Genomic DNA, 57,523 nt, shown 5'->3' on the forward strand with positions numbered 1-57,523 from the left:
AAAATTACTAGTAATACCCCATTTTTTTGATGAATATACCCAATTGGGTGACTATTTCCCGCTTATTCGCCTTACCCCTACTATTCCTCTGGTTACCAACACCGGACGCTCAAACACGCTGGTGGGGAGTGGGGATTTTTTTGTTGGCCGCCAGCACCGATTGGTTAGATGGTTACCTGGCCCGCCGGTTAAATCAGGTGACGGAGTTAGGTAAATTCCTCGATCCGTTGGTGGATAAATTACTAGTGTTGGGGCCGTTGTTAATTCTTCTGACTTGGCAAATGGTGCCGGCCTGGGCCGTGGGCTTAATTTTGGCCAGGGAGTTAACGATCGCCGGTTGGCGGGTTAATCCCCAGCTTACTAGTCAGACGGAAATTGCCGGGGCCAACCTCTGGGGCAAGGTGAAAACCGTCACCCAAATAATGGCGATCGCCCTGCTGTTAGCTCCTTTACCGGAAATTTATGGGCAAATTGGCTTGGCAATATTCTGGCTTGCGGTGGTTTTGACCCTAATTTCTGGAGCAATTTATCTGCTACCGCAGGCACACAAGACCGTGGAAGCTCGCTAAAAACTAACTTCATCGGCGAAACTTTGCCAACGGACAAAATGAAACGCACCGGCCACTGAACCCCAAACCCGTTCATTGGTTTCTGGGTCGTAACCCCGGTCGAGGCTAATTAACCCCGCTTCGCTCACCTCAAAACTATTTTCTAGGTAGGTTTCCTTACCGTCCCGCATCACTCGGCATTGCCGCCCCGGTTGTACTTCTCCCTTAAAGCTGGTGCCGGTCCATTCCACAATCATGTCACAGCCGTTCATGGGCTCCAGATCGTCGGGGGCTAACTGGGACAGCTTAGCTAAATCCCTGGCCGCACCGTAGAACTTTTCCTCATTTTTAACCTTAAAGTTTTCAATCTCAATGTGATCTTCCACCACCTTTAATTTCAATACCCGCAGGCGATAGGGCCTTTGCAACATAAAATCATAGGCCTGTTCTAAAAATAGAAGGCGATCGCCAAATTTTGCTTGGTCGAGGGGACGAATGGCCACCCGGATGTGGGCATAAAAAGGAGGATTTTCAAAGGCTTGGGCCTGGTTGCTAAAGTCGGCGGCCATCCAACGGGCTAGGGTGGAAAGATCGGTGGAATTGGACATGAAATGTTGAAAAATTAACGTTGATAAAATTGAGCTTTCTTAAGCTTTAGCCAGGTTCAACAACACCCCTACCGTCGCCATTGTCTGCCCAGGCTGGCCAATTTTACCCCATCCCTAGGGCCCCACTTAGTTCTACGCCTAGGTAGGCCGCCAAGTGCCATGGAAACTGAAGGGAATTACCTGGGGCAAAGCTAAGCGACAAATCGGTTCTTCCTGTAAACGATCCGCATCCCATAGCCATACTTCACTGCCATGGCGATCGCCGTCATAGACTACGGTGATAATCCAACCCCGATCGCCATTATCTGGATGGGGAATATAGAGGGGTTCCACTGGATATTGATGCTCCCCTAGCTTGGCCGTGGTCACATCTCCTGTGTGGTAGTCAATGCGGGCAATTTCCCCAAACCATTGGGAGCCGAGGATTTTCGCTGGCCGTTGCAGAGCCATATAGGTATAGCGCCAGGGTTGACCCGTTCGTTGGGGGTTAATTACCGGAAACTCGCCACTGCGGGGTAGAACATTAGTTAATTCAACTATTTTTGCTGTTTGGGGATTGAGAATAACCTGCCATAGTTGCCCGTCGGTAGCGGTTTTCACTGCCCCAGTGGGTACTTCCCGCAAATATTCATTGGTTTGGGCATAATCACTGAATCGGACAAAATCGAGCCGCACATTACCATCGTCTAGCTCACAGCCATTGCCGTAGTGCCATTGGAACCAAGATTCCGTTTCTCCTTCACTGACAATTTCAAACGTTTGGCGATCAAGCACAAGAATTTTCGTGCCTCCTTGGGCATCCCAACCCAAAGCGTCGGCGTAGGCCACGTTACCCAACAATAGGGAAAATTGATTGAGGGTAATGGGAGGTAAAAACAGAATTAGATAACGCCCCGCCATGCAAAAACTATGGCAAAAGGGGGTACGGCTTAATTTCAAACGACGGTGTTTGAGCAAATTGCCCCGGCGATCTAAACGGTAAAGGTTGAGGTTGAACTGAAAATCGACCCCGATGCTAAAGATTTCCTCCGTTAATGGATCCCGTAGGGGATGAGCAGAAAAAGGCTGGCCCGGTTGAAAAGCCCCAGCAAAATCCTCCCGGCCCAAAGTGTTTAAGTCTTCCAAACCCAAGGCATAGGGATGACCAGCTTCCCACAGGGCCAACAGGCGATCGGGCAGAGCCATTACTGAGGTATTAGAAGCATTTTTGAGCACATCAGTCTGGGTCAGTAAACTTTTCCAGTAATGCCAAACCCCTTTGGGATCCACCATGCCGTAGTTACCGTAAAGATAACGCCCCGCTTTTTCCTCCTCTGCGTAACCTTGGGTTTGCACGTAACGATAAAGTCCTTGGGCTTGTCCTTCGCCAAAATGCACCGCCAGAATTGCCCCATCACCATCAAACCAATGGCCGACTTTCTCTGAACCCCGACTAAGACGGCCCGGCCCATTACGATACAAACTTCCCTTCAACGCTTGAGGAATCTGCCCTGAGATAAGCTCCAACTGGGTGCGGTCAAACTCCCCCGCATTTTGGCTGAAATTATTGGCCCAAACGGCACGGGAAAGGGTTGCAGTCATACGCAAAACTCAAAAATTTGTGGTGAGAATAGATGTCAAAGGGCTAGCTTGGGAGGGTATGGGAACCCAAAGAACAATGGGGAAAAACGTAGACATAAACAGGACTTCCGCCACTGCAAAGCTAGGGGAATCATAACAAAATTTCCCGGAAGACAATTGGGCGACCTGTTACCCAACGATCTGAAGAAATCCCTTGCCAGCTGCAATGGCGGGGGCGATCGCCTACCAAATCGGAGTGCTTAACTTTGTAGAGTAAATTCCCAAGGAAAGACTATGCAGTGCAGAATTAATTAACTTCATCCAGCAAAATTAATCGTCACAGCAATATCTAGGAAACCAATCTAGCGGTCTTGGTAACCCATGCCATTGGCCGCTGCATAGCGCTCCATAAAACGAATAAAGCGTTCCCAATGGCTATTTTCAGTTAAATCAAAGCTACATTGGGCTCCCCGGAGTTCATCCCCTTCGTCCCCGCCAAAAATGAATTTCACCGATGATGGTTCGATCTCCATTGCCCCTTCTTCATCGGCAAGGCGCAAATGACCATTAAATCTTTGGGTAAAACTCTGAAACTTTTCGATCGCCTGGAGACGATCAAAGGTCATCACCACAGTACGTATGCCGGTGGAGGGATTGCGGCGGAGGCTAACATTGCTAAGTTCTTCGGGAAGATCAGCAAAAAATTCGATGGTGGGAGTGAGGGTCATCATTGTTCACACCGAAATAGGATTTCTTTGATCTTAACAACTTTTACTAGGGCAGACTAGGGCATATGGACTATTCGTCAGCTATGGGAAAGTCTTTTGACCCACGCGGGAGTTCACTGAGGGATTGGAGTGATTTGTCCTGGGGCCGATTACCTGTACTGAGCTTTGAAAAATAGTTAATCCGCAACCTTGCCCGATCGCCAAGGAAGTCATAGATTAAGAGGGTCTTTGTCTTTTATTTATCGAGATTTTTGAATGGCTGCGCTACTGGCGGTGTTGTTATCGGGGATGGTTTGGTTTGCCGCTCTGCCTGGCTTTGGGCAAATTTTTTCTGGCACCGTACCGGAAAATTTGGGGATAACCAATGGCCAACTGGCTCCCTGTCCCGACACCCCCAATTGTGTCAACAGTCAAATTAAGGATGATCCCATCCATGGCATTGAGCCCCTGCATTATCAAGGGGATTGGGCCGACGCCCGCAACCTGGTAACGGAAATTTTGGGGGTAGTGCCCGGCACCACCATTGTGGAAGCCCAGGACAATTACATCCGTGCCGAAGCCCGGAGCCGTTTGATGGGTTTTGTAGACGACCTAGAATTATATTTCCCCGGCGATCGCCCAGTGATTGAAGTTCGTTCCGCATCCCGATTGGGGGAATCAGACTTGGGGGTTAATCGCCGACGTTTAGAACAAATCCGTCTAGCCCTAGCGGACCTAGAGCAAAGAAACTAGAACATTTTTCAAAAACTAATCAGCGCAACTTTCGCAGACCCCATGGATCGTAATTTCGTAACGTTCCGCCTTCAATCCTGGCCTTAGCCTATGCAGATCAACACCAGGTAATTCTCGCCATTCCACATCTTCAATCGCCCCGCAATGACGGCAACAAAAATGATGATGCGGTTCCATATTGGCATCGTAGCGACAAATGCCTTCTTCCAATAAAACCTCTCGGATTAACCCCACCGATTGCAATGCCTTGAGGGAACTGTAGACCGTTGCCTGGGACGACGTGGGGGCTTCTTGATTCAAATCCAGCAATAGCTGTTCCGCACTGGGGTGATCCTGCCGTTGGAGCAAATTGGCATAAACCCCATAACGCTGGGGAGTAACCCGCAGGCCCCGCTCTTTGAGCGTTTGGATAATTTCTTCTCTAGTTAAGGGCATACTGTTCCTCCTAACATCATTGATCAAAACCAGTGCTACCTTTATGCTCCATTGGCTGAAAAGCAATCAAACCTGATGGCCGTGGGCCAGACTAATTTCCATGAGCTGCACTGTTTTAGGCATAGTCTATCTAGCATAACATTTTCTAGAAGGATTATTAGATGAAATAATAATAAAGAAAATATTAATTTTTAAACTTGACTTATTTCTATCTCAGAACTATTCTGAGAAAAGAGGGAAGGCCCCAACCATGATTAGTGCTATTCCCCAGCAAGACCTAGAAAAATTTTAGATAGACAGAGGTAACCATGACCCCCGAACGAGTTCCCAGTGTAGTGTTCAAAACCCGTGTCCGTGACGAATCCGTACCTGGCCCCAACCCCTATCGTTGGGAAGATAAAACCACTGAACAAATCTTTAGTGGTAAAAAGGTTGTGCTTTTCTCTCTGCCCGGCGCCTTTACCCCCACCTGTTCTTCCAATCATTTGCCCCGCTACGAGCAATTGTTTGAAGAATTCCAAGCCCTGGGAGTAGACGACATCATCTGTCTATCCGTCAACGACGCCTTTGTTATGTTCCAGTGGGGCAAACAAATCGGCGCTGACAAAGTAAAATTGCTTCCCGATGGCAACGGTGAATTCACCCGCAAAATGGGCATGTTGGTGGAAAAATCCAACCTGGGCTTTGGCATGCGTTCCTGGCGCTATTCCATGTTTGTCAACGATGGCAATATCGAAAAAATGTTCATTGAGCCTGAGTTTGGCGACAACTGCCCCGTAGATCCCTTCGAGTGTTCCGATGCTGACACCATGTTGGCCTACCTCAAAGGTGCTGAGGCTCCTGGGGTTTCTGAACCCGTTAAAGCCTTTGTCGGCTAAGCCTGTCCGAGCATCTCAACTAATTACTTGACTAAAACCTAACGAATCAAAAACAAGGCAGTGTTGTCCCCCGGGATGGCACTGTTTTTTGCCAAGTTTGCTTGACCATTTTCCCCTAGTCCAAACCCCAATTGCCCCCCACCTCTAAGCCGGCGGTGTAAGTTTCCCCTTGCCCTATCAAGCCATGGCGTACAGATCCCCATTGCAAATGCAAATAGCCCCTAGTGGTATCTCGGCAATTGAGTTGTAAGCCCTGGGCGGTAGGGGTGTGGACCAAACTGCCTCTTCCTTCTGTTTTTCCCGACAACGTGACCCAATACCTGTCATTGCTAGCTTTTAGTTGCCAACGGCCCCAGCGGGCCACTTGCCAAGTGATGGTGCTATTACCTGGGCCAAATTCGTAAAAATTGCCTTGGAAATGTACTCCAATTAAAGCCACTTCTTCGGGGTGACCAAGGACAATGCGTTCCCCACCGGCCGCTGTGACACTTAGCCCTGGATGGCCAGGAAAATGGTTAGCTTGGAGCCAAAACCAGCGGGACGGAAAAGAGTGACCCCAATTTTTTTCGGCATAGACTAGGGCTTGGTCAAATTCATACCGTTCCCCCTGCCACTCTAACCAGCCTTGACCCCGACCCTGGGCTAAAAGAATCTGCCAGCCTGGATCGAACAGGGGTAGAAAGGAAAGCCAACCCGCCGTGGCCTTGGGAAAACATTGGGGACTGCCCCAGGTGATTTCTGGTTCTACGGTGAAGTGCCAACGGCAATGGCGATCGGGTAGGGCAATCTGCCCCTGGTGTTGATGCTGGTAAATCTGATAACCTTCCTCAACGGTGGTGAAAAATTCTCCAGCGGGTATGGGTCTAGGCCCTACTTCACCGTTATATTTTCCCCAATGCCCCAGGGCAAAATGGCAGGGACTGGCCCAAAAATTTTTTACTGAGGGAAATGTCCGCCAAATGAGTTGGTCGTCCTGATTTTCCTTTGTCCCCCTAGTCGGCCCTAAAATTTGCACTGCACCACCGCTGTAATGGCGCACCGCACTGCGGATCTCTGCGAAATCGCCAGCGGGATTTTCAATGGAGTACATAAAGGCAAAACTTTCCCCGGAGTGGGGTAAAAGCAGGCGCACGTACCAGCCTTCAAAAAAAGGGGATTGACCTTGCCAATGATAACCACAATGGGGTGGAAATTCCATAAATATTGAGAATGTTAGCAGAACTAATTTCGGCAGATGTTAGATAGCTTTAAAAACTCAAAAAATACCACTTTGGAAACTGGGTAGCCAAAGGGCTAGGGGATAAAGTAAATATTCCAAGAAAAATAATTTCCAAATGAACTGATAAAAACTGGCGATTTCAGCTTTACTTTCCAAGTCAACATTGCGGCTACGCCACCAGACCAGCATTAACAAGATCAGATGGGAACCAACAAAGAAGGGAGTATTTAAGGGAAAAGTATTCCATAATCCCCACATTGCCATGGCCGAATAACAAACTGTTAATAAAATCAGGGTTCCTAAAAAAACATTCTGTTTGCCAATTTGCAAAGTTAAAGTTTGAATCTTAAATTGCTGATCGCCTTCCATATCAGGCACATCCTTAAAAACGGCGATCGCCACGGTAAAAACTAAGATAAATAGGGTTAGTACCCAGATGGGAATTGTTAAAGTAGGCGGGTAACCCAAACCTGTTCGAAAAAATAGAAATAGACCAAAGTTAACAATAATTCCCCGCACCGTCAGAATACAGAGGGCCGCCAGCAGAGAAAAGCGCTTCAATCTCACCGGAGGGACGGAATAGGCCGTACCAATGATTAAACTAACACCCACCGTTAACCCTAGCCACATTCCCCACCACCAGGCGATCGCCAAAGAAGTAACGCCGCAGATTCCCACAATCCAACGGCCCTGGACTAGGGAAAAATCCCCATTGGCTAGGGGTAAATTCGGTTTATTGATGCGGTCAATGTCCACATCCCACAACTGGTTTAGCCCGACAATATAAACATTGCCCAACAAACAAGCGAGCCAAGCAGCAAAAACCAAACCCAGGGAGGTAGGTGAAATAATGGGCTTTCCGTCCCCCAGAATGGCTAAAAGATAGACCGCCCAGATGCTTAGGGTCGTACCAATGATGGTATGGGGCCGGGAAAAACGCCAAAAAGCCTGGATAGTTGCCATGGCAATAAAATTGGAGAGTATTGAAAGAAGAAGGTCTTTGCTGCTGATTAAAATTACTCAAAAGACCGCCGGGGGATTGTACCTTGGGGTTTTGTGTAATCAAAACTAATGGACTAATCCAGAACGAATAGCGCGCACCGCCGCTTGGGTCCGGTCGTTGGCACAGAGTTTATTAAGAATATTACGCACATGGGTTTTGACTGTACCCACGGTGATGTAAAGCTTTTCGGCAATGTCTGCATTACTGCAACCGTCAACAATCAGTTGCAAAACTTCTAGTTCCCGTTCCGTCAATCCATAGGACAAAGAAGCCGGAGTGGGGGAAGATAAACCCGCTGGCTCCACCGCAGGGGCATGGGCCAATACTATTCTGGCGATCGCCGGATCAATCCAGGCAAAACCGCCATGGGTAGCCTGAATCGCTTCAATTAATATAGCTAAATGAAATAAAAGTGGGGCGGATGGTATGTATAATGGTATATTATGAATAATGACTAAACTAATAAGCAACTTATGGCATACGATCTAGATTTACGGCTAAGAGTAATAAGTTTTCTAGAAGAAGGGAATGGTGTAACGAAGGCATCAAAAATATTTAAGGTAGGTAGAGAGACAATTTATAGATGGTTAAGCCGGGAAAATCTGGAACCAACGAAGGTAAAGAACCGGCGTCGGAAGATAGATATAAAAGAGCTGGAGAAAGATGTGATGGAAAATCCGGATATGCCGATGAAAGAGAGAGCAAAGAAATTCGGTGTAACTCCTAGTGCACTGTCATATAGATTTAAAGAAATGGGAATTACGAGAAAAAAAAACAGTTACTATATAAAGAAAGAGATGAAGAAAAAAGAGCAGAATATCAAAAAATCCTGAAAGAGCTAATTCTAATTTATGGGGTTGCAAGCCTTGTATTCATAGATGAGGCTGGTTTTGAGGAGTTTGCCTCTTCAGTGTACGGATGGTCAAAAAGAGGAGAGAGAGTATATGGGGAAAGGCAAGGAAAAAGAGGAAAGAAAGAAAACCTTGTGGCAGGTAGAAGAAAAAACAAAAAAGACCTGATAGCACCGATGCTATTTAGTGGAAGTTTAAATGCCGAAGGTTTTGAAGGATGGCTTGAATTATACCTGATACCTGCATTAACAATTCCATCGGTATTAATTATGGATAATGCGCCTATTCATAGAAAGAGTAGGATTAGAAAAATAGTGGAAGAGGCAGGACATACAGTTTTGTTTTTACCTACCTACTCGCCAGATCTTAATGACATAGAGCATGATTTTAGTGCATTGAAAAGAGCAAGAACATACGCCTCTCCAGGTGTAAGCATAGATGAAATTATCCGTAACTACTGTGTAGCATAATGTCCTATAGTTATTTTAACTAGCTATAATTCAGTGCGGCTATCTTTCATGCAATAGGCATCGGCCCCAGCACTAAAGGCAGCTAACACAGTTTCTTCCTGGTGATTGAGGGTCAAAATCACTACCCGACACCGACAATTGAGCGGCCCTTTTTTTAACTGTTGGGTGACATCAATGCCGTTCATATCCGGCAGGCCAATATCGATGATTACCACATCGGGCTGTTTTTGCTGCATCATCACCAATCCCAATTGACCATTGGCTGCTTCCCCCACCCACTCAAAACTGGGTTCCATGGTCAAAGCATCCCGCAAACCTTGGCGAATCAAATCTTCATCTTCAATTAAGGCAATGCGAATTTTCTCCATGGTTAGGACATTGGCAATGGTATGGGACAATTTTTCGTCACAGCAAGGAGGGTCTGGGCAAGGAAAGGCCATTACCCAATATTAGGCACCTTACCACTGGATCAACCAGTATTACGCATTCCGGCCGCAATACCGTTAATGGTTAATAGGGCTCCCCGCAGTAGTTCCTCTTTGGAATAACGACGGTAACGCACGCCGCTGGTCTCCGCTTCTTGGGTCACTTGCCGCAGTCTTTTAAGCAGGGAAATTTGTAACAGACCAAGGGGAACAATAGTGCGGTTTCGCAGTAGCACCGATCGTTGTAAAGAACGATCGCCATCGAGGAGGTGGGGATGGGCTGTAATTTCCATGGCAAAGTCTCTGGTTAATTGATATTCCTGCTTAATCTGCTGGAAGAGGCGATCGAACCGTTCCCGGTCTTCTGGCTTAGATAGCTCCTGTACATAGTGGGAGGCAATGGTGAGGTCCACTTTGGACAGGGTCATTTCCACCTTCGAGATCACCATGTTAAAGAAGGGCCATTTGAAGTAGAAGTAGCGCAACAATTTCATGTTTTTCACCGGGTCTTGATCCACAAAGGATTTCAACGCTGTACCTACCCCATACCACGCCGGCAATAGGAATCGGGTTTGGGTCCAACTGAATACCCAGGGAATGGCCCGTAAACTGCTGAGATCGGCTTTACCTCCCTTACGGCGAGCAGGGCGGGAACTGATCTGTAACTCACTAATTTCGGGAATGGGGGTAACCGTCAGGAAGAAATCTAAAAAGTCCGGTTCTTCGTAAATCAAACTCCGGTAGGCTTGGCGGGCGGTACAAGCCAGTTCCTCCATAATGCGGTTCCAAGGCTCAATAAAATCAAAACTACTTTTAAGTAAACTAGCTTGGATCACTGCTGTGGTCAGGGTTTCTAGGTTATACAAAGCCAATTCCGGTAGGGAATATTTGGACGCCAACACTTCCCCCTGTTCCGTAATTTTGATCCGGCCGTCCACTGTGCCCGCTGGCTGAGCCAAAATTGCTTTATAGGCTGGACCTCCCCCCCGGCCAACGGAGCCTCCCCGGCCATGGAACAGCCGCAGAATCACCCGATGGTTTTGGGCCACCGCCTGGAGTGCTTTTTGCGCTTTGTGAATTTCCCAGTTGCTGCTTAAAAAGCCAGAATCTTTGTTGCTGTCGGAATAACCCACCATAATTTCTTGTAGGTTACCGGGATTTAGCTGGGCTTTGGTGGTGGGAATTTGGTAATAATCCGGGGGCTGACTTTGTAACTCTTTTAGGGAATCGTAACTGCCCGCCAATGTAGCCCGGTAAAAAGGCAAACTGAAAAGGGAATCCATAATACCGGGGGCATTTTTCAGATCCTCCACTGTTTCAAACAAAGGCACAATGCGGAGGGAATTGGAGGCGGTGGCGGGATCGTACAGTCCAGCTTCCTTGGTTAGGAGTAACACTTCCAACACGTCACTGGCATCGTTGGTCATGCTGATGATATAGGTCTGACAAATGTCTACGCCAAATTCCATTTGTAGATGACGTAGGGTGCGGAGGGTTTCAATGGTTTCCCTCGTCCGTTCAGAAAAAGGCATTTCCTGGGGAATTAAAGGGCGACGGGTCTGCAATTCTACCCCTAGCCAAGCTAACTTATCTTCTTCGCTCATTTCCTCGTAGGGGCTGGTCAGCACTCCCATATATTCGGCAATTTCGGCGATCGCCTCAGCGTGGCGGGAGGATTCCTGACGAAAATCCAATTGGGCCAGGTTAAAGCCATAGACTTCCAATTGGGTAATTAGGTTTTCCAACTCCAGGCAGGTTAAACCAGTTTCCGTTAAATTGCGTTGAATCATCCTTAATTCTTCCAGCAATTCTTCGCCAGTGCGGTAATGGTTTTCCGCTGGCATAGAAATCATGGTTTGCCGCTCTTCGGGGTTAGCCAAACGGTTATTGCGCCGCAGGGTATTTTCCAGCCGCTGGGTAACATAGGCCAGTTTCATGCGATAGGGTTCCTGACGGTAACGGAGGGACAATTCTTCATAAACCTCTGGCAGTTGTATGCGATCCCGCTCCAAAGAGTCCAACAATTCCTGGGAGACTTTGCACCAGTGCAGGGAAGGGCTGAGAATGGCCACCAGTTCCCCCAAACTAAATAGATATTTCCCCAGCACTAAGCCCCGCTGATAGCAAGCTGTTTGCCAGGTCACCTCCGGGGTCACCGAAGGGTTACCATCCCGATCGCCACCCACCCAAGAACCGAAATAGCAAAAATTGGCCCGGGGAGCCCGCAGATGGGGAAAGGTTTCCTTAATGGCCTGCCCTAGACGTTTGGACAGTTCCGGCACCGCATCGAACAGCACCTCATCGAAATAGTGCAGAGAATAGTCCACTTCATCCAATACGGTGGGTTTAAACTGATGTAGCTCGTCCGTGCGCCACCAAAAGCGAATTTCTTCGGTCAATTGGGCGATTGCCGTTTTTGCATCCCAGGTGTTAAGCCAGTCCCGACTAGTTACCGAACCTTGCAATTGGTCCAACTTACGCAGAATACGATCCACCCGTCGTTGTTTGCGTCGAATGGTATGGCGGACAATTTCCGTGGGATGGGCTGTGATTACAAGGCGAATATCGAGATGATCCAATAAATTTTGAATATGCTGGGGGGGGACATTGAGGCGCTTGAGTTCTTTCATTAACCAATGGAACGTGCCCACAGAAGCTTGCAACTCATTCTGGTCAATGCCCACCGGCAGGGGTTCCGCCGAGGCCCCTAAACGGGATGGGGGCACCAGTTCATCTTCGTTACCAGCCTGCTCATAAAAATTAGTTTCCTGGGAAGCTTCCCAACGATTCCTTTGTTGCTCGTTTTGTTCGTAATGCTGTTCAACAATGTTGATCAACTGGAAATATAGGGCAAAGGCCCGGGCCGCTCGGATGGCATCATTGAGTTCCAAATGCTCAATCCGCTGGGTAATGCCCATGATTACCTCTTCGGAAATTTCACTGGCGATCGCCTCATGGGTACCCTGGAGCCGTAATTCCGTCAGTAAATCCACCAACTCCTGGCCACACTCACTCTGGAGCACCCTTTCCCACAATTCTTCCACCATCTTTAACCGCTGGTAAAGCACCGACTCTTCTTCAGAGTTGGAACCATTGCCATTACCAGACCAGTGAGTGGAAAGACCGAATGCAGGAACTGCCAAGTTCATGGGAACCTCTAGGACAAGATAGTGACGCTAACAACACCCAGAATGCGTTGCTACTGTACAAGATACTACGGGATTATCGTCCCCTCACTCCGCATCCCAGGCTACAGCCAATGGTTTGTCCCTGACCAGCCCGAATCAAGACAGAAAAAAACCCCTACCAGTAGGGGAAGGAAGAAGACACAAGACCGGGGCACTAATAAATGGGGGCACCACAGTCCATAGATGAACAAAAAACTGAGTGGTATGGCATGGCCTAGTAGGCTAGGGTCTCTAAAGTCTGGCGCAGATAATGACGCACTTGGGCATCCAACAGGGGAGGGGTCACCGTTTCCGCTGAAGACACCACGGCTTCACCGTTGTCATCCTGCCAGCATTTGAAACCGGAGCTATCGGCGATCGCCAATTTGAGGCTATGCCAAATGGCAGAATCAGAGTTAGAAGCAGATGCAAGGGTGGCAGTAGTCATATTTTTATATCTCGCAGTGGTGGTCAGGAAACAAAGAACGGCAACCGACGGACTTTGAGGTAAGAGCTTACGTTGTCGGCCTTGGCTCAGCTACCTTTAGGTTAACCCAACTTCGGGGTGGTGGACTGTTAAGTCAAGCACAATTGTAAAGAAAATTCAACGGGGTTGCCATCACCGAGAATCAATGGCCTGGGTTAGGATTGGGGAATATAGGAAGCGTTTTCTGCTCACTTTTTAATTTCCTGGCTATTAACTGAAGGCCCCAGCTATTGGCGTATGTCCCCCGTTTATCTTTGGATTTTAGCAGGCACCATACTCTGCCTTGTGGAAGTAATCTTCCCGGTGGACTTTGTGGCCGTCGTCATGGGGTTGAGTGCAGTGGCTACCGCTGGGATAGCCCTGTTGGTGCCAGGCAGTTTTGCCATCCAGTCTTTCTGTTGGTTGGGTCTGTCGGTGCTGTCGATTATTCTACTACGGCGTTTTCTTCCTCGCCCCAGCCGCAAAAGCATTCTCCAGGATGCGGTGGAAGGACAGTGTCTAACAGCTATTTTGCCCGGGGAAACCGGTCGGGTGCTCTATGAAGGTAACTCCTGGCGGGCTGAATGTCAGGATCCGGATTTGGCGATCGCCGCCGATGAAAAGGTCTATGTGGTAGGACGCAGTGGCAATACGTTACTGGTTTATCCCACCAATGCTCTCCAAGGGCAATCAGATATCCAAAACCAGAGCTTTTGACCCTAAATTTCCGTATCGAAAAACTCCATTGGCTTTGCTAGCTTTACATTTCCCCCAAATAGATGCCCAAAGATTTGGCCGTTTTAACCATAAAGCCATCTTTATCCACCGGAAAAGCACAGCGATTTTCTTGGTGACACTGCTTAATAATGCTGATAATCGGTTTTAAATCAGCGTGTTCCACCTGGCCACTACGCCAAATTACCACCTGGTCATAAATTTCCTGTTCGATCAATTCCACTGCCTTAATGCCAAACACCGTGGCCAAAAGGCGATCAAATGACAGAGGCGTGCGGCTCCGTTGTAAATGGCCGAGGGTAGTGGCTCGAATATCCAAGCTGGTCAGGTCACAAAAAGCCGGATCTCTAATGTCACAAAGGTGTTCACTGGTTTTGACAATTTCCTCTGCGAGATAGTCGGCAATATACTTATTTTTTTTCCCCTGGCGATCGTGTACCCCTTCTGAAATAACAATCAGAGCAAAATGTCTTCCCGACTCCCTTAAATGCATTAGTTGATAACAGCAACCCCGGACAACTTCTGGAGTTAAAGAGGGGGTTATTTCGGGAATTAAAATAATGTCCGATCCCCCGGCAATGCCCGCATGGAGAGTTAAATGTCCTGCATCCCTCCCCATCACCTGGACAATGATAATCCGTTCATGGCTAGCGGCGGTAAAAGTTAGGTCGTATAGGGCTTGGGTAACAATATCCACTGCAGTACTAAATCCCACTGCCAAATCAGTGAAAGGGACATCATTGTCAATGGTTTTAGGAATGGCAATAATATTCCAGTTTCCTTTTTTTGCCAAATCATAAATAATGTCCAAACTGCCATCACCACCAATGACAATTAAGGCTTCCAGGTCAAGCATTGCATAGCCTTTGAGAATCGCCTCAGCAATATCCGGCTGTTCCGGGTGACCTTTACTTAAAGAACCTAAAACACTGCCGCTCAAAAATTGCAATACGTCCAAACCTTTGAGCATCCCCGGCAAAGCATAGCCATGCTTAGTTAACAGTAAGTCTTTCGCTTGGTATTTTCCGTGGGCCACTTCGATAAAACCATCAGTGCCGTAGGGGATGCCATATACTTCCCATCCCTTGATGGCCGAAGCCTTTACCACTGCTCGGATGATAGCGTTGAGACCGGGGCAGTCCCCACCACTAGTCAAAATTCCGATACGTTTTGTGCCCATAAAATTCCTCCAGGTTTAAGTAATCAGTAAGCACAATTAGTCGTTATCAATGGGAAAAATCGCCGAAATAAAACTGGTATATTTAGTTTCAATTTATTTTAGTCAATTGATTCCATTAACTGACGGGTTCAACGGGATCAAGGGCTTTCCAAATGGGAGCATAGGTCTGTAAAGCTTTGACATACTGCACCCTTTCAAAAGCAGTGGGATCGGGGCAGTTCAGTTGGCTCATACTGCCTTGCATTTGCCGAACAGATTCATAGCCATGCTCCTCCATCCAGAGACTTAAACTATCTTGTAGAGTTTGGAGATAACCAACGCCATGACGCAATAGGGCGCTAACCAATTGGCTAATTTTTGCCCCAGCCATTAATACTTTGACTAAATCCACCGTATGCAAAACCCCACTGGTGGCGGCCAAATCACAGTCTACCCGACCATATAAAATGGCTAACCAATGCAGAGGTAAGCGCATACTTTGGGGAGTACTAAGCAAAATATGGGGATAGACTTCTAAGCTCTCCAGGTCAAAATCAGGCTGGTAGAAACGATTGAATAAAACTAATCCGTCAGCTCCATTATCAGCAAATTTTTTAGCCATATAGGCCATATTGCTAAAGAAGGGAGCAATCTTAACTGAGACCGGGATATTAACTTCTGCTTTGACAGTTTTGACAATGTCAATGTAATTTTTTTCCACTTCCGCCCCTGGCACGTCTAAGTCTGTGGGTACATAGTAAATATTCAGTTCTATGGCATCAGCACCAGCCTGTTCAATTTGTTGGGAGTAATCTAACCACCCTCCCAAAGTAGAGCCATTTAAACTGCCAATAATGGGAATATTTAAACTTTCCTTGGCCATACGGATATGGTTAAGGTACTCATCGGAGCCCACATGGAAAACTTGGGGTTCAGGAAAATAAGTTAAGGCTTCTGCAAAACTATTGGTGCCATGGGTAAGATAGTAGTGCATTTCTAGTCGTTCTTGGCGCAATTGCTCTTCAAAGAAAGAGTGCAAAACAATCGCCGCCGCACCGCTATCTTCCATTTTTTTAAGATTGTCCAAATCCTCTGTCAATGGGGCACAGGAGCCAACCACTAGGGGAGATTTTAAGTTTAAGCCGAGGTATTGGGTAGTGAGATCCATGGGATTAATTCCTCATTAGTTGTTAATTGTAATCTTCGTAATATTGGGGAAAGAAGCCATCGGGTAGAAAAGTACGATCAAGAATTTCATCTTCTGCAAAGGGATTGGTTTCTGGAAATATTTCTAAACTAGCCCCAGTTTCGATGGCAACCATCCTACGAGCGTGCTTGTAGCATTCATCTAAAACATCATGAAGATATTGCTGTAAACTAGGACTTTGCAAAAGACATTGATAAATTTTCTTTCTACTTTGGTCAATCATTATTCTCCAGCTATTTGACCAGGTTTCTGGCTGATATTTCCATTTAAGAAGATGGATTAAAATAATCTCTAAATTCTCTTCTAAAATATCCTGTTCTCTATGAGTTAAAGATTGGATTTCCTCAGCAAGATTTTCATAATCAAGTTCGTCTAATCTGTTTTCTTTCAAAAGGTTAGCCATGGTTCTTAACCACAGATCAAAGTCTTGATCATAAAGACTGGGATTATCTAATTGCATAATCATTATAATTTAATTTTGTTGGTTATTGAGGTGGAAAGTCAGGATTCAGAATTTGCTCCCTACTAAAGGGGTTGTCTAAAGGAAAAATTTGTATATCCAACATCGTTTCTACGGAAGCCATCTTACGGGAATCCTGATATACATCGGTTAGAACCTCCTCGAAATGCCTTTTTAGACTGGGGCTTGTACGAAAAGCTTTATGGATTCTTTTACGATGTTCAACAATAGACCGATACCAACTATTTGTCCTTTTATTAGGTTGGTACTTCCATTTAAGTAAATGAATTAAGAGAATTTCGAGGTTACTTTCAAGAGAGCTTTTTTCCCGACCACTCATGTTTTCAATTTCTTTAATCAGATTTTCACAGTCCAGTTGATCTAACTGACGTTCTTGGAGGAACATAGCCATGGTTTTTGCCCATAAACAGCGGTCTTGATAATAAAGATTTCTCATATCAATCTGATTTACTATCGGTTTTTGCCCATAAAATTTTCAAATTAGCGGGGGAGCAGGTTAGAGATTGTCCCTCTGATGTGGATTCTAGACAGATTTAGCCTTTGTTTCTAAAGGTTGGGAACACTGTGATCATTGCCGTTCCCTTCGGGTTGACCTGTTAAGGAACGTTTGGCCAAATATTCATACATGGCCCAGCGAGTGGTCACATCCCCTTGGGCAAGTTTCATTAACCGTTTGGCTTCCTCCGGCTGACTGCGGGTGAGCATGGCAAAACGATTTTCTGAGTACACCGTTTTATCAATGGGAACTTTTGGCGATCGCATATCTAGTTGCAGAGGATTTTTGCCTTGCTCTGTTAACAGAGGGTTGTAGCGGTAGAGCAACCAACGGCCGCTGTCCACCAGTTCTTTTTGGTGATTCATGGCGGTGGTCATATTGATGCCGTGGGCAATGCAATGGGAATAGGCAATGATTAAGGACACACCGGGGTAGGCTTCCGCTTCCATAAAGGCTTTGATGGATTGCTCATTTTTGGCCCCCATGGCAATGCTGGCCACATAGACGTTGCCGTAGGTCATGGCCATAAGCCCCAAATCCTTTTTAGGAGAAGCTTTACCCCCAGCGGCAAATTTGGCCACAGCGGCCCGGGGAGTGGCTTTGGAAGCTTGGCCCCCAGTATTAGAATAGACCTCCGTATCCATGACCAATATGTTGACGTTGCGGCCACTGGCCAGGACGTGATCTAAGCCGCCGTAACCAATGTCGTAGGCCCAACCGTCCCCACCGATGATCCAAACGCTTTTTTTAACAAGGTAATCGACTACGGAGAGAAACATTTTGGCTTGGGGCGTTTCCAGATTTTGCAATTGCTGTTTAACCCGCTCTACCCATTGCCGTTGCTCGTAAATATCCGCTTCAGTGGTTTGGGCGTTATTTAAAATGCTGTCCACCAAAGTTTCCCCCAATTCTCCGGCAAAGGTTTTTAGTAATTCCCCGGCAAATTCTGTTTGTTTATCAATGGAAACCCGAAAACCTAGGCCAAATTCGGCGTTATCTTCAAATAAAGAATTAGACCAGGCGGGGCCCCGACCGTCGGCATTTTGGGCCCAGGGGGTGCTGGGTAAATTGCCACCATAGATGGAGGAACAGCCGGTGGCATTGGCCACTAACATTCGATCGCCAAAGAGCTGACTAACCAGTTTGAGATAGGGAGTTTCCCCACAACCGGCACAGGCGCCCGAAAATTCAAACAGGGGTTCCTGCATTTGCTGATGGCTGATTTTATTCAGGTTCAAACTATGGCGATCGGGGTTGGGTAAATCCAAGAAAAAGTTCCAATTGGTGCGTTCTTGTTCCCGCAAGGGCAACTGGGGTTCCATATTGATGGCCCGGAAACGGGGTTGGGATTTATTTTTGGCCGGGCACACATCGACGCAGATGCCACAGCTGGTGCAATCCTCCGCCGCCACTTGGATGGTAAATTTTAAACCCTGCCAATCGTGATCCTTGGCATTGGTACTTTTAAAAGTTGCTGGAGCGTTGTTTAATGCCCCTTCCTCGTAAACCTTGGCTCGAATTACAGCATGGGGACAAACAATGACGCATTTACCGCATTGCACACAGACATCAGGGTCCCAAACGGGAATTTCGTGGCCCACATTGCGTTTTTCCCATTGGGTCGTTCCCGTGGGATAGGTGCCGTCACAGGGTAGGGCACTGACGGGTAAATCATCACCCTGCCTGGCCATGATTTTCCCCAAAACGTCTTTAACGAACACGGGAGCCTGATCGGGAACAATGGATTTTAATTGCACTGCCCCCGCTGTCACTTGGGCTGGAACTGCAACCTCGTAAAGATGCTCTAGGGTGGAATCCACCGCTTTGATATTCATCTCGACAATTTCTTGGCCTTTTTTGCCGTAGGTTTTTTGGATGGATTGCTTGATTTTGGCGATCGCTTCTTCCCTTGGCAAAACTCCAGCGAGGGCAAAGAAACAGGTTTGCATGACGGTATTGGTGCGGCGGCCCATGCCTGCTTCCCTGGCCACCTCATTGGCATTGATGGTGTACACCTTGAGGCGTTTATCAATAATTTCTTGCTGTACTGGCAGGGGAAAATATTGCCAAATTTCTTCAGGGCCGTAGGGGCTATTAACCAGGAAAACACCCCCAGGTATCGCTGGAGTGAGCACATCAAACTGTTCTAGAAATTCCCACTGATGACAGGCGACAAAGTTAGCTTCGGTAATTAGATAAGTAGAAAGGATGGGTTTAGGGCCAAAGCGCAGGTGGGAAACGGTGACGGAACCGGATTTTTTCGAGTCGTAAACAAAGTAGCCCTGGGCGTAATTGTCCGTATCTTCCCCAATAATTTTGATGGAATTTTTATTGGCTCCCACGGTGCCATCGGAGCCTAATCCATAGAAAATTGCCCGTACCACCGAATTCGATTCCGTGGAAAAACTAGGATCATAATCCAAACTAGTGTGGGTTAAATCATCATTAATGCCAATGGTGAAATGGTTTTTGGGAGTGGCTTGATTTAAATTATCGAAAACCCCTTTGACCATAGCTGGGGTAAATTCCTTAGACGATAAACCATAGCGTCCCCCAACAATTTTCGGCATCATGCTCGCTTCAAAAAATGCCGTTAGCACATCCTGATATAAGGGCTCCCCTGCACTGCCTGGCTCCTTACACCGATCCAGCACCGCAATTTTTTGCACCGTTTTTGGTAAAGCTGCCACCAGGCGATCGCCAACGAAAGGACGGAAAAGTCTTACTTTGAGCAGACCAACTTTTTCCCCCTGGGTTTGTAAATATTCCACCGTTTCCTGGGCCGTTTCACAACCGGAACCCATGAGAATCACTACCCGTTCTGCTTCGGGGTGGCCAACGTATTCGTAAAGGGCATATTGGCGGCCGGTTAATTGGCCAAATTCTGCCATGACCCTGGCCAACACCGCCGGATAATTTTCGTAAAAACGATTGACCGTTTCCCGAGCTTGGAAATAAACATCGGGATTTTGGGCCGTACCCCGCAATTTCGGGCGATCGGGGGTTAAAGCTCGTTCCCGATGGGCTAAAACATCCTCGTCCTTAATCAAACTGCGGATTACTGTTTCCGGTAACAACTCAATTTTTTGTTCTTCGTGGGAAGTACGGAAACCATCAAAAAAGTGTAGTCCCGGTATTCTGGTGGCAAAGCTCGTGGCCGTGGCAATGAGGGCAAAATCGTGGGCTTCCTGCACCGAATTGGAACTTACCATGGCAAAACCTGTATTGCGGGCCGCCATTACATCACTATGATCCCCAAAAATAGATAACCCCTGGGCCGCTAGGGAACGGGCCGCCACATGCAAGACCATAGCCGTTAATTCCCCGGCGATTTTGTGCATATTAGGCAACATCAACATCAAACCCTGGGAAGCGGTGAAAGTAGTGGTCAAAGCCCCCGACTGCAACGCGCCATGGACTGCCCCGGCAGCCCCTCCTTCACTCTGCATTTCCACCACCAAGGGTACTGTGCCCCACAGATTTGGGCGATGTTCTGAAGCCCAAGCGTCCGACCATTCCCCCATGGGAGAGGAAGGGGTGATGGGATAAATGGCAATGACTTCACTTAACTTGTAAGCCACACGGGCCACCGCTTCGTTACCATCGAGGGTGGCATAGGTAGGTAAATTCATAACTAATCGTCCTCAAAGGTTTCTGCAATGGCAGCAAAGGTCAAAAATATTGAAAAAGCCAGTTAATCTAGTTCGTAGTTGGGGGTAATGCCGCCGATCTATGGGGCTCTAAAAAATTATTGGAAATTATTCAAGAACAACAGCAGTTGAACAACTTTATGGTTGTTTTTATTGACAATTGACTAGAATAGGGGAGAGTGGACAGCAAAAAAGATTGACCAAGAATATGGAGCTATGAATTAAGGATTATCAACCGTGGCTGGTGATGGCTTTCTCTCTGGGTCTTACTTTTATCTTGAACCCAAAATGAAAAAGTGGAACAATTTCTTATTTTTTTTTAACGAGGTGAAATACTGTTAAGGAGAGTAGTCAGAAAATTGAATTCAATGGAGTTGAAACCCTTGATTCTTGGTTGCTACAACTGAGATCTAGACGAAATTTACACTACCCACTTTCCTGTTAAGTTTTGTGATCAATGGATTCCCAGGAAAAGTATCTGCTTGGAAATTCCATTTAACCCCCTCCGATCGCCGCCAAGGGACATTAACCAGGGAAAAAGTTAATTAACTCAGTTAAAATTAACCTAAAATTTATATCCTTGCTAATCAGACTCTATAACTTAGTCCCTCACTTAGTATTTCAAACATCGAAACCCCATGCTCAGCAGCATAAGCCCTAAACATTTCTAGCCCTCGGCCAGTAGCGACGCAACCGCCAAAACTTCAAAAGCCCCCCCAGAAGCCTATAATGCTTACAGAGAAGGCCTTTTAGTTGAATCGGAGCGGCGGGATTTGAACCCACGACCCCCACTACCCCAAAGTGGTGCGCTACCAAGCTGCGCTACGCCCCGAATTTCACAGACTCTAATCTTAGTCCCCCTTTGTGGCCCTTGGCAAGTTTTTTGGCAAATATTTTCCGGTGCTCAATTTGATGAAATTTATTGGTATTGATCTAGGTTGGCGTTCCGGAGAAAGTGGACTATGCCGATTGCAACTAGAATCAACCCCCACCGGTGATCGTCTAGGGATTGAAGACATCACCTGTCGTTTGAGCTTGGAAGATATTTTTGCTTGGCTGGATGGCGGCGTAAAGGTAACGGATGGGGCCATGGTGGCGGTGGATGCCCCCACTATTATTCCCAATGCCAGCGGAACCCGTTTGCCCGATCGCCTGACCCATAAATATTTTGGTAAGTACCATGCGGGGTGCTATCCGGCCAATTTAGCTCGACCCTTTGCGACAAGAACCATTACGGTGGGCAATCTATTGGAAGAACGGGGTTTTCTCCATGCCCCGGACATTGAATCCCAACGGCAAGGACGCTACCAAATCGAAGTTTTTCCCCATCCCGCCATGGTTAAGCTTTTTCAGCTCGAGCGCATTATTAAATACAAAAAGGGCAACCTAGCCCAGAAAAAAAGAGGTTTACGGGAGCTACAATCCCATATCACCGAAGTCTTGCCCCAGCTAACACCGGCCCTGGAACTTACCCTTCCCCCTGGAATAGAACTCTGGCGATCGCCGGAAGAGTTGAACGGCAAACAATTGAAACATTTGGAAGATCAGCTAGATAGCCTAATCTGTGCGTACATCGGCGCCCATTGGTGGTACTGGGGGCGGGAGCGCAACTGGGTGTTGGGGGACCAAGCCAGTGGATACATTGTGGTGCCAACTTTGAGTGCCGACCAACCCCCACCGGCCATCTAGGGCTCAAAAACTAGTTAAAGATTGTTGTTGAGTCTGACTTTGTATCGGCACCGGGGACAGCACCGGCTCGTTAACAAAAAACGTTTGAGCCATTTTCACCCCCACTTCGTTCACCTTGGCTTGGATTTCCTCGAGGAATTCATGTAAGCCTTGGTTGATCACATCTTCAATGGTGATGTAGCCCATTTCGCCACAAATTCTCCCCAGAGCCCGTTCCGCATCATTACGCCAGGAGCCAAGGGGGGTGCCGGTTACCTCGTGCAGTGACCGCTGTACTTGGAGCAAGCAGAAATGGATCGAGCGGGGAAATTTTTGGTGCAAAATCAAAAAACTAGCCACATTAGCTGGGGTGATGCGCCGCTGGCTTTTGCGATACATCTCGTAGGCACTGGCGGATTTGAGTAAAGCTATCCATTCCACCTGGTCTAGGGGAGTGCCCACCCATTCCACCGAAGGCAGAAGGTAATAGTATTTCACGTCCAAAATCCTGGCAGTCTTGTCAGCCCTTTCCTGTAAACGCCCCATCTGGCCGAAGTGCCAGGCTTCGTTGTGGGTCATGGTGGCGTCCATAATACCCGCAAAGCGGTGACTGGATAGTTTTACCCTGGCAAAAAAGTCGGCAATGTTGGCCGGCGGGCGATCGCCTGCTTCCTTGACCATCAGGTAAAAACGATTAATTTCTTCCCACATCTCCGAAGAAATAATTTCCCGGATAGAGCGGGCATTTTCCCGAGCCATGTTCAAACAAGAAAGGATCGAGTTGGAATAGTGCTGGTCAAAGGTCAGAAATTGGATCACATTAGCCTTGGTAACTTCGCCGTAGTGTTGTTTAAAAAAACCTAAATCCCCGGTAGTCATGACCAAGGGCTCCCATTGCTGTTGGGCTCCGTAGGGCAAATCCAACATTAGGTAAAGGTTAACGTCCACAAAGCGGGCAATATTTTCTGCTCGTTCAATGTAGCGATTCAACCAGTAAACGGAGTCAGCAACACGGCTTAGCATAATTTTTCTGGGTTGTTCCAATCTTCCAGGGGGTAGCCCCCATTGTACAAAGCCCTTGCCGGACTGATATGTTGCCATTCTGACGGAATGCCACTCCGGCCAAAGACCCAGTTCTTTTTCCCGCTGTTTCCCCTTCTACCCCCCACAACCAAAAATCTGGTGTAGTGAATTTCCCTGTTCCCGTGGGGAATCGAACTTCCCTACCCATCTCCCCCCAACGAAAACCAGTTAATCAATGGGCTGATCCTGACCACGAACTAGATTTTTCTTGCTAGGATTGGGCTTGAATGGTTCAGTCCTCATGTTGCGGAGAGAGAAATTGCACCCTCCACTCCCCCAATGCTTCAGTCTGTGGGACCTGACTATTTGCCAGCCTTTCCTCGCTTTACCCTGCCGTCCATGAGTGCCCCTTTGCTTCGCCTTCGCCCCTTTGTTGCCACCCTCATATTTACCCTGGGCTTGGGAATTACCCTGAAGCCTGCTCTCAGTGCGCCCAACCTCATCAGCCCTGAAACTCCGCCATTGGCAAACCCTGGGGAAAACGACACAAGCTTTTCCAGTAATGTCACCCCGTTGGAAAATAGCCCCAAAGCGGTGGTGGACGAAGTGTGGCAATTGGTTAATCAGCAATTTGTCGACAAAGACTTTAACCATTCCAACTGGTTATCTAAGCGTCAGGAACTATTGGGACGCAACTACAAAGACCGGGCCGACGCCTACCGCCAAATTGGGCGCCTACTCAAGGACTTGAATGATCCCTACACCCGTTTTCTCTCGCCGGAGGAATTTGCCATCCTCAGTAGCCAAACAGCAGGGGAAGCATCGGGGGTGGGTATCCGGGTGTTGGTGGACAAACGCAGTAGTGACCTAGTAGTGGTGGACGTCATGCGGGGTACCCCTGCCTTGAAAGCAGGTATTCGGCCTGGCGATCGCATTGTACGGATCAATGGCCAACCCGCCGCCTTAATGACCTTAGAGCAGGCCACCGAAGCTATTCAGGGGGAAATTGGCACCGAGCTAAGCCTGCAACTTTCCCGCCCCCAGAGCGGTGTTTTCAGCGTCACCCTCAAACGGGAAAACATTGAAATTGATTCCGTCACCTATAACGTCAAAGAAGAAGGGGAATTGCGGGTAGGCTACATTCGCCTAGATGAATTTAGCTCCCATTCCGCTGAACAGATGGAAAAGGCCATTACGGAACTCAATAAAAATCGCATTAGTGGTTATGTATTGGATTTGCGGGGCAATCCAGGGGGACTTTTACTTTCCAGCATTGACATTGCCCGACTCTGGCTCAACCGGGGCGAAATTGTTAGTACTATCGACCGAAGGGGTGGCGATCGCCATTTTTCCGCCAACGGCAGGAACTTAACGGACTTACCATTAGTGGTGTTGGTCAATGAACGGTCCGCTAGCGCCAGCGAAATTTTAGCCGGAGCATTAAAGGAACAGGGAAGGGCCACGGTGGTGGGCACAGCCACCTATGGTAAAGGTACGGTGCAATCTGTCAACACCCTATCCGATGGTTCTGGTTTAGCCGTTACCATTGCCCGTTATTATCCCCCCAGCGGTACAGACATCAATCGCAAAGGCATCAGTCCCGACATTCATTTGGACATTTCCAACGACACCAAGCTCCAGTTCCGCAACGACCCGGAGCTCATGGCCACTGATGTCGATCTCCAGTATCAACGGGCCGTTAGTGTTTTACGTCAACACCAGCGCACGTTGGGTTTGCCGCCGGTCAAAGACCTGGGCATTGGTCTGCTGGAGCCAGCCCAGCTTTAAATAAAACCAAAACTAGAGCAATTCCTGCAGGGCTTCCCAACCCAAACCTTCCCGCACCAGCTTCGGTTCCTTGTCGGTAAGGTCGATGATGCTCGAAGTTTGATAGCCCGGTTCCTGATCGTCGTCAATGATGATGTCCACTAACTTGTCGAATAGGTCAAATAACTTTGCCTTTTCCGCCATGACAAACTCGTCTTGATCTGGTAGGTGGGCCGAGGTAGAAATAATCGGATTGCCCAAATTCTGCAGAATTTCTTGGCAAATGGGGCGATCGGGTACCCGGATGCCAGTGGTTTTTCGTTTTGGCTCTACCACCAACTTAGGCACTTGCTTAGTGGCTGGCAAAAGAAAAGTGTAGGGTCCAGGGATCAGACGGCGCATCAAACGATAGGCATTGTCCGCCACCACTGCGTATTCGGCAATGTTAGACAGGGACGAACAGAGAAACGTTAACGGTTTATTATTGGAGAGTTGCTTCAGTTGCCTAACCCGCTGAACGGCATTCTTGTCATTCAGGTCACAGCCGATGGCATATACCGTATCGGTAGGGTAGAGCATAATTGCCCCCTGACGGAGATCTTTGCAAATCATTTCCACAGTGCGTTGTTGGGGGGTTTCGGGATGGAGATTGTATAAGGTGGCCATTTTTTATGGGGTTGATTGCTTATTTTGACTGTCCCACGGGGATTTCCGGCGATATGTGCCTGGGGGCGTTGGTTTCGGCTGGGGTTCCCCTAGAATACCTGATGGAGAAACTTGCCCCATTGGGTTTGGCCCATGAATATCGTTTGACGGCAGAGATGGTACAAAAACAGGGTCAGGCGGCCACGAAGGTGGAAGTACAGCTCCTGAATGACCACCACTCCCACGGCCCTGGTCACCATGGGATGCGTCATCTACCAGAAATAGAACAGTTAATTGAACAGGCCAATTTACCAACCCGGGCCCGTCAGTGGAGCTTAGCTATTTTCCGTCAATTGGCGATCGCCGAAGGGGAAGTCCACGGCATTGGGCCGGAGCAAGTCCATTTCCATGAAGTAGGGGCCACCGATGCCATTGTGGATATTGTCGGTACCTGTTTAGGGCTAGATTACCTCGACATTGGGCAATGTTATTGGTCTGCCCTACCCACGGGGAGCGGCACAGTGCGGGCGGCCCACGGTGATTTACCTATACCGGTCCCGGCGGTGTTAAAACTCTGGCAAAGCCGTCAGGTACCGGTTTATGACAATGGGTTAACGGGGGAATTGGTCACCCCCACCGGAGCGGCGATCGCCGTTACCCTCGCGACCCAATTTGGCCCCAAACCCCCATTTAAGTTGCAAAAAATAGGACTGGGGGCAGGCAGTAAAGATTTCCCTTTGGCTAATATTCTCCGGCTTTGGATCGGAACAGAAATTACGGCTCACAATCAATCCCCATCTCCAGAAGTTCCCTTTGGTCAGCTGGAAACCATCACCGTTCTGGAAACCCAATTAGATGATCTCCAACCCCAAGCGGTGGGCTATTTATTGGAAAATTTACTCAACCAGGGGGCGATCGATGTATTCACCCAGGCGATCGCCATGAAAAAGTCCCGTCCCGGCATTTTGCTGACTGTACTCTGCACACCGGAAAAGCAAAACCATTGTCTCAATTTGCTCTTTCGGGAAACCACTAGCTTGGGCATTCGGGTGCGTCAACAAGAGCGTTACGCCCTGGAGCGGGAATGGCAAACGGTTATCATTGCCGATGGTTCTGTCCGGATTAAATTAGCCTACGGTTATCGAGCTGGCAAAAAAATTATTCTCAATGCCCACCCTGAATTTGCTGACTGTGCTGCCCTGGCCAAAGCCACCGGCCAACCCTGGCAATTAATCCACCAGCAGGCGATCGGTGCTTGGTCAACCCTGAGTAAAGAAAAGGGAAAACCGTGAGTTATCTATACATGTCACTAGAATAGAACAGACTCAAAAAAATAAACTGTTTAGACCATGTGGCAAGGCTATCTACAAATTTTGCTGACCTTAGCAATTGTCGTTGCAATTACCCCTTGGTTGGGTAATTATATGGCGGAGGTGTTTTTAGGCAATAAAACTTTTCTGAGTCCCTGGCTGAATCCAGTGGAAAATGCCTTATATAGTTGGATTCAAATTCGCCCTCAGCAGACAATGACTGGATGGCAATATATTGCCGCGATTCTTTACAGTAATTTGGTGATGGGTATTGGAGTTCTAGCCATTCTCCTGTTACAAAACCATTTGCCTTTCAATGGCACAGAATTGACGGCACCGAGTTGGGATCTAGCCCTACATACTACTATTTCTTTTTTAACCAATACGGACCAGCAACATTACTCAGGGGAAATAACCTTAAGTTATGCTAGCCAAGTTTTTGCCATTGGCTTTTTAATGTTTACTTCAGCGGGCACAGGATTAAGTGTTGGCATTGCCTTTATTCGCGGCTTAACAGGTAGAAATTTGGGCAACTTTTACCAAGATTTAATTTTATCCATTACTCGGATTTTATTACCTCTGGCAATTCCAGGAGCATTACTTTTACTATTATCGGGAGTGCCCGAGACCTGGTCAAACCCAGTAAGTCTAACAACCCTGGAAGGCAATAATCAGGTCATCGCCCTGGGACCCGTTGCCCACTATGAAATTATTAAACAATTAGGTGAAAATGGTGGAGGCTTTTTCGGTACTAATTCAGCCCATCCTTTTGAAAATCCCAATGGTTTTTCTAACTTATTACAAACTATTGCGATGCTGAGTGTTCCCACCGCTCTAATTTATACCTACGGTATTTTTGCTAAAAATAAACGCCAAGCTTGGTTAATCTTTGGTATGGTGTTGGCCATTTTTTTAGGGTTAATTAGTGTGACGGCGATCGCCGAGTTTCAGGGCAATCATCAAGTCAATCTACTGCTAGACGGTATTGAACCAAATTTAGAAGGCAAAGAAGTCCGATTTGGGTGGTCACAAACCGCACTGTTTATCATTGCAACCACAGCAACTATGTGTGGCGCTGTTAATGGCCTGTTAGATTCTTTCATGCCTGCGGGGGGATTTAGCACATTATTCAATTTGTTTTTACAGGTAATCTGGGGAGGGCAAGGGACAGGCACAGCCTATTTATTTGTTTACTTGATTTTAGCTGTTTTTATCACAGGATTAATGGTGGGCAGAACCCCGGAATTTTTGGGGCGCAAAATTGAAAAGTCGGAAATTGTCCTAGCAAGTATTATCCTGCTAATTCACCCCATTGCCGTTTTAATTCCTGCGGCGATCGCCCTAGCATTTCCCAGCCAATTGGCGGGCATCAGTAACTCAGGTTTCCATGGTATTTCCCAAGTAGTGTATGAATACGCATCAGCTTCTGCCAACAATGGTTCGGGTCTAGAAGGTTTAGATGACAATACCCTCTGGTGGAATCTAAGCACTTGTTTTAGCCTGGTTCTAGGCCGATATATTCCCATTGTTGCCCTATTGCTTTTAGCTGATAGGTTATCGCAAAAACAACCTGTTCCTCTGACAGCGGGAACCCTACGGACTGACACCATTTTATTTACTAGCGTTACCGCAGGGATAATTTTAATTCTAGGAGCATTAACTTTTTTTCCTGTGTTGGTTTTGGGTCCCATTGCCGAAGCTTTTACCCTGCAATGATTTTTTAACATCGTTACATATTATGTAAAAAAATAGATTAAATAATTAGTAAAATTAGGATCTCTTTAAAACCCTAAAAATAATTAATTATCAGGGCTTGTTTTAGTTAACATAGTTTTCCCTAGCCATGAAAAAAAAGTTGCGCTCACAAAGAAAACGTACTGCCAAAGTAAAGCAAGGGGGATTGTATCTGCGGGCTATTCAACAATCTTTTGTTAAACTCGATCCCCGCATCGCCAGCAAAAATCCTGTCATGTTTATTGTCTGGATTGGTACTATAATTACTTTTTTAGTCACCATTAACCCTGAACTATTTGGAGATACACCGGAGAAAAATCAACGGTTATTTAACTGCATAATTACCCTAATTTTGTTGTTTACTATTCTTTTTGCCAACTTCGCTGAAGCCCTAGCTGAAGGTCGGGGAAAAGCCCAAGCTGATGCCCTGAGGGCAACTAAAAGTGACACCATTGCTCGAAAAATTTTACCCGATGGTTCCACAGCATCAGTTAATTCAACCACCTTAAGAAAAGGAGATCAAATTCAGGTAATTGCGGGGGATATGATTCCTGTGGATGGAGAGGTGATTGGTGGTATGGCCACGGTGGATGAATCGGCGATCACAGGGGAGTCAGCTCCAGTTTTAAAACAGCCTGGCACCGATATTGCTAGCTCGGTCACAGGAGGGACACGTATTCTATCTGATCAGCTATTAATTTTGGTGACCACGGATCCGGGGAAGGGATTTATTGACCGTATGATTGCCTTGGTGGAAGGGGCAGAACGGAGCAAAACCCCCAATGAAATTGCTTTAACGGTTTTATTGGCTGTGTTAAGTCAGGTGTTTCTCATTGTGATTGCTACCCTACCGGCGATCGCCAATTATGCTGGAAGCCCCGTCAGTATTGTGGCGTTAATTGCCTTGTTAGTAGCTTTAATTCCCACCACAATTGGTGGTTTATTAAGTGCCATTGGCATTGCTGGCATGGACCGGGTTGCCCAATTTAATGTTATTGCCACTTCAGGTAGAGCCGTTGAGGCCTGTGGTGATGTGAACACTCTGGTGTTAGACAAAACAGGCACCATTACCCTGGGTAATCGGTTGGCAGAGGAATTTATTCCCGTTAATAATTATTCCCTAGAAGATGTTGCCCAAGTTGCGTTAATTTCCAGTATTTTCGATGAAACTCCTGAGGGTCGCTCAATTATTAATTTGGCAGAAAATTTAGGTGCAAAAATGAATTTTGACCCGAGCACAGCTACAGGGATTGAATTTTCGGCCCGCACCCGCATGAGTGGAATTAATTTGGTTAGTGGTGAGGAAATTCGCAAAGGAGCCGTTGATGCCATCAAAGGCTTTGTCCGTTCTAGGGGAGGACAAATTTCCCCCGATTTAAACATTGCCTATGAACGTGTTTCCCGATTAGGAGGAACCCCTTTAGCCGTCTGTCAAGGGGCAAATATTTATGGCGTAATTTACCTTAAAGATATAATTAAACCGGGCATTAAAGAGCGATTTAATCAATTGCGTCGCATGGGAATTCGCACCATTATGCTCACCGGAGATAATCACATCACTGCTTCAGTGATTGCCCAAGAAGCCGGGGTAGATGATTTCATTGCTGAGGCCACGCCGGAAGATAAAATTGAGGTCATTCGCTCCGAACAAGCCAAGGGAAAATTAGTAGCCATGACAGGGGATGGCACCAACGATGCCCCAGCTTTAGCCCAAGCCAATGTGGGGGTTGCCATGAATTCGGGCACCCAGGCAGCCAAGGAAGCGGCCAATATGGTGGATCTGGACTCTGACCCAACTAAGTTAATTGACATTGTTACCATTGGTAAGCAATTGTTAATCACCCGTGGAGCCCTCACTACCTTTTCCATTGCCAACGATGTTGCCAAATATTTTGCTATCATTCCAGCGATGTTTGCCAGTGTTGGAGTTGGTAGTTTGAATGTTATGGGACTGGCCAGTTCTCAATCAGCAATTCTTTCAGCCTTAATTTATAATGCTTTAATTATTCCCGCTTTGATTCCCCTGGCTTTAAAGGGCATAAAATTTCGACCTTTAACCGCCAACCAATTGCTACAACGAAATATTCTTATTTATGGCTTAGGGGGAGTAATTGCTCCCTTTATTGCCATTAAAATAATTGATTCGATCATAGTATCTACTGGTTTAGTTTAGTTATATCGCTCCTTGATAGGTCTAGGTAGTAAGGTGAAGATAATTGTAGAATTTCTCTTAATCATTATCTTTATAATGGCCATGGACATAAACACTCGTAAACTTTTGCCTAGATTGAATTTGAAAAATATTTCCGTTTATTGCTTTGGAATTTTAATCTTTAATCTATTCGTCTCTCCCCTGGTTCAAGCTTCGGTGGGAGGAGTGTTTTCCCGGGGACAATCCTATGCTTTAGGGTTATTGGGTCTAGTGACTTTCAGTTTGTTTATTTACCTTCTTTTCGTAATTTTTCAACCAGAAAAATTTTAATATGAGCCAAGTACGGGAATTTTCCAAAGCAGTTCGGGCCACCATTTTATTGTGGATAATCACAGCTATTTTCTATCCGCTGCTAGTCTGGGTCATTGGGCAACTAATCTTCCCCTTTCAAGCCAACGGCAGTATGCTGAAAAATGACCAGGGAACCATCGTTGCTTCCGCATTAATCGGCCAACCTTTTAATGGCGATCGCTATTTTTGGAGCCGCCCCAGCATGGTGGATTATAGCACCGGTTCAATGGCGGGCATAACAGGAATTTCGGGGGCCAGTAACTTGGCTCCAGGCAGCTTCCTTTTAAAAGAAAGGATTGATCATAACTTGAAAAAATTACAAGAAGCTGATATTAAACCCACCGCTGATTTAGTCTATAGCTCTGGTTCAGGTTTAGATCCCCATATCAGCTTAGAAGCGGCAAAAAATCAAATCAATCGCATTGTCCAAGCTCGTAAAATTAACCCTAGCCAGGTGGAATTATTAATTACCCAGGCCACTGAAGGTCGCTTTTTAGGGATTTTTGGAGAACCAGGGGTAAATGTTGTTAAGCTAAATTTAGCCCTTGATCAAATTGATAGTTTGGCGCCTCAATGATAGAGCGAAGAGGAAGACATAAAATCTTTATTGGCATGGCCCCTGGAGTTGGCAAAACATACAAAATGCTAGAGGAAGGGAAACGCCTCAAGCAGCAGGGGGTTGATGTTGTTATTGGGTTACTAGAAACCCATGGTCGTCAGGACACGTTGAACCAGTCTTTAGGATTAGAAACGGTTCTCCGCAGAAGTTTCCGCAAAAAAGAAGTAACGCTATGGGAAATGGATACCCAAGCTATTCTTGCCCGATCTCCCCAGTTGGTTTTAATTGATGAGCTAGCCCATACAAACATTCCTGGTTCTCTACACCAAAAACGCTACCAAGATGTGGAAGAAATTTTACATCTTGGCATTGATGTCTATTCCACTGTCAATATTCAACATCTGGAAAGCTTGAATGACTTGGTGGCCAGAATTACAGGGATAGTTGTCAGAGAAAGAATTCCCGATCGCCTTTTGGAAGAGGCAGATGAAGTTATTTTGGTGGATGTCACCGCTGAAACTTTGGAAGAAAGATTACGGGAAGGAAAAATTTATACCCCTGATAAAATAGAACAATCCCTAGCTAACTTTTTTCAACGGCGGAATTTAATCGCATTAAGGGAGTTAGCCCTAAGGGAAGTTGCCAATACTGTGGAAGAAGAAGGGGAGGCAAATTTAGCTAATCAAGCTTGCCCTATTCAAGAACGGGTTTTGGTTTGTATTTCTACCTATTCTAATTCAGTGCGACTATTGAGGCGTGGGGCCAGGTTAGCCCATTACATGAATGCACCTTTATTTGTCCTTTTTGTGGAAGACCCTGACCGTTTTTTAAATAAGGCTGAAACCCTACACATTGAAAACTGTGAACAACTCTGCCAGGAATTTGCTGGGCATTTCCTCAGGGTTACTGGTCAAAAAGTACCCGAGGCGATCGCCAGGGTTGCTGAAGAACATAAGATTACCCAAATTGTCCTGGGAGAAAGCCTGCAATCCCGTTGGAAGCGGCTCATCAAAGGCTCTTTTACCCAAAAGATAATTTCCCTAATTTGGCAAAAACACATTGATTTACATATTATTGCCACGGAAAAATAAGCCCTAGCTATTTTATATTGACTTAATTGAAGGTAAGACACTGACCAGAGCTAAAAGCGTCTTTGGTAAAAACCTTAGTCGTCTCAATCTTATAGTCATTTCAAATAATTTCGAGACTGCTTAAGTCTTTATTGACAAGCTTTTCGATCAATTTGACTACCTCAGTCTTACTAGAAACGACTATACTTCGATTGACTATGACTATGCCTATTTTTGACTCTTCTTTCCATCAGTTTAGTCCCCCATAAACTCGATTTTGGAGCATATGATTTTCTGGAATCTAAACATTGAAGCGGAAGAGCATTACATCCCCCTCCTGTACCACATATTCTTTTCCTTCACTGCGGACTAGGCCCTTTTCCTTAGCCCCCTGCATGCTGCCGGAATTGACTAAATCTTCATAGGCAACGGTTTCCGCCCGAATAAAACCCCGCTCAAAATCGGTGTGAATTACCCCCGCCGCCTGGGGCGCTTTCATGCCGCTGATGATGGTCCAAGCCCGGGTTTCCTGGGGGCCGGTGGTGAGGTAGGTGCGTAACCCCAAAAGTTCATAGGTAGCTCGAATGAGAGATTTCAATCCTCCTTCGGTCACCCCCAAACTAGCCAAAAAGTCCTGCCGCTCCTCTTCAGGTAATTCAATCAGTTCCGATTCCACCTGGGCCGAAATCACCACCACTTTTGCTTCATCCTTAGTGGCGATCGCCTTCACTTGTTCGACCCAATCATTGCCACTTGCTAAGTCTTCCTCGGTGACGTTGGTGGCATAGATGATGGGTTTGAGGGTCAGTAAACCCAGGGACTTAATCAATTCCTGTTCTTCCGCCGTTAGTCCCACCCGTCGGGCTGGAACACCTTCATTGAGGGCACTGACCAATCTTTCCAAAATGGCCACTTCTTCCAACAAATCCTTATTACCCCGGGCCTGCTTACGGCTGCGTTCCAACCTTTTTTCCACTTGGGCCAAGTCCGCCAGCACCAGTTCCAAGTCAATCACTTCCACATCCCGCACCGGATCGACAGAACCTGACACATGGATAATGTCATCATCATCAAAACAGCGCACCACATGGACAATGGCGTCCACTTCCCGGATATTGGCTAGAAATTGGTTGCCCAAGCCTTCCCCCTTACTGGCCCCCGCTACCAAACCGGCAATATCGACAAATTCCATGCGGGTGGGAATTATCTTGGCCGATTGGGAAATCTCTGCCAACCTCTCCAGGCGATCGTCCGGCACAGACACTACCCCCACATTGGGTTCAATGGTGCAGAAGGGAAAGTTAGCGGCTTCGGCCTTTGCATTGGCCACCAGGGCGTTGAAGAGGGTGGATTTTCCCACATTGGGCAGACCAACAATTCCGGCTCTGAGCATAATGTCTAACTATTTTGAGGATGATGGCAGGCAAAACAGTCTCCCATCGTACCAAAATCAGGTGGGCACTACATCACATTGGGTGCTTCCTACGGCTTTAAACCCTTTTAAACTTAGGTGAACTTGATTCAAATTTAGGGAAATTTATAGATAATACCGCCGGACTCACTAGCTTCAAATGTGGCATTAAATTCGATCGCCTTTTGGTCTAAATATTCCTTAGCTTGTTTGCCGTCAATCTCTGCGGCTTTGCATAATTGTAAAACCGTAATGGTATTGTTATTCTCCTCTAGAATTTGAAAGAAAGTTTTTCTGAGTTTTTCCGCTACCTCTAGGGCACTTTTTTGCCTTTGTTTTTTGCCATCATGGACCGCACTCCAAAGCAATCCCCCACCGAGAGCGCTCATTGGTAGGGAAAAAATCATCAGGGCCGCCGCCGCTCCATCGCGGTCTTCCTGGGACTTGGTGGAATCAAAAATTTCTACCACACAGTAAAGCCCTAAGGGAACTCCCAAGGAAAGCAAAAGAAAAGCCACAATTTGTTTGATTAATCTCATGGTTCCGATGGGCTAAAAATTTAATTGGGCAAAAACTTAATAAACTACCCTATTTAGCCATTATTTTGCCATTAACACCACCGAAGAACGGGGTTGAACCCAATATTCCTCTCCCTCGACAGCGGGGGCGATCGCCGGCCGTTGGAAATCCTCCGGAGTTGGTAAATAGGTATCCACCAATCGATGCCAAGTTAAACCATCGTTTAGAGGAGGCAATTCAAAATTTAGCGGTTCCCAATAGGCATTAAAGATCAGATGGAGAATTTCCCTAGCCTGGGGATGGAATAGGGTAACCGCCAAAGTATGGGAAGTGTAGGACCAATCAGGCTGGGCTAGTTTCACTCCATGCCAGACCACGCAGGGTCCCGGTAAATCCTTGGTTGCTTTGAGATACATTTGCCGCAGAGCCGCTTCATCCACTGGAGGTAGGGGTTTATAAACCAGTTCTTCCCCTTCTGGGTTTTCTGCGTCTGAAGTTTCATTGTCGTCAGGTAGGCGGGGTAAGGCGAAATTTAGCACCGGCAACAAACTTTCCTCAAGAAATAGGGATAAGCTTTGGGTCAAAGCAATAATGCCTCGCAAAAAGTGAGTTTCATCGCCGTGGGTTTCTTCTCCACTCCAATCGAACCAACTTAGTTCGTTATCCTGGCAATAGCCATTATTGTTGCCCCTTTGGGTCCTGCCCACGGGATCCCCCATCAGTAACATCGGCGTACCCTGGGAGAAAAAGAGAATGGTCAAAAAGTTTTTAATTTGCCGCAGTCGCAGTTGATTGATTTTTGGATCATCAGTTTCTCCTTCCACACCGCAGTTCCAACTAAAGTTATCATTGGCGCCATCTCGGTTATTTTCCCCATTGGCTTCATTGTGTTTTTCATCGTAGGAAACTAAATCCAGTAGGGTGAAGCCATCATGGCAGGTGACAAAGTTAATACTGCGGTTAATGTCCGTATCTTGACGGTAGTAAATATCTGGGCTACCCAGTAAGCGGCTAGCCAACGCTGGCACTGCGCCATTATCCCCTTTGACAAAGCGACGCACATCGTCCCGAAAAGGGCCGTTCCATTCCGCAAACCAGTCCGCCAACTCCACAAATTTACCAACGCTGTACAGTCCCGCTGCGTCCCACGCTTCGGCGATCAATTTAGTACCGGCTAAAATTGGGTCAGATTCGATCGCCCAAATGATGTTAGCGGTGGCAATTTCACTGCCATGGAGGGGCACCCCTTTAGTATCCCGCACCAGTACGGAAGCTAGGTCAAAGCGAAAACCATCCACGTGCATTTCCGATACCCAGTAACGGAGAGAATCAAGAATTAAGCCTCCCACCACAGGGTGATTGGCCTTGACACTGTTGCCGCAACCGCTGTAGTTGCTATAGGAACTTTTGTCTTCATCCAGAATGTAATAGGTTTTGTTGTCAATGCCCCGGAAGGAAAGGGTGGGCCCTTTTTCGTTTCCCTCCGCCGTATGGTTGAATACCACATCTAAAATTACTTCTATGCCCGCTTTGTGGAGGGCCTTGACCATATCCCGAAATTCGTCCACCACTTCCAGGGGATCATCAGCGGCACTGTAACCCTGGTGGGGGGCAAAAAAGCCAATGGTGCTATAGCCCCAATAGTTAGTCAGCCCCGGTTGGGCATCTTCTGGGTCGAAATAATGGACTGGCAAAAGTTCCACCGCAGTAATGCCCAGTTCCTTAAGATAGGGGATTTTTTCAATTAGTCCCGCATAGGTGCCCCGTTTTTTTTCGCTGAGGCCAGAATTGGGGTTACGGGTGAATCCCCCCACGTGCAACTCATAGATAATGCTGGCGGCGTAGGGAGTGCGGGGAGCTTTGTCATCTTCCCAATCGTACACGCTGGTGTCTGCCACTACACTGCGTAGGGCTTGGGCACAATTGTCCCCGGGTAGCATGGCTGCCTTCCGGTCGTAAATATCCTTACCGGCGATCGCCTTGGCATAGGGGTCGAGCAAAACTTTGTCCGGGTCAAACCGATGGCCCTTTTCCGGTTCCTGGGGGCCATCAACACGGTAAGCATAAACCTGGCCAGCCTTTAAACCTTCAACAAAAATATGCCAGTAGTAGAAAGTACGATTCCGGTCTGGATCAAGCTCAATTGTCCTAGCCGGTGCGGGATCATTAGGGCGATCAAATAACAACAATGTCACCCTTTCTGCATGCTTAGAAAACAAGCAAAAATTAACCCCATCCCCATAGACCGTTGCCCCCAAAGGAAACGTTTGGCCAAGGCGAACATCGGTAGGCAGGTTGGAAACGGGCATCAACTGTGGCACGGGCACTCTCTAAAAACTGGTCAGACTCTTCCCCTTAAAGCTAGCAAACCTTTGGGAAAGGGAAACAATTCCCATTAATCCGGAGTGAGGTTTTCTTTCCACTGACGAACAAAAATCGGTTTAAAAGGAGAGTTGCTGAGGTCAATCTAATCGCCTAATCTCTGTGGGTAGAATGGATTACGAGTTTGACCGTGTTTTTAATTAAAGCAAATTTTCAAGGTGAAACACCATGCATCTGCGTCAATATCACCAGTCAGATTTAGAAGCTGTTATCGAGGTTTTTAGTAATGCTGTTCATCAATTGGGGATCCAGCACTATAGCAGAAACGCACTTTTAGCCTGGGCTCCCTATAATCCAGACCGAGAAAAATGGCGCGATCGCCTGGCATCCATTCTGGTTTTAATAGTTGAAGATGGGGGGGCAATTGCGGGTTTTATCGGTTATGACCGCACCGGATTAATTGATTTACTCTTTGTACATTCAGCCTTTGCTCGCCGGGGCATTGCGACTATGCTGATGGAAACCGTGGAGCAATTGGCGGCCATTGATGGATTGGACTATATTCATACCAAAGCAAGTCTGGTGGCTCGGCCATTTTTTGAGTCTAGAGGTTTCGTTATAGCAGGAGAGGAAATTGTTAGCGTGGGGGGAGAAAATCTATGCAGGTTTGATATGATAAAAGCCATAGATTCTGATCAAAAGGCTATTTTATCCCTGCCAAATTCTATTCTTAATCGAATATTATCTTGCTAATAAAACGGGAATTTAAATTCAAGTGAATAAAGTTTTGGCAAATACTTTTGGCAATTTTCAATCCGTCCCTTGGTGGAAACAAATTTTCACGGCGATCGCCATTTGTGGCACCGTCTACATTTCCCAATTATTTGTTACCTATTCTGGCACTGCTTCCTCGCCCATTTGGGTTCCCACAGGCGTTTCTGTTGGTCTTTTATATGTTTGGGGTTATCCCGTCTGGCTAGGTATGTTTGTGGGGCTATTGTTCGGAGAAGCTATGGTCCTCAATGGCCTGGAAAGCCTGCCGAATTTTATCCTAACCATTGCCATCACCTGTGTAGTAAGCTTAGTCAATCTTTTTTCGAGCTATCTTAGCCATCGCTTAACAGAGGGAGATTACTTTTTTGCCAAAACCAAAAATATTATTAAATTCATTATTTTTGTTTGTTTTGCTAGTCGTATTTCCGCCGCCATTATTTGTCCATTCCTGTTGTACTTATTTGCTAAAATTCCCCTAAGTTTATATTCGGAAATTGCCTACACTTGGTTGCTTAGTGATGCTTTTGCTCTGTTAATTTTTGCACCTTTTATTATCGCCTGCAATCAAAATATTGAAGAATTTACCCAACGCATTAGGGCAAGGTGGTTAGAGGGTTTTACTATTTTATTTTGTGTTTTAATCATTGTTCAAATCATTGCTAATGATTATCCCATTGAATATTTACTAATCCCTTTTTTAGTATGGTCTGCCTTCCGTTTCACTGAAGTTGGTTCTTCTTTATTGACAATTATAATCTCCATTCTATTGGTTTTTATCCTTGCCATTGATCAAGATGAGATTTCGATTAAAAATCAGCTTTTACTATTGCAGTCAATCCTAGCTTGTATTAGTATGACTACCCTGATCTTAAATGCAGTTCTAAGTGAAAACGAAAAGGCAAAAAACCAATTATCTGAGGCCAATCAAGCCCTGATAGAGCAAAATAAGAAACTGCAGGAACTATATCAACAAAAAGAAATTGAGCGGGCGCAAAGGGAGAAAATTTTAATTGAATACAATCAATCTTTAGAAAAGCAAGTTGCTTTGGTTGAGGCAAAAGAAATAGCAGAAAGTGAAGCCAAAGCAAAAAGTACTTTCATTGCTAACATGAGCCATGAGCTCCGTTCTCCCCTAAACGCTATTATTGGTTTTTCCCAGCTTATGCTACGCACGAAAAATTTGCCGATGGAGCAGTATGAAAATGCCAGCATTATTCAACGAAGTGGAGAATATTTATTGAACTTGATTAATAATATTCTTGATTTCTCTAAAATTGAAGCGGGTAAAACCAGTTTAAATTGTCATCATTTTGACATCCATCTATTATTGGATGATCTGGAGGATATGCTTCATTTAAAAGCTGACAGTGAAGGAATAGAATTAATTTTTAATCGAGATGATAATTTACCTCGATATATTTATAGTGACGAAATTAAGTTAAGACAAATTTTACTGAATTTATTAAGTAATGCTATTAAATTCACACCCCAAGGTCAAGTAAACTTAACAGCCAACTTTAGAAAGGTTAATCAAGATGGCGAAATTAGTCAAGAGAATCAAAAGGGAGAGGAAAGTTCCGAAGATAAATATTGGCTAGACTTTACGGTACAAGATACAGGTAAAGGGATTGACGAAGCAGAGTTAAATAATTTATTTGAAGCTTTTTCCCAAACGGAATCCGGTCGTAATGCCCAAGAAGGAACAGGTTTAGGTTTAGCTATTACCCGACAATTCATTGATTTAATGGGGGGAGAAATTTTTGTTAGTAGTGTAGTTGACCAGGGCACTACTTTTGATTTTTCCGTGTTGGTTGAGCCGGGAGAAATGACCTTGAGCCGGGAACCAAATTCGGTCAAAAAGGTTTTGGCCCTGACCTCCGGTCAGCCTATTTACAAAATCTTGGTGGTGGACGATAAAAGTGTCAACCGGCAACTATTGATTAAACTCCTGGCTCCGTTTGGGTTTGAACTGGCCGAAGCCGCCAATGGACAAGAAGCGATCGCCCTGTGGGAAACCTGGGAACCCCATTTGATTTTCATGGACATGAGAATGCCCGTGATGGATGGATACGAAGCCACTAAGTATATCAAGGGAAGGGTTAAGGGCAATGCAACGGCGATTGTGGCCCTAACAGCTAGTGTATTGGAGGAAGAAAAGGCGATCGTGCTTTCGGCCGGGTGCGATGATTTTCTCCGTAAACCGTTTCGGGAGAATACTATCTTTGATGCCTTGACCAAACATTTAGGAGTAACATATGTTTATGATTCAGCCGTAGGACGAGATAATGAGCAAGGGACAACAGATCTTATGGCTGAGCAGTTTCTGATTATGCCCCACCAGTGGCTAGAGCAGCTATACGATTATATTTTGGAGGCTGACACTGAACGGGTGATGAAACTAGTGGCAAAAATTCCTCCATCAGCGCCGGAACTAGAGCAAAATCTGACTAAGTTAGTGCGTAGATTTGAGTTTGAAAAAATCCTCGACTTGATTGAGCCACTATTAAAGTAATTGAAGTAATTTTTATGGATAGAACAAACGAAAAAAAAGGCAACATTCTTTTGGTTGATGATCTACCAAACAACCTACAGTTATTGAGTGATTTATTAATAAATTTGGGGTACACAGTACGGAGTGTTACCAGCGGAAAAATGGCCCTTAAAACTCTCCAGGCTAAGCGTCCAGATCTCATTTTGTTGGATATTAAAATGCCTGAGATGGACGGCTATCAGGTCTGCGAAATGATTAAGCAAGATGAGGATTTGCAAGATATTCCCATTATTTTTATCAGTGCCCTAGATGATACTTTTGACAAAGTTAAAGCGTTTGAGTGTGGTGGAGTTGACTACATTACCAAACCTTTTCAAATTGAGGAAGTGATAGCTCGCATTGAGGGTCAGCTTACTATTCAAAGACAAAGGGTAGCCCTCAAAAGGGAGGTGAGAAAACGAAGGGAAGCAGAGGAGGTACTTTATCAGTCTAGGGCTTTACTTTCTAGTGTGTTGAATTCAGCCTTGGATGGCATTGCGGCTATGCAAGCGGTGCGGGATCCCCAAACGGGCGATATTGAAGATTTTCGCTGTTTAGTGATCAATCCCATTCTTTCCAAGGCTTTTAATCGTAATCGGGAAGATTTAATTGGTAGAGTCTTACTAAAACGTTTTTTACACCGTTTAGATCCCCAACTTTTTGAGCAGTTTGTTAACTTGGTGGAAACGGGAACTTTTTTGACCCAGGATATTTATTTCCCCATGGCTAATTCGGATTGGTATCATTTTGTGGCGGTCAAATTAGGGGATGGTTTTGCGATCACAGTGCGGGATATTACTGACCGCAAAAGGATGGAATTGGAATTACAGGCGGCTAATCAACAATTGCAGTTATTGGCCAATATTGATGGCTTGACCCACATCGCCAATCGCCGTCGTTTTGATGAATATTTAGCCCAGGAATGGCAACGTCATTATCGAGAACAAAAACCGCTAACCCTACTTTTAGTAGATATTGATTATTTTAAAGCGTACAATGATTTTTATGGCCACCAACAGGGAGATGATTGTTTACAAAAAGTGGCCCAAACTTTAGTTAGCATTGCCCAACGGGTAACGGATTTAGTAGCGCGTTACGGAGGCGAAGAGTTTGTTGTTATTTTGCCTAATACGAACCAGGAAGACGCCATGGCCATAGCGCAAAAAATGCTTCAGGCGATCGCCGGCCTAGAAATTCCCCACCAGGGTTCGACGATTAGTGAATATATCACCATTAGCATTGGCATTAGCACCTTGGTGCCTACCGCTGGGGATACTGTGGAAAGGATTATTAGCGAAGCGGATCAAGCTTTGTATCGAGCTAAATCCCAGGGACGGAACCAGGCGATCGCCTAATGGCATCATCCTTTTGGTCGAGATTTAAACAATATCTAGCCAAGCCAGGCTGAGGGCTAATCTTTAACCGTCCATCAAGCAGTAGTCGTTAATTTTTCCTCTGTCTGTTTAGATCTGTTTCTTCAGACTTTTTGACCCAAGTCAAGGAAAAGAACCCCAGTGGTTTTCTCCGTTAGCCAGTTTTTATATCTAAAAAAGGTAGCTTCCCCGGCAATTGGTGCCTCAAAATCCGATGGTTGTTGGTAACGATGGGGAGGATATTGTTCTCGAATGGCGATGATGTTTTGGTAGGGTTGATACCAGCGTTTGATTACCATTAATAAATTGGTTAATTGTGCGAAGGGGAGCTGATACTTGTAATCCAAAGTCAACACTTGGGTTATCCGCATAAATGTGTCTGGATTACTCCGATAGCCAGGCAAACTGATGATTTTTCCCAAACTCTCAAAAGCACTATAGTTGGCCATAATTAGGGGTCTGAGAGATTGGTAATCCCTAATATCCCTTTTACTCAGCTGTTGCACCAATTCAGAAATCTGCCGGAGCAGGGAATAATCGGCTAAGTTATAGGACTTAAATAGTGAAAGTAACTTGAGGGCAAGGGGGCGTTCTGCTAGTTTTTGTAACTGTTTTGTATAGTTTTTTAGGGCCAGTTGTCCTTCTTCTGTCTTAATCTGTACCAGGGTTTCCTTTAACTGCTTGTCTAGGGTATCCTGAAAATGCTCAGTGGTAGTAAAATCATTCAATAATTCTTCGACAAATTGGTAAAATTGTTGTTGCTTAGCGCCACGAAAACGACTTTCAGTTTGATCAATTATCACAAAACTGTCTTTGGCATTAATGGCTGCTTGTAGTAGCTGGATACTCTCGTTAATATCTGAGTATTCTTCGATGCCATTGTCAAGTAAATAACGTAGTTTGACGAGAATGCAAAACTCTTCATTGCAGAGAAATTCCTCCTTGTGGAGAATATCCATACTTTTGCCAAATACGGCAATGTCTGTGGAAGCTTGGCGGTGAGCAAAAAGCGCCTCTTCCGGCACCATTTCCTTCGTTCGTAGAAATCTACTAATTATCTTTTGAAACCAACGACCAAAGCCATTATCGGTGCTAAATACTCCCCTTTGCCACCAAGGTTTACTGATTTTGGCCGAATGGGATGCTTTGCCCGATGGAATCATTTAACTGCCCGTAATTTTACAACATTGGTCTCTGGATAAATTATAAATTAGCTTAACCCCAATCAAAAAAATGACTGCTTTCAAGTCAATTGCTAGTGCTTGGGCCGAGTTACAAAATCTTGGTGTATAGTCATCCTGCTCTATTTTTACGCTCTGTCTAGCGGATCAAAGTTACGTTGTCAGGGTATTTCCAAGCCCCGCTATGCTTGAAAATGTTGAAATCCTTGCTCCAGGGATAGCTTTTCCCGCGCTCCATTGTCGAAAATTAATGAGACTGCAGTTCCATCAACAATTCTGCCGATGATTCGAGGGAAACGGGCCGGCGTTAGGTTTAAAGGCGCGATCGCCGCTAGCCATCGTTGGGCCAGAAGGGGGGAAAGGGTCAAAATCAACTCAAAATCTTCTCCACCATAAAGAGTCCAAGCCGTAGCGGTTTCGGGCCCCACCCAATGGGCCAATCCCTGGGCAATGGGTAGTTTTTCCGCCCATAACTCGGCTCCCACTTGACTAGATCGGCAAATTTGTAACACGGCATCGGCTAGGCCGTCACTGCTGTCCATGGCGCCAATGGTAGTTTCCAAACAAGCGAGGGAGGGTACTAAATCCAATCGGGGTTGGGGCCGTTGATGGGCCGTTTGCCAAATCAATTTTTGTTCCGCCGGTAAATTCTCAGTCTTTTGCGGATGAAGTAAACATTCCAAGCCAGCCCGGGCCGCTCCATGGTCTCCGGTGGCAATGATCCAGTTCCCCACCTGAGCTTGGCGACGGTACATGGCCTTGTCCAGAGGCACTTGACCTAAAACGGTGATGCTGATGGTTTTAATCGGCGATCGAGACACATCTCCCCCGAGAATTGGAGTTCGCCAAGGCTTCAAACAGGCAATTAAACCCTCATAAACCCCAAGAATCCAAGGCAAAGTGGTGCAGGCAGGCAATGCCAAAGCCACAGTGATTCCCGTCGGTGTGGCCCCCATAGCGGCTAGATCCGATAAATTGGCCGCCGCTCCCCGCCAACCCACATCAAAGGCAGAGGTGGTTTGTTCACTGAAATGGACATTTTCCACCAACATATCAGTGCTGATTACCAGGGAGTCCGAGCTGGGCAAATCGAACACAGCGGCATCGTCCCCAGTTATCTCCGCCGGGGAAAATTTCTGCAGTTGGGCTAATAGGCCCTGTTCCCCCAACTCCCCAATGGTTGTGTTGGGATAGTGGGCTGAGAATGACTTGGATAGAAATGGGTCGGCCAAGGGTTGGGAGTGCAAAGCAAAATTTGGCAGAAACGCCTTGCAAACATTAAAACAGAGACAGCATTGTATTGATCGTTAATATCTTTTAAAAACCATTGAGAAACCATGACCCTTTGCCCCGGTTTACCCAGCGGTAGTTTGCGTCGTGTCCACCACATTGCTTTAAATGTGCAGGATATGGAAAAATCTTGCCACTTTTACGGCCATATTTTGGGGCTAAAACCATTGGTGGGGGACGAGGTACCCAGCACCCTGAGAAGTTTGGTGGAAGAGGGTAAAGTAAGCAACTTTGTGACCCCCGATGGCACTGTCCTTGACCTCTTTGCCACACCGGATTTATCTCCCCCAGCGGCGGATCCCCGACAATCCTTCACCCGCACCGACCACCTCGCTTTTGACATTGCCCCGGAGCAATTTGACCAGGCGATCGCCGTTTTGGCAGCCCATGGTGTAATCATTGCAGGGGGGCCAGTGACTCGACCGACGGGCAGGGGCATTTATTTCTATGACCCGGATGGGTTTCAGGTGGAAATTCGCTGTGATCCGGAGATTGTGTAAGCAGATCTTGATAGTAAAGCTCCTAGGGAGGGGGAAAGCATTTCTTGGCCGGCTCGATGTGCTAAATCTGGAAAGAGATTTTCCTCCCTAGGCTTACATGTTAGACAAACGCTGTAGCGGTATTTTGCTCCACCCCACTTCCTTACCCAGTCGCTATGGCATTGGGGATTTGGGGGAAGGTGCTTTTCAGTTCATAGATTTTTTGGCGGACGCGGACCAGAGTGTATGGCAAATACTACCCCTAGGGCCCACGGGGTTTGGTAATTCCCCTTACCTTTGTTACTCTGCCCTGGCCATTAATCCTTGGCTCATCAGTCTAGACCGTCTAGTGGAGGAGGGATGTTTGCCGCCGAGCCTACTGGATCAAGCCCCGGAATTCACTAACCCCAGGGTGGATTATGACCAGGCGATCGCCTACAAATCGCAAGTTTTAAAACAGGCCTTTGCCCAATTCAGCACCAATGCAGGGCCGGAAATTGAGCAGGAATTCAGAGAGTTTTGCCGCGCCCAAAGCCATTGGTTAGCAGATTACGCCCTCTTCATGGCCATCAAAGAAGCCCACAATGGAGCCGGTTGGCACCAATGGGACAAAGACATCGCCTGGCGCGAACCGGAAGCCCTCAAAGTTTGGGGCGATCGCCTGAAAACGGAAGTTTTATACCATCAATTTTTACAATTTCTTGGTTTTCGCCAATGGCGGGAAGTTAAGGCCTACGCTAACCAGCGCCACATTGCCATTTTTGGCGATCTGCCCATTTACGTGGCCCACGACAGCGCGGACGTTTGGGCCCATCCGGAAAACTTTTGCCTCGACCCCGAAACCGGGGAAGCAGCCATGATGGCCGGGGTACCACCAGACTATTTCAGTGTCACTGGACAACTGTGGGGCAATCCCGTGTATGACTGGGAAACCCTTAAGGCTACGGGCTTTGCCTGGTGGATCAAACGCTTCCAGGCCAACTTGCAATATCTAGACATTGTCCGCATCGATCATTTCCGGGGCTTTGAATCCTATTGGGGGGTGCCCCAGGGGGAAAAAACCGCTGAAAATGGGGAATGGTATCCAGCCCCTGGCAAGGAATTTTTCCAAGCTTTGGCCAAAGCCCTGGGCAATGATTTACCCATTGTGGCGGAGGATTTGGGGGTAATTACGCCGGAGGTGGAAGCATTGCGGGACGAGTTTAACTTTCCGGGCATGAAAGTGTTGCACTTTGCCTTTGATTCCGACCGGGGTAATCCCTTTTTGCCCTTTAACTACAGCAATTGTAATGCGGTGGTTTATACCGGCACCCACGACAATGACACCACAGTGGGCTGGTTCCAGGAACGGTCAGAGGAGGACCAGCAAAAGGTGATCAATTACCTCGGCTGTGTCTGCAACGAAGGCATTCATTGGAGCTTAATCCGCCTAGCCTCTAGTTCTGTGGCGAACCTAGCCATTTTTCCCCTCCAGGATATCCTCGGTTTGGGGGGCGACTGTCGCATGAATTTACCGGGTACCGCCATGGGTAACTGGGGTTGGCGTTACCATCCCGACCAACTCAACGACTGGCTATCGGGGCATTTGAGTTTCATTACGGAACTGTACGGACGACGCATCTACCACGGCGATTAAGGTCAAGGGTAATATGCCCAACAATTCCTAAACTGTCCCTAAATTAATCCCGGCTGAAACAAGGCCCCGGCTTTGCTCGTCTGGGATGGGGAAGTTTACCCCCGGGGTTATGCTCAACTACATTTGGTTTGCAATTATTCTGCTGTCGGTGGTAGCCGGGACAGTAACGGGCAAAATTGAGGCGGTGACGGAGGCGGCCATTGAAAGTGCAGGAACGGCGGTGGAACTGTCCATTGGCTTGATTGGCATTATGGCCCTGTGGTTAGGCATGATGAAAATCGCTGAAGCTGCCGGTTTGGTGGAACTGATCGCAAAATTGGTTAAGCCCATTACCATCAAGCTTTTTCCCGATGTGCCCCCGGAGCACCCGGCGATCGGCTCCATTGTGTTAAATATGTCCGCCAATATTCTGGGTCTAGGTAATGCGGCCACGCCCTTGGGTCTAAAAGCGATGCAGGAATTGGAGGAAATTAACCCTAATAAAGGCACAGCCACCGATGCCATGTGTATGTTTTTGGCCATTAATACTTCCAGTGTGCAGTTAATTTTGCCCGCTACGGTGGTGGGTTTAATGGGGACAGCAGCCAATGACATTTTTTTCTCAACAATTTTGGCCACTACTTGTTCCACTGCAACAGCCATTGTTGCCGCTAAACTTTTGGCTCGCTTGAAAATATTTGCCCTCCCCCCCCTTTCAGATCAAGAAGGTCATACATAGAAAATCGAGGCAGGAGTTAATTCTTTTGGCTGGCTTTCATCAAAAGAATGGGTCTGAAACCCCGCCTTTCAAGGCGGCTTTGTGTTGGGATTTTAGCATGGTAGGCATTATCACATTACATAAGCTAGAATGTGGTGCATGGAAAAAGCTTACCGCTACAGATTTTATCCAACACCGGAACAGGAAAATCTCTTGCGCCGCACGTTGGGCTGTGTGCGGTTGGTATACAACAAGGCTCTCCATGAGCGGACCCAAGGGTGGTACAACCGCCAAGAGAGAATTGGGTATGTTCAAACTTCTTCGATGTTGACAGCATGGAAGAAAGAGGAAGAACTCGATTTCTTAAATGAGGTGAGTTGTGTTCCCCTGCAACAGGGGTTACGGCATCTTCAAAAGGCTTTCACTAACTTCTTTGATGGCCGGGCAAAATATCCCAACTTCAAAAAGAAACACCAAGGAGGTAGTGCGGAATTTACCAAGTCGGCGTTCAAGTACCGGGATGGGCAAATCTATCTTGCCAAGTGCCTTGAACCATTGGACATTCATTGGTCAAGACAACTACCCAAAGGATGTAAACCATCTTCAGTGACGGTGCGATTACACCCATCAGGACGTTGGCACATCTCTGTTCGTTTTGATGACCCAACCATCAAACCCTTACCGGTCACAAACAAAGCTGTAGGGATTGATTTGGGAGTAACAAGCTTGATTGCTACCAGTAATGGTGACAAGGTTACCAATCCAAAACAATTTAAGAAGCATCACCGTCGTTTACGGTTGGCTCAAAAACGCCTTGCCCGGAAAGAAAAGGGGTCTAAGAATAGGGAAAAGGCACGACGTAAAGTTGCCAAGATTTATCTTAAGATTAATGACTCCCGTCAAGACTTTCTCCATAAATTGACCACTCAACTGGTGCGTGAAAACCAAACCATCGCCGTTGAGACTTTAGCGGTCAAGAATATGGTCAAAAACCCAAAGTTAGCCCTCTCCATTAGTGATAGTGGCTGGGGGGAGTTTGTGCGTCAATTGGATTACAAGTGTCGTTGGTATGGTAGGAATTTGGTCAAGATTGACCGCTGGTTTCCTTCCTCCAAACGCTGTAGTTCCTGTGGGCATATTGTTGAGAAAATGCCACTCAATGTAAGACATTGGCAATGTCCTGAATGTGGAACTCACCACGACCGGGATACCAATGCTAGTAAAAACATTTTGGCCGCTGGGCTAGCGGTGTCAGTCTGTGGAGCGACCGCAAGACCTGAGCAGAGTAAGTCTGTGAGGGCAGGTGCTATGAAGCAGAAACCTAGACCGTGAGGTCTGGGAATTCCTTTCGTTCACGGAAGGGAGGATGTCAACCCAGCGCCAAATCACAGATTAATACGTGGGGTTTCCCGCTCAGTCAGGCTAAAAATCTCAGACGGTTTTGAGATAATCTAACAAATCCGCCATTTCTTGAGGGTTCGGCTGGAACTGGGGCATGGGGGGCGTTTGACCACTCACCACCTGTCGGACAATGTGTCCCTGGGATTTACGTTGGGCTACTCCCCGCAGACTAGGGCCAATGTAGCCGTCACCTTGAACACCATGGCAGACTGCACAATTGGCTTGGAAAATAGCCCGACCTCTTTCCGCATTTCCTTCAAGGCCCAGCACCTGACTCACGTAGGGGTCAAAGTTTATGAAACTAAACAAAGCCACCACTAGCACCATCAGGGATACAAGGCCAGCCATAATCCACATCCCGGTGGGGGAGGCATTTACCTTGGTAAAGGTCACATTTTTGTCAATTACAGGGGCCATGGGTTGGGGAAGATTGGTCAAGATGGCTAGGGCCATCACTCAGAAACTTAATATATTGTATTGATCCTGGGCCCTCCTGTCTTTGCCTGACCCCAGACTAATTCTGGTTAGACAAGAAAAACTCCCCCAGCATTGGTCCCAGGATTTATCCAGAGTGAGGGGGAGGGTTAATAAAAGTCAGTGTAGGCTTGCCCCAGTCGGTTGAACTGAAAATTTGAGTTGACCGGCCAGGACAAACCAGTTTATAGGGGGGCAACTTGCACTTCCACTGTGGCGATAACTTCGGGGTGCAATTTGATTTGAGCTTGGTAAAAACCAGTTTTGTGGATGTCCGGCAGACTGATGCCCCGGCGGTCTAAGCTTTGGTTAGTAGCGGCTTCCACTGCATCGGCTACTTCCTGGGTGGTAACGGTACCAAAAATAGCTTCCGCTTCCCCTACTTGTTTTTTGATCACAAAGCGACCAATGGTTTCCAGGGCTACTTTGCGGGCTTCGGCGGCATCTTTTTCTGCTTTGAGCCGTTCCAATTCCTTCAGTCGTCGTTGTTCCACCTGGCGCAAAATACCTGGGGTAGCCACCACCCCTAAACCTTTGGGGATGAGATAGTTGCGGGCATAACCGGGGGCCACTTCTACTAAATCGCCACTGAAGCCCAGTTTGTTGATAGTTTCGTTTAAAACGACCTTGACTCGCTTTGCCATAACTGTAATTTTTCCAATATGAAGTTTGTTCAGCTTGTGGAGCAATTCACAAACCTCCATCTTAACCTTTAGGGGCAATCCCAGAAAAGTCGGCGATCGCCAATGATAAGTTATTAAACCCTTGATAGTTAGAAACGGGCAGAAAGGCAAAGTCACTCTGTTACCATGGGGGACGGCCCTCCGCAACCAGATGCCAATGTCTAGTCTGATTTCTCTTTTTCGTCAATATTACCCCCAGGGCAGTTTATGTTGTGACCTGCTTGAAATTGACCGGGGACTATACATCGTCCAAGCTAGCATTACCCTAGACGGAGTTGTGGTGGCCACCGCATTAGCGGCCCAGTCTCCCCTGGAAGCCGCTGAGGATTTAGCAAAAGAAAGGGCGATCGCCAGCCTGGATTTAACCCATACGTCATCAACAGTCCCCCAGTCCACTCAAACAGCAATTGTTGGGGATATTGAAGCGAAGCCATCAACCCCACCTTCCCCCCCGAAAAAAGAGAGCAAATCTCCGAAGCAGAACCATAAAGCCGTTACTCCGACACCGGTAACCCCAGTCCCCACTCCCGTTGTTGAAAAGTCAGCAGAAGCTGAGGCGATCGCCGCCCCTGAGCCAACTTTAACCCCTGCTCCCATTTCCTTTCCCCCTAGTCCAGATCCAGTAATCCCCCTAGAGGAAACTGGCCCACCTCTAGAAGAAAAGACTTTTAACTCGCCGACGGATCTTTCCCCTCTGGAAAGTGAACCCGCAATCGAATTTGCGCCCCAAGCAACGTCTGAGAGCGCCGAATTACCGTTGTCCTTTACCACCGAGGCTGAGCCGAAATTTACCGAGCCGGCCATGGCCAGCGTTGGGGCCACCGACCTACCCGAAGGCCCCATGGATTTTTCGGAAATTATCGCCCGCAGTAATCTAGAGCTAAAACGATTGGGCTGGACCAGCGACCAGGGACGCAATTATCTTCTGCAAACCTACGGTAAACGCTCCCGCCAATTGTTATCCGACGAACAGTTAATCGAGTTCCTTGCTTACCTGGAACAACAACCCGACCCGAATTAGTAGTACTAATCTTGTCTTTGCCCCAGGGTCAATGAAAACTGCGACTCTCCAACCATCCCAAAGAACGGTTTTTTAGAGCTGTTTTTTCGATAAAACCCGGGGACAATCAGGACTAACTTGCCAGAACTTTTTCCGTTTGTGGGGCGATCGCCGTTGGAGTAAGAACCGTTTCCTCTGTCTTTTCCCGTTGTTGACGGCTGAGATAATCCCGCAACTGTTCCCCAATTTCCTGACGAACAATTTCCCGATATTGGAGGAAATGTTCATTATGGGCGCAAAGGGTAATGTAGTGCTCAAACACAGCGGGATTATGGCGGAGAATGCCAAAGGCGTGGTGCCAAAAACGCCATCGGGTATCCCGTTTAACGCCCTGCCGCCAAATAACGATCGCCAAAGCCTTTAAATCGACTAAATCAGGGAGCTTGAAAGCAGTCTTACATTTAGGCGCCCCCAGTTTGAGGAAACAACGGTAATTGCGGTCTAGGTAACCGTGGGGATCGTATAGCTGCCAAAAAGCTTCCACATACTCATTGGCAATGTCCTCCAAGGGCCGGGTGGGAATAAAATTCATCAACGTGGTTTGGTTGATATTGCCTTTACTTTCATCCAGCAGACGATTTTCCCGTTTGAGTCGATGCCATAGGGCTGTGTTGGGTAGAGCTTGGAGCATGGCAAAGGTAGTCGTGGGGATGGCCGTCCGTTCCGCAAAAGTAACAATGCGATCACCAGCCCCCTGCTTTTCTCCATCAAAGCCGATGATAAAGCCCGCCATGGGTCGGAGTCCCGCTTTGATGATTTTATCAACGGAATCAACCAGAGAATTGCGGGTATTTTGGAATTTTTTAGTGAATTCTAGGCTCTCTTCATCGGGGGTTTCAATGCCCAAAAAGACCGCATCAAAATAGCACTCCACCATCAAGTCCATTAATTCCTGATCGTCCGCTAAATCTATGGAAGCTTCAGTGTTGAATCTAAAGGGATATTGGTGCTCTTCCTGCCAAATTTTCAGTTCCCTGAGCAGCAATTTGACATTACGCTTATTGCCGATGAAGTTGTCATCCACCATAAACACCGATCGCCGCCACCCCAACTCATAAAGGTAGTCCAACTCCCGCAGTAATTGGGCCGGATCCTTGGTACGGGGCTTACGGCCGTAGAGGACAATGATGTCGCAAAATTCACACTGGAAAGGACAACCCCGGGAAAATTGCACTGACATGGAGTCATAAGCATCCAATTCCAACAGGTCGTAGCGGGGAATGGGGGTAGTGGTAACATCAGGTTTTTCCTCAGCCCGGATAATGCCTCCGGTTTCCCCCCTAGCCAACGCTTCCACAAACAGGGGCAAGGTAATTTCCCCCTCATCCAAAATTAAAAAGTCTGCCCCGGCATTTTGCACTTCGTCGGGCACCGATGTGGCAAAGGGACCCCCCACCGCCACTAATTTACCGTGGGCCTTAGCCTGCTTAATGTTCTCCACCATGTCATCCCGTTGGACAATCATGCCGGAAATGATTACTACTTCGGCCCAATCCCACTCCGCTTCAGTCACATTGCGGACATTGCGGTCCACCAGCTTAAACTCCCATTGCTGGGGTAGAATGCCTGCCACCGTGATTAACCCCAGGGGCGGCAGGAGAACTTTGCGGCCCACCAGTTCCAGAATTTTCTCGTAGGACCAGAAAGTAGGGGGGAATAACGGATAGATTAATAGGGCGCGCATGGCTTCTATGGCTTCTCGCTAAGGGAAGATTTATGTTAAAAAAAATCTAGAAATTGATTAGGTATGGGGTTAACTTTAGCTAAAGCTAGCACACCCTCGCCAGGAAGTACCCGAAAGCTAGGCCATCGACATAGATAAATCCTATGGTTAACCATGGTTGTTCCCCCGGCGGTTCCCTCCTCCCCCTGGCTATTTTGGGGGCACTATCCTTGGTTTTTTCCCTGCCCTTGGTAGCCCAGGATACGATTGACAGTGACCGTTCCCTTCCCCTGATGAACGACCATCCCTTGGAAGAACGGTTGATTGATGGCATGGATGAGGGCATAAAAAAGAATTACCGGGGGGCGATCACCATTTTTACGGAATTAATTCTGCTGGATCCCAGCTATGCGGACGCGTATTTCAACCGGGGCATTGCCAGGGCCAGAATAGCAGACTACCAAGGGGCGATCGCCGACCATAGCCAGGCCATTGTTTTGAATCCCCAATTTGCCGATGCTTACAAAGCCAGGGGCAAAATTTATTGGCAGTTAGGCGATCAAGAACAGGCCATTGCTGATTTGGAAACGGCCCTTACCCTCTTTTCTGCCCAGGAAAATATGGTTAGCCAGCAACAGACCCAAGAACAATTACAAACATGGCGGGGTAATCCCTAAGCCAAATTAGACTCAACCCAGAGGGATTGAACATATTTGATTAAGTAACCATATTTTTGTGTTGTTATTATTGCCGACGAACCATGAACTTGAATTAAACAAAGTTAAGTTTTATGGCATTTTCTTTCCCTTCCAAATCCCCTTGCTAAGATCACGAGAAAGCTAGGTTTCTGGCCCCACAATGGCTTTTATGGCGAGTACAAGGTAAGTATAATTACTCAACAATGAGACATTTTTGCGACGCTTGGATTGAAGAATGGTGTGAAGCCAACGGTTGGACAGACTTGTTCATGGAGCGGCTCAACTACTATTGGGCTTTTCCCCCTGGGGCCGTGATGCCCGAGCCCATTCCCGGTAAAATTCTCCGAGCCATTAAGCTAGAAAAGGGTCTATGCGAAGAAGAAAAAGCCTGGTTGAGCGCCGCTGTGGCGGTTTCTGCTTTAGCCATTGGTTCGGCTTTTCTGCTCAAAAATCCCATGCCGGTGGTCTTAGCATTCGCGTTTGATGCTGTCACAGCAGGACGTTTGGAAATGGAAGAAATTTGAGAGAATTAATTAGGCCTTACCCATTGTCTGCCCACAAAAACCAATTGGAGCGATTAAGCAATATTTATGGTTGATTCCATTACCCCGGACTCCAATGAAAACCATTACGCTGAGCTGGCCCAACAATGCCAAGTCTTGGCTAGCCAAGTTCAAAGCCTGAGTCAACGGGTGGAAAACTTGGAGGGAAAACTTACCCTGATCCCAGACATTGAGCGCTATGGCAAGTTGCAGGAATGCTTAACTGCGGGGGATTTTAAGACGGCGGATCACGAAACCACCCGCATTATTTTGGAAACCCTCAATCGCAATCGGGATAATCTTACTCCGGAAACTTTGTCTGCTTTACCCTGTACGGTTTTGACGGTGATCGATCGCCTCTGGCGCACCTACAGCGGAGATCGTTTTGGCTTTAGCCGGCAATTGGAAGCCTATCAAAAAGTGGGCGGCACCACCGATACCCTGCGTACCCAGGACCGTAAAGTTATGGGGGCCTTTGCCCAGGAAGTGGGTTGGATGACAGAAGGAAAAGTTCGTTTTGATGAGTATGACCAATGGGATTTTTCCCTCAATGCTCCGGTGGGCAGTTTCCCAGCCATTTGGTGGAAGTCTCCCTATGGCTTAAAAATGGTGACTTTTTTCTTTATCCGTTTGTTTGAATGTAACGGCTAGGCCGGGGACCTAGCTACAGTTTTTTAACGCCTCGATGTCAGCGGCGGCAATTTTTTCGAGGTTGCGGCTAATCTTGCCAATGTCCCAATGCCACCAAGCAATGGTTAACAAAGCTTGGACTACTTCGTCTTCAAAACGTTGACGGATAAGACGGGCAGGATTTCCCCCGACAATGGTGTAGGGGGCCACATGGTTAGTGACAACGGCCTTGGCAGCAATAATGGCTCCATCTCCCACCTGTACCCCCGGCATAATTATCGCTTCGTAGCCAATCCACACATCATTGCCAATAACGGTATCCCCCTTGTGGGAAGGTTCTTCTTCTGATGCCATCCTTTGCCAGCCATTGCCGAAAATGGAGAAGGGATAGGTGGAAATCCCATCCATGGCATGGTTCGCTCCATTCATAATGAACTTTACGCCCCGGGCAAAGGCGCAAAACTTACCAATGATCAGGCGATCGCCAATGAAAGGAAAATGATACAAAACGTTGCGCTCAAAGTTTTCTGAATCCTCTGGGTCATCGTAATAGGTGTAGTCACCAATGATGATATTGGGGTTAGAAACCGTATTTTTAATAAAACAAATCTGGGGAAATCCCTCCATGGGATGTTTATTTTGTGGGTCTGGCCCGTACATTATTTTTGACTCCCAAGAGCTCTGCAATATTGACTATTTTTCCATTGCCTAGGAAATTAAACTCCCATTTGGGCCAAATCAGCTAAGGTTTCCTGGGCCGCCCCTTCATCCACAATGCCAATGGCAAAGCCCACATGGACAATGACATAATCTCCCACCCGCACTTCGGGCACGTAGGCAAGGCTAATGGTTTTTACAATGCCCCCAAAACTAACTTTTCCCGCCAATAAAAGGGGATCGTCATTGGGAATTAGGCTGATAACTTGGCCGGGCAAAGCTAAACACATGGCAGGGGAAGGGTGAGGAAGAAAAAGCGGATAAAGATATTATTAAGAAAATATGCTAAGTCAGCCCAAGATTGATCTAGTTTATCCCCTAACCCAACAGCACAGTTTCCACTTGGGTAATCAACTGATGGGTGACCGGCAAACTATCAATTACCATCCCCAAACAGAGCAACATCAAATAAAAGATGGAAAATTTAAACAATCCTCTGGCCAAATCCCGATCGCCTGGGGCCTGCTTCAGTTGCCAAGCTTTTGCTAAAAATTGTCCCCCCAAAATAATGGCGATCGCCAGATAAAGAAGGCCTAATTGATGCAGGGGATAGACCAGCAATAAACTGAAGGGCACCACCAGCAACGAGTAATACCAAATTTGGGTAACGGTTTTTTCTTCCCCTGCAATGACGGGTAACATGGGCACATTCACCTGGGCATAATCATCCTTAATCATCAAAGCCAGGGCCCAAAAGTGGGGCGGAGTCCACAAAAAAATCAACGCAAACAGAACCCAGGGAGTCCAGGTTAAATCCCCTGTCACTGCGGCCCAACCCACCAAGGGAGGAATAGAACCGGCAGCTCCACCAATAACGATATTTTGGGTTGTATGTCTTTTCAGCCAATGGGTGTAGATCAGCATGTAGAACACAATGCCGGACAGGGCCAGACAGCCACTGAGCACATTAACAAAGGTGGCAAAAAGGGTGAAGGAGAGAACACCGAGGACTAGGGCAAAAATTAGTGCGTGGCGGGGTTGCACTTTGCCAGCGGGAATGGGTCGGGCCCTGGTGCGGAGCATTTCATAGTCAATATCTTGATCGTAGATGCAGTTCAGGGTTTGGGCCGAAGCGGCGGCTAGGGTGCCTCCCAGTAGGGTAACGAATAATTTCAACAGATCCACCCGCCCTTCCGAAGCAATCCACATGGAAGCAGCGGTGGTAATGAGCAGCAGGGGAATAATTCTCGGTTTGGTTAACTGGTAATAACTTTTGCACACCGCCCCCATGGAATCGTGTTGGCGATGAATTTTTGTCGAAGTAACCATAGAGAATCAAGAGAAAGGATAAGCAGAGAGAAGGCGCAAAATTTTCTTGAATTTTAAGCGAGTCTTCCCAAACTAAACAAAAAATGGCAATTAAATTGGCCCTAAAGCCAGAAAATTCCCTCCCAGGGCAGATTTTTGGCTCAAACTACCATTGGGGCCGTGGGTCGATGATCCCGCACTGCCAAAACGGCGATCGCCAACAGGGTAGCCCAAAGACAGATTCCCATTGTATGGTGGGCCACAGTTAGGGGCTCAATTTGTAAATGAAGTTTCAGGGTAGCAACCCCCAGCAAAATTTGTCCCCCCAACAAGGCCATGGCTCCATTACCCAACTGGCGCAAAAAGGGATTCAGAGCTGGGGTTCGGCGGGTACACCAAAAAGTCAGTCCCACCCCCAACGCCGTGGGTAAAACCCCCAACAGATGACTGTGCAAGACTTGGCAAAATTGGGTGCCGGCGATCGCCAAACATTGATGGGCCGCCCACTGGGAACCCACTAACCCCCCCAGCAAACATTGCAGATAAATGATGGTGGTGCTAGCCAGGGCCACCGTTCTTAACTTGCCCGCCGTTTGATTACTCTGGTAGGGCATTAGACACAGGGCAATGATCAGTAAAGAACCTAAAAATGCCATGGCAGTGCCTAAATGGGCTGTGACGATATCAAAGCGGAGCAACTCAATCACCGTTAACCCCCCTAGTAGTCCTTGCACTAGGATTAGCGCCAAAGAGCCAAGGGCCGCCCAGGGCAACCAACTCGGCAGAACTCGACGGAACCACCAGCTCAAACCCACCAAAACCAGCGTGCTAAAACCAATTAGGGCCGCATCAAGACGGTGGAACCATTCCAAAAACACTTGTAAATTCATCTGTTGACTGGGAATCCACTGGCCATAGCAGAGGGGCCAATCAGGACAAGCTAGCCCGGCATTCATTACCCTGGTGGCACTACCCACCGCCATTAACAGCACCGTGGCAATGGCAATTTTCCAGACCAAGCGGCGAATCCAAACCTGGATCTGGACCGAAGGATAGGGTTGATTCTGGGAAGGAATGGCATTGGGGAAAATAGACTCA

At 47.0% G+C, this 57,523-nt stretch carries 53 protein-coding genes, 1 tRNA gene and 1 pseudogene (1 of these 55 running past the window's edge); 25 read left to right on the top strand and 30 right to left on the bottom strand.

What is annotated here, in order from left to right; all coding sequences use genetic code 11:
• Positions 1 to 29 precede the first annotated feature (29 nt).
• Positions 30 to 569: a CDP-diacylglycerol--glycerol-3-phosphate 3-phosphatidyltransferase gene (gene pgsA / locus D082_RS07535; RefSeq protein WP_028948629.1), complete on the top strand. Its 540-nt coding sequence runs from the start codon at positions 30 to 32 to the stop codon at positions 567 to 569.
• Here the strand turns inward: pgsA and D082_RS07540 are convergent.
• The 3 genes from D082_RS07540 to psb28 all read right to left on the bottom strand — a co-directional run bounded on the left by D082_RS07540 (position 566) and on the right by psb28 (position 3,447).
• Positions 566 to 1,156, bottom strand: a complete 591-nt coding sequence (locus D082_RS07540; protein ID WP_028948630.1) for a chromophore lyase CpcT/CpeT — start codon at positions 1,154 to 1,156, stop codon at positions 566 to 568. The two genes, pgsA and D082_RS07540, sit on opposite strands and share 4 nt — an antisense overlap.
• Before the next feature lie 138 nt (positions 1,157 to 1,294).
• On the bottom strand, positions 1,295 to 2,737 hold the full coding sequence (locus D082_RS07545; RefSeq protein ID WP_028948631.1) for a carotenoid oxygenase family protein: 1,443 nt from the start codon (positions 2,735 to 2,737) through the stop codon (positions 1,295 to 1,297).
• A gap of 341 nt (positions 2,738 to 3,078) precedes the next feature.
• The gene (gene psb28, locus D082_RS07550; RefSeq protein WP_028948632.1) at positions 3,079 to 3,447 is read right to left on the bottom strand and encodes a photosystem II reaction center protein Psb28; all 369 of its coding nucleotides are present in this window, start codon (positions 3,445 to 3,447) and stop codon (positions 3,079 to 3,081) included.
• A 252-nt stretch (positions 3,448 to 3,699) separates the two neighbouring features.
• Here psb28 and D082_RS07555 point away from each other — a divergent pair, with 252 nt between their 5' ends.
• Positions 3,700 to 4,176 carry a DUF1499 domain-containing protein gene (locus D082_RS07555; RefSeq protein WP_028948633.1) on the top strand — a complete coding sequence of 159 codons (477 nt, stop codon included), beginning with the start codon at positions 3,700 to 3,702 and terminating at the stop codon, positions 4,174 to 4,176.
• A 15-nt stretch (positions 4,177 to 4,191) separates the two neighbouring features.
• Here the strand turns inward: D082_RS07555 and D082_RS07560 are convergent, their stop codons facing one another.
• Complete coding sequence (locus D082_RS07560) at positions 4,192 to 4,611, bottom strand: Fur family transcriptional regulator (RefSeq protein WP_028948634.1); 420 nt, start codon at positions 4,609 to 4,611, stop codon at positions 4,192 to 4,194.
• Between the two features lie 308 nt (positions 4,612 to 4,919).
• On the opposite strand from D082_RS07560, the gene D082_RS07565 reads away from it, so the two are divergent.
• Complete coding sequence (locus D082_RS07565; protein ID WP_028948635.1) at positions 4,920 to 5,489, top strand: peroxiredoxin; 570 nt, start codon at positions 4,920 to 4,922, stop codon at positions 5,487 to 5,489.
• Between the two features lie 115 nt (positions 5,490 to 5,604).
• Here the strand turns inward: D082_RS07565 and D082_RS07570 are convergent, their stop codons facing one another.
• From D082_RS07570 to D082_RS19365, 3 genes and pseudogenes are all read right to left on the bottom strand, one after another.
• On the bottom strand, positions 5,605 to 6,687 hold the full coding sequence (locus D082_RS07570; protein WP_028948636.1) for a tocopherol cyclase family protein: 1,083 nt from the start codon (positions 6,685 to 6,687) through the stop codon (positions 5,605 to 5,607).
• A gap of 57 nt (positions 6,688 to 6,744) precedes the next feature.
• Positions 6,745 to 7,671 (bottom strand): homogentisate phytyltransferase, encoded by a 927-nt coding sequence (locus D082_RS07575; RefSeq protein WP_028948637.1) that lies wholly within the window; start codon positions 7,669 to 7,671, stop codon positions 6,745 to 6,747.
• A gap of 105 nt (positions 7,672 to 7,776) precedes the next feature.
• Positions 7,777 to 8,106: pseudogene (locus D082_RS19365) on the bottom strand (LuxR C-terminal-related transcriptional regulator); the annotation flags it as partial.
• A 78-nt stretch (positions 8,107 to 8,184) separates the two neighbouring features.
• Here D082_RS19365 and D082_RS19005 point away from each other — a divergent pair.
• Both D082_RS19005 and D082_RS19010 read left to right on the top strand, forming a co-directional pair.
• The gene (locus tag D082_RS19005) at positions 8,185 to 8,544 is read left to right on the top strand and encodes an IS630 transposase-related protein (protein ID WP_028948682.1); all 360 of its coding nucleotides are present in this window, start codon (positions 8,185 to 8,187) and stop codon (positions 8,542 to 8,544) included.
• Between the two features lie 77 nt (positions 8,545 to 8,621).
• Positions 8,622 to 9,032: a transposase gene (locus tag D082_RS19010; protein ID WP_238546747.1), complete on the top strand. Its 411-nt coding sequence runs from the start codon at positions 8,622 to 8,624 to the stop codon at positions 9,030 to 9,032.
• Positions 9,033 to 9,055: 23 nt separating this feature from the next.
• Here the strand turns inward: D082_RS19010 and D082_RS07590 are convergent, their stop codons facing one another.
• From D082_RS07590 to D082_RS07600, 3 genes are all read right to left on the bottom strand, one after another.
• The gene (locus D082_RS07590; RefSeq protein WP_238546882.1) at positions 9,056 to 9,472 is read right to left on the bottom strand and encodes a response regulator transcription factor; all 417 of its coding nucleotides are present in this window, start codon (positions 9,470 to 9,472) and stop codon (positions 9,056 to 9,058) included.
• Between the two features lie 29 nt (positions 9,473 to 9,501).
• Complete coding sequence (ppc, locus tag D082_RS07595) at positions 9,502 to 12,606, bottom strand: phosphoenolpyruvate carboxylase (RefSeq protein WP_028948418.1); 3,105 nt, start codon at positions 12,604 to 12,606, stop codon at positions 9,502 to 9,504.
• Positions 12,607 to 12,859: 253 nt separating this feature from the next.
• A complete protein-coding gene (locus D082_RS07600) occupies positions 12,860 to 13,072 on the bottom strand; it encodes a hypothetical protein (protein ID WP_028948417.1) in 213 nt (70 codons plus the stop codon).
• A 276-nt stretch (positions 13,073 to 13,348) separates the two neighbouring features.
• Between D082_RS07600 and D082_RS07605 the strand changes: the two genes are divergently transcribed.
• A complete protein-coding gene (locus tag D082_RS07605) occupies positions 13,349 to 13,807 on the top strand; it encodes an NfeD family protein (RefSeq protein ID WP_028948416.1) in 459 nt (152 codons plus the stop codon).
• Between the two features lie 43 nt (positions 13,808 to 13,850).
• On the opposite strand, the gene D082_RS07610 is transcribed toward D082_RS07605, so the two are convergent.
• From D082_RS07610 to D082_RS07635, 6 genes are all read right to left on the bottom strand, one after another.
• Complete coding sequence (locus tag D082_RS07610) at positions 13,851 to 15,005, bottom strand: ATP-dependent 6-phosphofructokinase (protein WP_028948415.1); 1,155 nt, start codon at positions 15,003 to 15,005, stop codon at positions 13,851 to 13,853.
• A 115-nt stretch (positions 15,006 to 15,120) separates the two neighbouring features.
• Complete coding sequence (locus tag D082_RS07615; protein ID WP_028948414.1) at positions 15,121 to 16,152, bottom strand: dihydroorotate dehydrogenase-like protein; 1,032 nt, start codon at positions 16,150 to 16,152, stop codon at positions 15,121 to 15,123.
• Positions 16,153 to 16,174: 22 nt separating this feature from the next.
• A complete protein-coding gene (locus D082_RS07620; RefSeq protein WP_238546883.1) occupies positions 16,175 to 16,651 on the bottom strand; it encodes a DUF29 domain-containing protein in 477 nt (158 codons plus the stop codon).
• 25 nt (positions 16,652 to 16,676) lie between these two features.
• Positions 16,677 to 17,108, bottom strand: coding sequence for a DUF29 domain-containing protein (locus D082_RS07625; protein ID WP_038530485.1), 432 nt, complete (start codon positions 17,106 to 17,108; stop codon positions 16,677 to 16,679).
• Positions 17,109 to 17,218: 110 nt separating this feature from the next.
• On the bottom strand, positions 17,219 to 20,800 hold the full coding sequence (gene nifJ, locus D082_RS07630; RefSeq protein ID WP_028948411.1) for a pyruvate:ferredoxin (flavodoxin) oxidoreductase: 3,582 nt from the start codon (positions 20,798 to 20,800) through the stop codon (positions 17,219 to 17,221).
• Positions 20,801 to 21,576: 776 nt separating this feature from the next.
• Positions 21,577 to 21,650: transfer RNA gene (locus D082_RS07635), tRNA-Pro, on the bottom strand.
• 32 nt (positions 21,651 to 21,682) lie between these two features.
• Between D082_RS07635 and D082_RS07640 the strand changes: the two genes are divergently transcribed.
• Positions 21,683 to 22,507 (top strand): DUF429 domain-containing protein, encoded by an 825-nt coding sequence (locus D082_RS07640; protein ID WP_238546885.1) that lies wholly within the window; start codon positions 21,683 to 21,685, stop codon positions 22,505 to 22,507.
• 3 nt (positions 22,508 to 22,510) lie between these two features.
• Here the strand turns inward: D082_RS07640 and D082_RS07645 are convergent, their stop codons facing one another.
• Positions 22,511 to 23,509 (bottom strand): alpha-E domain-containing protein, encoded by a 999-nt coding sequence (locus D082_RS07645; protein WP_028948409.1) that lies wholly within the window; start codon positions 23,507 to 23,509, stop codon positions 22,511 to 22,513.
• Between the two features lie 399 nt (positions 23,510 to 23,908).
• Here D082_RS07645 and ctpB point away from each other — a divergent pair, with 399 nt between their 5' ends.
• Positions 23,909 to 25,297, top strand: coding sequence for a carboxyl-terminal processing protease CtpB (ctpB, locus tag D082_RS07650; RefSeq protein ID WP_028948408.1), 1,389 nt, complete (start codon positions 23,909 to 23,911; stop codon positions 25,295 to 25,297).
• 12 nt (positions 25,298 to 25,309) lie between these two features.
• Here ctpB and D082_RS07655 read toward each other — a convergent pair whose 3' ends face one another.
• Positions 25,310 to 25,942, bottom strand: a complete 633-nt coding sequence (locus D082_RS07655; protein ID WP_028948407.1) for an L-threonylcarbamoyladenylate synthase — start codon at positions 25,940 to 25,942, stop codon at positions 25,310 to 25,312.
• 5 nt (positions 25,943 to 25,947) lie between these two features.
• Here D082_RS07655 and larC point away from each other — a divergent pair, with 5 nt between their 5' ends.
• The 6 genes from larC to D082_RS07685 all read left to right on the top strand — a co-directional run bounded on the left by larC (position 25,948) and on the right by D082_RS07685 (position 33,118).
• The gene (gene larC / locus D082_RS07660) at positions 25,948 to 27,213 is read left to right on the top strand and encodes a nickel pincer cofactor biosynthesis protein LarC (protein WP_028948406.1); all 1,266 of its coding nucleotides are present in this window, start codon (positions 25,948 to 25,950) and stop codon (positions 27,211 to 27,213) included.
• 57 nt (positions 27,214 to 27,270) lie between these two features.
• Positions 27,271 to 28,947: a potassium-transporting ATPase subunit KdpA gene (kdpA, locus tag D082_RS07665; protein ID WP_028948405.1), complete on the top strand. Its 1,677-nt coding sequence runs from the start codon at positions 27,271 to 27,273 to the stop codon at positions 28,945 to 28,947.
• 127 nt (positions 28,948 to 29,074) lie between these two features.
• On the top strand, positions 29,075 to 31,138 hold the full coding sequence (gene kdpB, locus D082_RS07670; protein ID WP_028948404.1) for a potassium-transporting ATPase subunit KdpB: 2,064 nt from the start codon (positions 29,075 to 29,077) through the stop codon (positions 31,136 to 31,138).
• 81 nt (positions 31,139 to 31,219) lie between these two features.
• Positions 31,220 to 31,447, top strand: a complete 228-nt coding sequence (kdpF, locus tag D082_RS19415) for a K(+)-transporting ATPase subunit F (RefSeq protein ID WP_051738928.1) — start codon at positions 31,220 to 31,222, stop codon at positions 31,445 to 31,447.
• A 1-nt stretch (position 31,448) separates the two neighbouring features.
• On the top strand, positions 31,449 to 32,045 hold the full coding sequence (gene kdpC / locus D082_RS07680; RefSeq protein WP_028948402.1) for a K(+)-transporting ATPase subunit C: 597 nt from the start codon (positions 31,449 to 31,451) through the stop codon (positions 32,043 to 32,045).
• Positions 32,042 to 33,118, top strand: coding sequence for a universal stress protein (locus D082_RS07685; protein ID WP_028948401.1), 1,077 nt, complete (start codon positions 32,042 to 32,044; stop codon positions 33,116 to 33,118). Before kdpC ends, D082_RS07685 begins: the two co-directional genes overlap by 4 nt.
• Before the next feature lie 280 nt (positions 33,119 to 33,398).
• On the opposite strand, the gene ychF is transcribed toward D082_RS07685, so the two are convergent.
• The 3 genes from ychF to glgX all read right to left on the bottom strand — a co-directional run bounded on the left by ychF (position 33,399) and on the right by glgX (position 37,348).
• A complete protein-coding gene (ychF, locus tag D082_RS07690) occupies positions 33,399 to 34,490 on the bottom strand; it encodes a redox-regulated ATPase YchF (protein WP_028948400.1) in 1,092 nt (363 codons plus the stop codon).
• Between the two features lie 134 nt (positions 34,491 to 34,624).
• Entirely contained in the window at positions 34,625 to 35,047 is a 423-nt protein-coding gene (locus D082_RS07695) for a hypothetical protein (protein WP_028948399.1), read from the bottom strand.
• Between the two features lie 60 nt (positions 35,048 to 35,107).
• Positions 35,108 to 37,348, bottom strand: coding sequence for a glycogen debranching protein GlgX (glgX, locus tag D082_RS07700; protein WP_028948398.1), 2,241 nt, complete (start codon positions 37,346 to 37,348; stop codon positions 35,108 to 35,110).
• 229 nt (positions 37,349 to 37,577) lie between these two features.
• On the opposite strand from glgX, the gene D082_RS07705 reads away from it, so the two are divergent.
• The 3 genes from D082_RS07705 to rre2 are packed head-to-tail and all read left to right on the top strand — an operon-like array spanning position 37,578 to position 42,008.
• Positions 37,578 to 38,102 carry a GNAT family N-acetyltransferase gene (locus D082_RS07705; protein ID WP_071880787.1) on the top strand — a complete coding sequence of 175 codons (525 nt, stop codon included), beginning with the start codon at positions 37,578 to 37,580 and terminating at the stop codon, positions 38,100 to 38,102.
• A 34-nt stretch (positions 38,103 to 38,136) separates the two neighbouring features.
• Entirely contained in the window at positions 38,137 to 40,635 is a 2,499-nt protein-coding gene (locus D082_RS07710) for an MASE1 domain-containing protein (RefSeq protein ID WP_238546886.1), read from the top strand.
• A gap of 14 nt (positions 40,636 to 40,649) precedes the next feature.
• On the top strand, positions 40,650 to 42,008 hold the full coding sequence (rre2, locus tag D082_RS07715) for a high salinity-induced biofilm formation responseregulaton Rre2 (RefSeq protein ID WP_028948396.1): 1,359 nt from the start codon (positions 40,650 to 40,652) through the stop codon (positions 42,006 to 42,008).
• 122 nt (positions 42,009 to 42,130) lie between these two features.
• Here rre2 and D082_RS07720 read toward each other — a convergent pair whose 3' ends face one another.
• Entirely contained in the window at positions 42,131 to 43,189 is a 1,059-nt protein-coding gene (locus D082_RS07720) for a hypothetical protein (RefSeq protein ID WP_028948395.1), read from the bottom strand.
• Positions 43,190 to 43,389: 200 nt separating this feature from the next.
• On the bottom strand, positions 43,390 to 44,439 hold the full coding sequence (gene thiL / locus D082_RS07725; RefSeq protein ID WP_051738929.1) for a thiamine-phosphate kinase: 1,050 nt from the start codon (positions 44,437 to 44,439) through the stop codon (positions 43,390 to 43,392).
• Between the two features lie 105 nt (positions 44,440 to 44,544).
• Here thiL and D082_RS07730 point away from each other — a divergent pair, with 105 nt between their 5' ends.
• The 4 genes from D082_RS07730 to D082_RS07745 all read left to right on the top strand — a co-directional run bounded on the left by D082_RS07730 (position 44,545) and on the right by D082_RS07745 (position 48,641).
• The gene (locus tag D082_RS07730; protein WP_028948393.1) at positions 44,545 to 44,997 is read left to right on the top strand and encodes a VOC family protein; all 453 of its coding nucleotides are present in this window, start codon (positions 44,545 to 44,547) and stop codon (positions 44,995 to 44,997) included.
• Between the two features lie 97 nt (positions 44,998 to 45,094).
• Entirely contained in the window at positions 45,095 to 46,612 is a 1,518-nt protein-coding gene (gene malQ / locus D082_RS07735; protein WP_028948392.1) for a 4-alpha-glucanotransferase, read from the top strand.
• A gap of 109 nt (positions 46,613 to 46,721) precedes the next feature.
• A complete protein-coding gene (locus D082_RS07740) occupies positions 46,722 to 47,330 on the top strand; it encodes a nucleoside recognition domain-containing protein (protein ID WP_028948391.1) in 609 nt (202 codons plus the stop codon).
• A gap of 138 nt (positions 47,331 to 47,468) precedes the next feature.
• Positions 47,469 to 48,641, top strand: coding sequence for an RNA-guided endonuclease TnpB family protein (locus tag D082_RS07745; protein WP_038530496.1), 1,173 nt, complete (start codon positions 47,469 to 47,471; stop codon positions 48,639 to 48,641).
• Between the two features lie 99 nt (positions 48,642 to 48,740).
• On the opposite strand, the gene D082_RS07750 is transcribed toward D082_RS07745, so the two are convergent.
• Together D082_RS07750 and rplI are read right to left on the bottom strand one after the other, a co-directional pair.
• Positions 48,741 to 49,163, bottom strand: a complete 423-nt coding sequence (locus tag D082_RS07750; protein ID WP_238546888.1) for a cytochrome c — start codon at positions 49,161 to 49,163, stop codon at positions 48,741 to 48,743.
• Positions 49,164 to 49,369: 206 nt separating this feature from the next.
• On the bottom strand, positions 49,370 to 49,828 hold the full coding sequence (rplI, locus tag D082_RS07755; RefSeq protein WP_028948213.1) for a 50S ribosomal protein L9: 459 nt from the start codon (positions 49,826 to 49,828) through the stop codon (positions 49,370 to 49,372).
• Between the two features lie 190 nt (positions 49,829 to 50,018).
• Between rplI and D082_RS07760 the strand changes: the two genes are divergently transcribed.
• Positions 50,019 to 50,888, top strand: coding sequence for a hypothetical protein (locus D082_RS07760; RefSeq protein ID WP_028948212.1), 870 nt, complete (start codon positions 50,019 to 50,021; stop codon positions 50,886 to 50,888).
• A 112-nt stretch (positions 50,889 to 51,000) separates the two neighbouring features.
• On the opposite strand, the gene D082_RS07765 is transcribed toward D082_RS07760, so the two are convergent.
• The gene (locus D082_RS07765; protein ID WP_028948211.1) at positions 51,001 to 52,611 is read right to left on the bottom strand and encodes a B12-binding domain-containing radical SAM protein; all 1,611 of its coding nucleotides are present in this window, start codon (positions 52,609 to 52,611) and stop codon (positions 51,001 to 51,003) included.
• A gap of 143 nt (positions 52,612 to 52,754) precedes the next feature.
• Between D082_RS07765 and D082_RS07770 the strand changes: the two genes are divergently transcribed.
• From D082_RS07770 to D082_RS07780, 3 genes are all read left to right on the top strand, one after another.
• The gene (locus tag D082_RS07770; protein WP_028948210.1) at positions 52,755 to 53,267 is read left to right on the top strand and encodes a tetratricopeptide repeat protein; all 513 of its coding nucleotides are present in this window, start codon (positions 52,755 to 52,757) and stop codon (positions 53,265 to 53,267) included.
• Between the two features lie 224 nt (positions 53,268 to 53,491).
• Complete coding sequence (locus D082_RS07775; protein ID WP_028948209.1) at positions 53,492 to 53,812, top strand: hypothetical protein; 321 nt, start codon at positions 53,492 to 53,494, stop codon at positions 53,810 to 53,812.
• A gap of 66 nt (positions 53,813 to 53,878) precedes the next feature.
• Positions 53,879 to 54,481: a GUN4 domain-containing protein gene (locus tag D082_RS07780; protein ID WP_028948208.1), complete on the top strand. Its 603-nt coding sequence runs from the start codon at positions 53,879 to 53,881 to the stop codon at positions 54,479 to 54,481.
• Positions 54,482 to 54,490: 9 nt separating this feature from the next.
• Here the strand turns inward: D082_RS07780 and D082_RS07785 are convergent, their stop codons facing one another.
• The 4 genes from D082_RS07785 to D082_RS07800 form a co-directional block, all read right to left on the bottom strand.
• Positions 54,491 to 55,120, bottom strand: coding sequence for a Vat family streptogramin A O-acetyltransferase (locus D082_RS07785; protein WP_028948207.1), 630 nt, complete (start codon positions 55,118 to 55,120; stop codon positions 54,491 to 54,493).
• A gap of 56 nt (positions 55,121 to 55,176) precedes the next feature.
• On the bottom strand, positions 55,177 to 55,407 hold the full coding sequence (locus tag D082_RS07790; protein WP_028948206.1) for a HypC/HybG/HupF family hydrogenase formation chaperone: 231 nt from the start codon (positions 55,405 to 55,407) through the stop codon (positions 55,177 to 55,179).
• Between the two features lie 88 nt (positions 55,408 to 55,495).
• Positions 55,496 to 56,446 carry a heme o synthase gene (locus D082_RS07795; RefSeq protein WP_028948205.1) on the bottom strand — a complete coding sequence of 317 codons (951 nt, stop codon included), beginning with the start codon at positions 56,444 to 56,446 and terminating at the stop codon, positions 55,496 to 55,498.
• 140 nt (positions 56,447 to 56,586) lie between these two features.
• Positions 56,587 to 57,523, bottom strand: the 3' portion of a protein-coding gene (locus tag D082_RS07800) for a heme A synthase (RefSeq protein ID WP_028948204.1). The gene runs 5 nt beyond the window's last position; only the last 937 of its 942 coding nucleotides appear in the window; its start codon lies beyond the right edge, outside the window; its stop codon occupies positions 56,587 to 56,589.

The organism is Synechocystis sp. PCC 6714, from assembly GCF_000478825.2.
Classification (GTDB): Bacteria; Cyanobacteriota; Cyanobacteriia; order Cyanobacteriales; family Microcystaceae; genus Synechocystis.

Excerpts from the sequence above, each read along its gene's own strand:
- pgsA (WP_028948629.1), top strand. The coding sequence starts at position 30 with ATGAATATACCCAATTGGGTGACTATTTCCCGCTTATTCGCCTTACCC.
- D082_RS07540 (WP_028948630.1), bottom strand. The coding sequence starts at position 1,156 with ATGTCCAATTCCACCGATCTTTCCACCCTAGCCCGTTGGATGGCCGCC.
- D082_RS07545 (WP_028948631.1), bottom strand. The coding sequence starts at position 2,737 with ATGACTGCAACCCTTTCCCGTGCCGTTTGGGCCAATAATTTCAGCCAA.
- psb28 (WP_028948632.1), bottom strand. The coding sequence starts at position 3,447 with ATGATGACCCTCACTCCCACCATCGAATTTTTTGCTGATCTTCCCGAA.
- D082_RS07555 (WP_028948633.1), top strand. The coding sequence starts at position 3,700 with ATGGCTGCGCTACTGGCGGTGTTGTTATCGGGGATGGTTTGGTTTGCC.
- D082_RS07560 (WP_028948634.1), bottom strand. The coding sequence starts at position 4,611 with ATGCCCTTAACTAGAGAAGAAATTATCCAAACGCTCAAAGAGCGGGGC.
- D082_RS07565 (WP_028948635.1), top strand. The coding sequence starts at position 4,920 with ATGACCCCCGAACGAGTTCCCAGTGTAGTGTTCAAAACCCGTGTCCGT.
- D082_RS07570 (WP_028948636.1), bottom strand. The coding sequence starts at position 6,687 with ATGGAATTTCCACCCCATTGTGGTTATCATTGGCAAGGTCAATCCCCT.
- D082_RS07575 (WP_028948637.1), bottom strand. The coding sequence starts at position 7,671 with ATGGCAACTATCCAGGCTTTTTGGCGTTTTTCCCGGCCCCATACCATC.
- D082_RS19005 (WP_028948682.1), top strand. The coding sequence starts at position 8,185 with ATGGCATACGATCTAGATTTACGGCTAAGAGTAATAAGTTTTCTAGAA.
- D082_RS07590 (WP_238546882.1), bottom strand. The coding sequence starts at position 9,472 with ATGGCCTTTCCTTGCCCAGACCCTCCTTGCTGTGACGAAAAATTGTCC.
- ppc (WP_028948418.1), bottom strand. The coding sequence starts at position 12,606 with ATGAACTTGGCAGTTCCTGCATTCGGTCTTTCCACTCACTGGTCTGGT.
- D082_RS07600 (WP_028948417.1), bottom strand. The coding sequence starts at position 13,072 with ATGACTACTGCCACCCTTGCATCTGCTTCTAACTCTGATTCTGCCATT.
- D082_RS07605 (WP_028948416.1), top strand. The coding sequence starts at position 13,349 with ATGTCCCCCGTTTATCTTTGGATTTTAGCAGGCACCATACTCTGCCTT.
- D082_RS07610 (WP_028948415.1), bottom strand. The coding sequence starts at position 15,005 with ATGGGCACAAAACGTATCGGAATTTTGACTAGTGGTGGGGACTGCCCC.
- D082_RS07615 (WP_028948414.1), bottom strand. The coding sequence starts at position 16,152 with ATGGATCTCACTACCCAATACCTCGGCTTAAACTTAAAATCTCCCCTA.
- D082_RS07620 (WP_238546883.1), bottom strand. The coding sequence starts at position 16,651 with ATGCAATTAGATAATCCCAGTCTTTATGATCAAGACTTTGATCTGTGG.
- D082_RS07625 (WP_038530485.1), bottom strand. The coding sequence starts at position 17,108 with ATGAGAAATCTTTATTATCAAGACCGCTGTTTATGGGCAAAAACCATG.
- nifJ (WP_028948411.1), bottom strand. The coding sequence starts at position 20,800 with ATGAATTTACCTACCTATGCCACCCTCGATGGTAACGAAGCGGTGGCC.
- D082_RS07645 (WP_028948409.1), bottom strand. The coding sequence starts at position 23,509 with ATGCTAAGCCGTGTTGCTGACTCCGTTTACTGGTTGAATCGCTACATT.
- ctpB (WP_028948408.1), top strand. The coding sequence starts at position 23,909 with ATGAGTGCCCCTTTGCTTCGCCTTCGCCCCTTTGTTGCCACCCTCATA.
- D082_RS07655 (WP_028948407.1), bottom strand. The coding sequence starts at position 25,942 with ATGGCCACCTTATACAATCTCCATCCCGAAACCCCCCAACAACGCACT.
- larC (WP_028948406.1), top strand. The coding sequence starts at position 25,948 with ATGGGGTTGATTGCTTATTTTGACTGTCCCACGGGGATTTCCGGCGAT.
- kdpA (WP_028948405.1), top strand. The coding sequence starts at position 27,271 with ATGTGGCAAGGCTATCTACAAATTTTGCTGACCTTAGCAATTGTCGTT.
- kdpB (WP_028948404.1), top strand. The coding sequence starts at position 29,075 with ATGAAAAAAAAGTTGCGCTCACAAAGAAAACGTACTGCCAAAGTAAAG.
- kdpF (WP_051738928.1), top strand. The coding sequence starts at position 31,220 with ATGGACATAAACACTCGTAAACTTTTGCCTAGATTGAATTTGAAAAAT.
- kdpC (WP_028948402.1), top strand. The coding sequence starts at position 31,449 with ATGAGCCAAGTACGGGAATTTTCCAAAGCAGTTCGGGCCACCATTTTA.
- D082_RS07685 (WP_028948401.1), top strand. The coding sequence starts at position 32,042 with ATGATAGAGCGAAGAGGAAGACATAAAATCTTTATTGGCATGGCCCCT.
- ychF (WP_028948400.1), bottom strand. The coding sequence starts at position 34,490 with ATGCTCAGAGCCGGAATTGTTGGTCTGCCCAATGTGGGAAAATCCACC.
- D082_RS07695 (WP_028948399.1), bottom strand. The coding sequence starts at position 35,047 with ATGAGATTAATCAAACAAATTGTGGCTTTTCTTTTGCTTTCCTTGGGA.
- D082_RS07705 (WP_071880787.1), top strand. The coding sequence starts at position 37,578 with ATGCATCTGCGTCAATATCACCAGTCAGATTTAGAAGCTGTTATCGAG.
- rre2 (WP_028948396.1), top strand. The coding sequence starts at position 40,650 with ATGGATAGAACAAACGAAAAAAAAGGCAACATTCTTTTGGTTGATGAT.
- D082_RS07720 (WP_028948395.1), bottom strand. The coding sequence starts at position 43,189 with ATGATTCCATCGGGCAAAGCATCCCATTCGGCCAAAATCAGTAAACCT.
- D082_RS07730 (WP_028948393.1), top strand. The coding sequence starts at position 44,545 with ATGACCCTTTGCCCCGGTTTACCCAGCGGTAGTTTGCGTCGTGTCCAC.
- malQ (WP_028948392.1), top strand. The coding sequence starts at position 45,095 with ATGTTAGACAAACGCTGTAGCGGTATTTTGCTCCACCCCACTTCCTTA.
- D082_RS07740 (WP_028948391.1), top strand. The coding sequence starts at position 46,722 with ATGCTCAACTACATTTGGTTTGCAATTATTCTGCTGTCGGTGGTAGCC.
- D082_RS07745 (WP_038530496.1), top strand. The coding sequence starts at position 47,469 with ATGGAAAAAGCTTACCGCTACAGATTTTATCCAACACCGGAACAGGAA.
- D082_RS07750 (WP_238546888.1), bottom strand. The coding sequence starts at position 49,163 with ATGGCCCTAGCCATCTTGACCAATCTTCCCCAACCCATGGCCCCTGTA.
- rplI (WP_028948213.1), bottom strand. The coding sequence starts at position 49,828 with ATGGCAAAGCGAGTCAAGGTCGTTTTAAACGAAACTATCAACAAACTG.
- D082_RS07760 (WP_028948212.1), top strand. The coding sequence starts at position 50,019 with ATGCCAATGTCTAGTCTGATTTCTCTTTTTCGTCAATATTACCCCCAG.
- D082_RS07765 (WP_028948211.1), bottom strand. The coding sequence starts at position 52,611 with ATGCGCGCCCTATTAATCTATCCGTTATTCCCCCCTACTTTCTGGTCC.
- D082_RS07770 (WP_028948210.1), top strand. The coding sequence starts at position 52,755 with ATGGTTAACCATGGTTGTTCCCCCGGCGGTTCCCTCCTCCCCCTGGCT.
- D082_RS07775 (WP_028948209.1), top strand. The coding sequence starts at position 53,492 with ATGAGACATTTTTGCGACGCTTGGATTGAAGAATGGTGTGAAGCCAAC.
- D082_RS07780 (WP_028948208.1), top strand. The coding sequence starts at position 53,879 with ATGGTTGATTCCATTACCCCGGACTCCAATGAAAACCATTACGCTGAG.
- D082_RS07785 (WP_028948207.1), bottom strand. The coding sequence starts at position 55,120 with ATGTACGGGCCAGACCCACAAAATAAACATCCCATGGAGGGATTTCCC.
- D082_RS07790 (WP_028948206.1), bottom strand. The coding sequence starts at position 55,407 with ATGTGTTTAGCTTTGCCCGGCCAAGTTATCAGCCTAATTCCCAATGAC.
- D082_RS07795 (WP_028948205.1), bottom strand. The coding sequence starts at position 56,446 with ATGGTTACTTCGACAAAAATTCATCGCCAACACGATTCCATGGGGGCG.